This window comes from Guptibacillus spartinae (assembly GCF_028610625.1).
GTDB lineage: Bacteria > Bacillota > Bacilli > Bacillales > Guptibacillaceae > Guptibacillus > Guptibacillus spartinae.
Map to the genome: position 1 here is coordinate 57672 of NZ_JAQQWU010000009.1, position 57671 is coordinate 115342.

49 protein-coding genes and 1 pseudogene (1 of these 50 only partly in view) are annotated in these 57671 nt (G+C 39.9%); 37 read left to right on the forward strand and 13 right to left on the reverse strand.

Annotation, left to right across the window (positions count from 1 at the left end; translation table 11 throughout):
- Window positions 1–4: 4 nt before the first annotated feature.
- The 4 genes from PQ511_RS15465 to PQ511_RS15480 form a co-directional block, all read right to left on the reverse strand.
- Entirely contained in the window at window positions 5–1462 is a 1458-nt protein-coding gene (locus PQ511_RS15465) for a carbon starvation CstA family protein (RefSeq protein ID WP_273852801.1), read from the reverse strand.
- A gap of 137 nt (window positions 1463–1599) precedes the next feature.
- Window positions 1600–2328 carry a LytR/AlgR family response regulator transcription factor gene (locus PQ511_RS15470; protein ID WP_273852802.1) on the reverse strand — a complete coding sequence of 243 codons (729 nt, stop codon included), beginning with the start codon at window positions 2326–2328 and terminating at the stop codon, window positions 1600–1602.
- The gene (locus tag PQ511_RS15475) at window positions 2329–4065 is read right to left on the reverse strand and encodes a sensor histidine kinase (protein WP_273852803.1); all 1737 of its coding nucleotides are present in this window, start codon (window positions 4063–4065) and stop codon (window positions 2329–2331) included.
- Between the two features lie 171 nt (window positions 4066–4236).
- Entirely contained in the window at window positions 4237–5613 is a 1377-nt protein-coding gene (locus PQ511_RS15480) for a sigma-54 interaction domain-containing protein (RefSeq protein ID WP_273852935.1), read from the reverse strand.
- Window positions 5614–5911: 298 nt separating this feature from the next.
- Here PQ511_RS15480 and PQ511_RS15485 point away from each other — a divergent pair, with 298 nt between their 5' ends.
- Window positions 5912–7114, forward strand: coding sequence for an ornithine--oxo-acid transaminase (locus tag PQ511_RS15485; protein WP_273852804.1), 1203 nt, complete (start codon window positions 5912–5914; stop codon window positions 7112–7114).
- A gap of 103 nt (window positions 7115–7217) precedes the next feature.
- Here PQ511_RS15485 and PQ511_RS15490 read toward each other — a convergent pair whose 3' ends face one another.
- Window positions 7218–7595: a PH domain-containing protein gene (locus tag PQ511_RS15490; RefSeq protein WP_194222382.1), complete on the reverse strand. Its 378-nt coding sequence runs from the start codon at window positions 7593–7595 to the stop codon at window positions 7218–7220.
- Between the two features lie 214 nt (window positions 7596–7809).
- Here PQ511_RS15490 and PQ511_RS15495 point away from each other — a divergent pair, with 214 nt between their 5' ends.
- The 21 genes and pseudogenes from PQ511_RS15495 to PQ511_RS15595 all read left to right on the forward strand — a co-directional run bounded on the left by PQ511_RS15495 (window position 7810) and on the right by PQ511_RS15595 (window position 31752).
- Entirely contained in the window at window positions 7810–8616 is an 807-nt protein-coding gene (locus tag PQ511_RS15495; RefSeq protein ID WP_273852805.1) for an alpha/beta fold hydrolase, read from the forward strand.
- Window positions 8617–8762: 146 nt separating this feature from the next.
- Window positions 8763–9779: a LacI family DNA-binding transcriptional regulator gene (locus PQ511_RS15500; protein WP_273852806.1), complete on the forward strand. Its 1017-nt coding sequence runs from the start codon at window positions 8763–8765 to the stop codon at window positions 9777–9779.
- 153 nt (window positions 9780–9932) lie between these two features.
- Entirely contained in the window at window positions 9933–11246 is a 1314-nt protein-coding gene (locus PQ511_RS15505) for an ABC transporter substrate-binding protein (RefSeq protein WP_273852807.1), read from the forward strand.
- Window positions 11247–11306: 60 nt separating this feature from the next.
- Window positions 11307–12206, forward strand: a complete 900-nt coding sequence (locus PQ511_RS15510; RefSeq protein ID WP_273852808.1) for a carbohydrate ABC transporter permease — start codon at window positions 11307–11309, stop codon at window positions 12204–12206.
- A 3-nt stretch (window positions 12207–12209) separates the two neighbouring features.
- Window positions 12210–13121 carry a carbohydrate ABC transporter permease gene (locus tag PQ511_RS15515; RefSeq protein WP_273852809.1) on the forward strand — a complete coding sequence of 304 codons (912 nt, stop codon included), beginning with the start codon at window positions 12210–12212 and terminating at the stop codon, window positions 13119–13121.
- A gap of 14 nt (window positions 13122–13135) precedes the next feature.
- Window positions 13136–14482 (forward strand): GH1 family beta-glucosidase, encoded by a 1347-nt coding sequence (locus PQ511_RS15520; protein WP_273852810.1) that lies wholly within the window; start codon window positions 13136–13138, stop codon window positions 14480–14482.
- 16 nt (window positions 14483–14498) lie between these two features.
- Entirely contained in the window at window positions 14499–15839 is a 1341-nt protein-coding gene (locus PQ511_RS15525; protein WP_273852811.1) for a glycoside hydrolase family 30 protein, read from the forward strand.
- Between the two features lie 30 nt (window positions 15840–15869).
- Entirely contained in the window at window positions 15870–18941 is a 3072-nt protein-coding gene (locus PQ511_RS15530; protein WP_273852812.1) for a carbohydrate binding domain-containing protein, read from the forward strand.
- A 169-nt stretch (window positions 18942–19110) separates the two neighbouring features.
- A pseudogene (locus tag PQ511_RS15535) lies at window positions 19111–19728 on the forward strand (TerD family protein); the annotation flags it as partial.
- A gap of 25 nt (window positions 19729–19753) precedes the next feature.
- On the forward strand, window positions 19754–20788 hold the full coding sequence (locus PQ511_RS15540) for an ATP-grasp domain-containing protein (RefSeq protein WP_273852815.1): 1035 nt from the start codon (window positions 19754–19756) through the stop codon (window positions 20786–20788).
- A 19-nt stretch (window positions 20789–20807) separates the two neighbouring features.
- Window positions 20808–21473 (forward strand): vWA domain-containing protein, encoded by a 666-nt coding sequence (locus tag PQ511_RS15545; RefSeq protein WP_273852816.1) that lies wholly within the window; start codon window positions 20808–20810, stop codon window positions 21471–21473.
- A 246-nt stretch (window positions 21474–21719) separates the two neighbouring features.
- Entirely contained in the window at window positions 21720–22325 is a 606-nt protein-coding gene (locus PQ511_RS15550; RefSeq protein ID WP_273852817.1) for a TerD family protein, read from the forward strand.
- A gap of 30 nt (window positions 22326–22355) precedes the next feature.
- On the forward strand, window positions 22356–22937 hold the full coding sequence (locus tag PQ511_RS15555; RefSeq protein ID WP_273852818.1) for a TerD family protein: 582 nt from the start codon (window positions 22356–22358) through the stop codon (window positions 22935–22937).
- 68 nt (window positions 22938–23005) lie between these two features.
- Complete coding sequence (locus PQ511_RS15560; protein WP_273852819.1) at window positions 23006–23584, forward strand: TerD family protein; 579 nt, start codon at window positions 23006–23008, stop codon at window positions 23582–23584.
- 88 nt (window positions 23585–23672) lie between these two features.
- Complete coding sequence (locus PQ511_RS15565; protein ID WP_420541722.1) at window positions 23673–24398, forward strand: TerC family protein; 726 nt, start codon at window positions 23673–23675, stop codon at window positions 24396–24398.
- An 80-nt stretch (window positions 24399–24478) separates the two neighbouring features.
- Window positions 24479–25639, forward strand: a complete 1161-nt coding sequence (locus tag PQ511_RS15570; RefSeq protein ID WP_273852821.1) for an HpcH/HpaI aldolase/citrate lyase family protein — start codon at window positions 24479–24481, stop codon at window positions 25637–25639.
- Window positions 25566–26909 carry a phosphoribosyltransferase family protein gene (locus PQ511_RS15575; RefSeq protein ID WP_337957777.1) on the forward strand — a complete coding sequence of 448 codons (1344 nt, stop codon included), beginning with the start codon at window positions 25566–25568 and terminating at the stop codon, window positions 26907–26909. The genes PQ511_RS15570 and PQ511_RS15575 overlap by 74 nt, the downstream gene beginning before the upstream one ends.
- 38 nt (window positions 26910–26947) lie before the next feature.
- A complete protein-coding gene (locus PQ511_RS15580) occupies window positions 26948–28033 on the forward strand; it encodes a cysteine protease StiP family protein (RefSeq protein ID WP_420541723.1) in 1086 nt (361 codons plus the stop codon).
- Window positions 28033–28845 carry an HAD family hydrolase gene (locus tag PQ511_RS15585; protein WP_273852823.1) on the forward strand — a complete coding sequence of 271 codons (813 nt, stop codon included), beginning with the start codon at window positions 28033–28035 and terminating at the stop codon, window positions 28843–28845. The genes PQ511_RS15580 and PQ511_RS15585 overlap by 1 nt, the downstream gene beginning before the upstream one ends.
- Before the next feature lie 174 nt (window positions 28846–29019).
- Window positions 29020–30633 (forward strand): YceG family protein, encoded by a 1614-nt coding sequence (locus PQ511_RS15590; RefSeq protein WP_273852824.1) that lies wholly within the window; start codon window positions 29020–29022, stop codon window positions 30631–30633.
- Window positions 30634–30651: 18 nt separating this feature from the next.
- The gene (locus tag PQ511_RS15595; protein ID WP_273852825.1) at window positions 30652–31752 is read left to right on the forward strand and encodes a toxic anion resistance protein; all 1101 of its coding nucleotides are present in this window, start codon (window positions 30652–30654) and stop codon (window positions 31750–31752) included.
- Between the two features lie 42 nt (window positions 31753–31794).
- Here PQ511_RS15595 and PQ511_RS15600 read toward each other — a convergent pair whose 3' ends face one another.
- Both PQ511_RS15600 and PQ511_RS15605 read right to left on the reverse strand, forming a co-directional pair.
- Window positions 31795–31968 (reverse strand): CsbD family protein, encoded by a 174-nt coding sequence (locus tag PQ511_RS15600; RefSeq protein ID WP_098446211.1) that lies wholly within the window; start codon window positions 31966–31968, stop codon window positions 31795–31797.
- 96 nt (window positions 31969–32064) lie between these two features.
- Window positions 32065–33483, reverse strand: coding sequence for an alanine/glycine:cation symporter family protein (locus PQ511_RS15605; RefSeq protein ID WP_273852826.1), 1419 nt, complete (start codon window positions 33481–33483; stop codon window positions 32065–32067).
- Between the two features lie 318 nt (window positions 33484–33801).
- Here PQ511_RS15605 and PQ511_RS15610 point away from each other — a divergent pair, with 318 nt between their 5' ends.
- The 7 genes from PQ511_RS15610 to PQ511_RS15640 all read left to right on the forward strand — a co-directional run bounded on the left by PQ511_RS15610 (window position 33802) and on the right by PQ511_RS15640 (window position 40228).
- Window positions 33802–34734 (forward strand): alpha/beta hydrolase family protein, encoded by a 933-nt coding sequence (locus PQ511_RS15610; RefSeq protein ID WP_273852827.1) that lies wholly within the window; start codon window positions 33802–33804, stop codon window positions 34732–34734.
- Between the two features lie 152 nt (window positions 34735–34886).
- Window positions 34887–36269 carry a tetratricopeptide repeat protein gene (locus PQ511_RS15615; protein ID WP_273852828.1) on the forward strand — a complete coding sequence of 461 codons (1383 nt, stop codon included), beginning with the start codon at window positions 34887–34889 and terminating at the stop codon, window positions 36267–36269.
- 163 nt (window positions 36270–36432) lie between these two features.
- Window positions 36433–37194: a threonine/serine exporter family protein gene (locus tag PQ511_RS15620; RefSeq protein WP_273852829.1), complete on the forward strand. Its 762-nt coding sequence runs from the start codon at window positions 36433–36435 to the stop codon at window positions 37192–37194.
- 15 nt (window positions 37195–37209) lie between these two features.
- Window positions 37210–37659 carry a threonine/serine exporter family protein gene (locus PQ511_RS15625; RefSeq protein ID WP_273852830.1) on the forward strand — a complete coding sequence of 150 codons (450 nt, stop codon included), beginning with the start codon at window positions 37210–37212 and terminating at the stop codon, window positions 37657–37659.
- 110 nt (window positions 37660–37769) lie between these two features.
- Window positions 37770–38189: a DoxX family protein gene (locus PQ511_RS15630; protein WP_273852831.1), complete on the forward strand. Its 420-nt coding sequence runs from the start codon at window positions 37770–37772 to the stop codon at window positions 38187–38189.
- 4 nt (window positions 38190–38193) lie between these two features.
- Window positions 38194–38844: a DsbA family protein gene (locus tag PQ511_RS15635; RefSeq protein WP_273852832.1), complete on the forward strand. Its 651-nt coding sequence runs from the start codon at window positions 38194–38196 to the stop codon at window positions 38842–38844.
- A 304-nt stretch (window positions 38845–39148) separates the two neighbouring features.
- On the forward strand, window positions 39149–40228 hold the full coding sequence (locus PQ511_RS15640; protein ID WP_273852833.1) for an AI-2E family transporter: 1080 nt from the start codon (window positions 39149–39151) through the stop codon (window positions 40226–40228).
- Window positions 40229–40282: 54 nt separating this feature from the next.
- Here PQ511_RS15640 and PQ511_RS15645 read toward each other — a convergent pair whose 3' ends face one another.
- Window positions 40283–41278 carry an LLM class flavin-dependent oxidoreductase gene (locus PQ511_RS15645; protein ID WP_273852834.1) on the reverse strand — a complete coding sequence of 332 codons (996 nt, stop codon included), beginning with the start codon at window positions 41276–41278 and terminating at the stop codon, window positions 40283–40285.
- Between the two features lie 193 nt (window positions 41279–41471).
- On the opposite strand from PQ511_RS15645, the gene PQ511_RS15650 reads away from it, so the two are divergent.
- Window positions 41472–42125: a histidine phosphatase family protein gene (locus PQ511_RS15650; protein WP_273852835.1), complete on the forward strand. Its 654-nt coding sequence runs from the start codon at window positions 41472–41474 to the stop codon at window positions 42123–42125.
- A gap of 35 nt (window positions 42126–42160) precedes the next feature.
- Here the strand turns inward: PQ511_RS15650 and PQ511_RS15655 are convergent, their stop codons facing one another.
- The 4 genes from PQ511_RS15655 to PQ511_RS15670 all read right to left on the reverse strand — a co-directional run bounded on the left by PQ511_RS15655 (window position 42161) and on the right by PQ511_RS15670 (window position 46850).
- Window positions 42161–43474 (reverse strand): alanine/glycine:cation symporter family protein, encoded by a 1314-nt coding sequence (locus tag PQ511_RS15655; RefSeq protein WP_273852937.1) that lies wholly within the window; start codon window positions 43472–43474, stop codon window positions 42161–42163.
- Between the two features lie 98 nt (window positions 43475–43572).
- Window positions 43573–44763 (reverse strand): MFS transporter, encoded by a 1191-nt coding sequence (locus tag PQ511_RS15660; protein ID WP_273852837.1) that lies wholly within the window; start codon window positions 44761–44763, stop codon window positions 43573–43575.
- The gene (locus tag PQ511_RS15665) at window positions 44753–45187 is read right to left on the reverse strand and encodes a MarR family winged helix-turn-helix transcriptional regulator (protein WP_273852838.1); all 435 of its coding nucleotides are present in this window, start codon (window positions 45185–45187) and stop codon (window positions 44753–44755) included. The genes PQ511_RS15660 and PQ511_RS15665 overlap by 11 nt, the downstream gene beginning before the upstream one ends.
- A 130-nt stretch (window positions 45188–45317) precedes the next feature.
- Window positions 45318–46850: an FAD-dependent oxidoreductase gene (locus PQ511_RS15670; RefSeq protein WP_273852839.1), complete on the reverse strand. Its 1533-nt coding sequence runs from the start codon at window positions 46848–46850 to the stop codon at window positions 45318–45320.
- 221 nt (window positions 46851–47071) lie between these two features.
- Here PQ511_RS15670 and PQ511_RS15675 point away from each other — a divergent pair, with 221 nt between their 5' ends.
- The 3 genes from PQ511_RS15675 to PQ511_RS15685 all read left to right on the forward strand — a co-directional run bounded on the left by PQ511_RS15675 (window position 47072) and on the right by PQ511_RS15685 (window position 51990).
- Window positions 47072–48664, forward strand: a complete 1593-nt coding sequence (locus PQ511_RS15675; protein WP_273852841.1) for a diguanylate cyclase — start codon at window positions 47072–47074, stop codon at window positions 48662–48664.
- A gap of 88 nt (window positions 48665–48752) precedes the next feature.
- Entirely contained in the window at window positions 48753–49118 is a 366-nt protein-coding gene (locus PQ511_RS15680) for a response regulator (RefSeq protein ID WP_273852842.1), read from the forward strand.
- Entirely contained in the window at window positions 49111–51990 is a 2880-nt protein-coding gene (locus PQ511_RS15685) for an ATP-binding protein (protein ID WP_273852843.1), read from the forward strand. The genes PQ511_RS15680 and PQ511_RS15685 overlap by 8 nt, the downstream gene beginning before the upstream one ends.
- A gap of 17 nt (window positions 51991–52007) precedes the next feature.
- On the opposite strand, the gene PQ511_RS15690 is transcribed toward PQ511_RS15685, so the two are convergent.
- The gene (locus PQ511_RS15690) at window positions 52008–53564 is read right to left on the reverse strand and encodes an ABC-F family ATP-binding cassette domain-containing protein (protein WP_273852844.1); all 1557 of its coding nucleotides are present in this window, start codon (window positions 53562–53564) and stop codon (window positions 52008–52010) included.
- Window positions 53565–53835: 271 nt separating this feature from the next.
- Between PQ511_RS15690 and PQ511_RS15695 the strand changes: the two genes are divergently transcribed.
- From PQ511_RS15695 to PQ511_RS15710, 4 genes are all read left to right on the forward strand, one after another.
- Entirely contained in the window at window positions 53836–55005 is a 1170-nt protein-coding gene (locus PQ511_RS15695; protein ID WP_420541718.1) for an endonuclease, read from the forward strand.
- Window positions 55006–55111: 106 nt separating this feature from the next.
- Window positions 55112–55555 (forward strand): staygreen family protein, encoded by a 444-nt coding sequence (locus tag PQ511_RS15700; protein ID WP_273852845.1) that lies wholly within the window; start codon window positions 55112–55114, stop codon window positions 55553–55555.
- 170 nt (window positions 55556–55725) lie between these two features.
- Complete coding sequence (locus tag PQ511_RS15705) at window positions 55726–57090, forward strand: sigma-54 interaction domain-containing protein (protein WP_273852846.1); 1365 nt, start codon at window positions 55726–55728, stop codon at window positions 57088–57090.
- Window positions 57091–57208: 118 nt separating this feature from the next.
- Window positions 57209–57671, forward strand: the 5' end (the start) of a protein-coding gene (locus tag PQ511_RS15710; protein ID WP_273852847.1) for a YjiH family protein. The gene runs 935 nt beyond the window's last position; only the first 463 of its 1398 coding nucleotides appear in the window; its start codon is at window positions 57209–57211; its stop codon lies beyond the right edge, outside the window.

Below are 57671 nucleotides of genomic sequence, written 5' to 3' on the forward strand. Positions count from 1 at the left end.
GCTTTTAAGCGACGCTATCTTTATCCCAACCGGAAATGTCGATTTCTAGTGGAATGTTGGCAGCGCGTTGCTTACGAGCAGAGTAGAAGAAAGCGACAATAACAGCGATCGTAATAATGGTTGCACCAATGTAAGCGACGTTCATCGGTAAGCGGAAGCCGATTGGTGCATTAAGAATATAAGTCGTTGTTGCCATTGTGATAAAAATTGCTGGGATCATGGCAATCCAGTAGTTTTTCTTTGCAATAAACAAATACATCGCGCCAACCCATAAGGCAATCATCGCAGTCGACTGGTTCGCCCATGAGAAGTATCTCCATAGAAGAGTAAAATCAATTTTCGTAAGCCCAAATGCGACAACGAATAGCGGTATTGCGATCCAGAGGCGATTTGTTACTTTACGCTGTGAGTAATTAAAGTAGTCTGCAATAATCATACGAGCACTTCTGAAAGCTGTATCGCCAGAAGTGATTGGCAGGACAATAACGCCAAGGATAGCAAGCGTTCCACCGATCGCACCTAGCATGAGGGTAGAGGCTTCACTTACAATCGCAGCCGGTCCACCATTTGCAAGCAGTTCATTTAGCCCAACTGGTCCATTGAATAAGCTCATAGCAGCAGCGGCCCAAATCATTGCAATGACACCTTCTGCAATCATCATACCGTAGAAAATGTTACGACCTTGTTTTTCATTTTGCGTTGTGCGCGAAATAATTGGTGTTTGTGTAGCGTGAAATCCTGAAAGGGCCCCGCAAGAGATCGTTAAGAATAACAATGGAAAGACGGGTGCATTGTCAGGGTGAAAGTTGCTTAGCGTAATCTCAGGAATCGGTGCGCCAGTGAATACAAGTCCAGCACCAACGCCGAGTGCGCTAATAAGAAGAAGGGCGCCAAAGATCGGATAGAAGCGTCCGATGATTTTATCAATCGGTAGCAGTGTTGCTAGGATGTAGTAAACAAAAATCGCTCCAAGAATAAGGCCCATTGTTGCCCAGCCATTCATTAAGTTATTCAATAGTCCAGCTGGTGCTGTAACAAACACAGTTCCTGTTAGAAGGAGAAGAAGCACAGCGAAAGCATTCACAACGTGCTTCATCACTTTTCCAAGAAACTTTCCTGCAAGTTCAGGTAAGTGAGCGCCCCTGTTACGAATAGAGATCATTCCTGTCAGGTAATCGTGAACCGCTCCGGCGAAAATACAGCCAAATACGATCCAGAGAAAAGCGACAGGGCCATAGAGGGCACCAAGGATTGGGCCGAAGATCGGACCAACGCCTGCAATGTTCAATAATTGAATCAAGGAGTTCTTCTTCGTGTTCATTGGAAGATAATCGACCCCATCCTGATGCGTATAGGCCGGGGTTTGCCGAGCTTCCTTAATGCCGAAAACCTTTTCTACAAATTTACCGTAAGTAAAATAACCAATAATGAGAAGTGCAATTCCTGCTAGAAATGTATACATGCAATCATCCCTTTCCGTACAATGTATGCGTTTACATTAAGTATAAGAGATGAGAGGGAGGAATGGACTCATTCTGCACTAACATGTCTAAAAGTTGGATTGAGATGTCAGTATGAAAGATTGACATGCACTCGAAATCACAATTCAAGTTCTGTACGTAGCGCTTTTACATAATTACGGCTGACAGAAAGCTTCTCTTCATACCCTTCTAATTCAAGCTGATAAGCCCCATTAAACCAGGGAGTCAGGCGCGTCACGTATTGAAGATTAACAAGGTACCCTTTATGAATTCTAAAAAAGGAGAAGGAGGATAGTCGGCTTTCAAGTTCTTTTAGCGCCATCTTCACTTCGTACTCACCATTTTTTACAACGATCCGCGAGAATTTTTCATCGCGAAAAATAAAGAGGATATCGTTGGGATCGAGGTAATGAATCTCACCGTCTCGTTCAACTGAGAGCTTACCTTTCTTTGGGGGAAGTTCTTCTTTAGTGGAGACATGCATCAACTTCTCTAGACGCTGCACCGTTTGATGAAGCTGTTCTTCGTCATAAGGTTTCAACAGATAGTCAACTGCTTCATACCGAAAAGCTTCTGCAGCAAATTCAGGGTAAGCCGTCGCAAAAACGATGTGCGGTGGTTTTTTTAGTTCTAATAACGCTTTTGCTGCTTCCATTCCATTCATTTTGGGCATCTCCACATCAAGAAAAACAACATCTGGTTGGAGTTGAATTGCTTTAATCACAGCTGTTTCGCCTGAATCAGCTTCACCTATAACATTGATCAATTTACAAGATGAGAGTAAATGAACGAGTTCCTGGCGGCTGTAGCGTTCATCATCTACGATTAAACATTTCATTTCGTTCATCTATTTGTCCTCCATTAGTGGAATCAAAAAGCAAATGGTTGTACCGTTATAAGGATCGCTATGAATAGAAAGACTTGCTTCGTTTCCAAATAGCATGGTGAGGCGACGATTAACGTTATAGAGGCCAAGTCCTGTCCCAGTTTCAGACGAGACGTGTGTGTTACCAAGCTCTGGTAAACGATCAGTGGGAATTCCCTCCCCGTTATCAGTTACACAAACAGTAACCCCGTTTCCGTGTTGAGAAATTGTAATTTCAACGAGACAATCATACTCTTTATTTTTGATACCGTGTTTAATCGCATTCTCCACAATCGGTTGTAACGTGAGAGGAGGCAATTGAAAGGATAATGCACGCTCATCAATTGTATAGTTAACAGTTAGTCTATCTACAAAACGAGCTTCTTCCACTTCAAGGTAGGCTTTTACATGTTTTAGCTCCTGGTTAAGTGAGGTCATGTTCGCCGTTGTTCCAGACAAATTCTGTCTTAAAAAGTGTGAAAGGGAAACGAGTAATTTACGCGCTTTGTCAGGTTCAATTCGAATTAACGAAATGATCGTATTCAGTGAGTTAAAAAGAAAGTGTGGACTAATTTGTGCTTGTAAGGCCTTAATTTCGGCTTCTTTTGCCAGCTGATAGGCTTTATCTGCTTCAGCTATTTCTAACTGGTTGCTAAGAAGGTTGCTGAGACCGAGAACGAGCTCGGTAATAATATGGGTAATCTCTTTCTCGGATTGAAAATAGAATTTAAGCGTGCCAATCGTTTTACCCCGCTGTTTAAGAGGTGCAATAATGGCTGCTCCGAGCGGACAATTCTTCTCAGCACAGTGAATGGTTTGATCATTTGCTATCACAATTTCACCTTTATGAATCACGTCTTTCGTAATGGTTGTTTGAATTTCGTGTCCTGATTGGTGATGGTCGTTCGCAAGACCAACGTGACTTAAAATGTGTGTACGATCCGTTATGGCTACTGCGCTACCTTCAATTTCTCGATGAAGAATTTGACAAACTTCATGAGCTGAAGCTTCGGAAAGTCCCTGTCTGAGATAACCAAGTGTTTGATCCGCAATACGAAGGGTTTTCTGGGCCTGAAGTGCACCCGCTTTTTCTTCCTCGTTTACAACATTCTTTATAATAAGAAGGAAGAGAGCGCAGCCAATTCCGTTTGCGAGGATCATTGGGATTCCGATCACTTCTACAAGAGCCAGGGCATTTTGGAACGGTTTAGAAAGAATCAAGATAATGAGCATTTGAACGGCTTCAGCACCTGCGCCGATCATAAAGGCCGATCGAAGTTTCACATGACGATTTCGTTTATGTAAAGAGCCAGCAATAAGCCCGGCAATGATAGAAGCAAGTCCACAAGCAAATGCAGTGAATCCTCCAAGCATATAGCGATGAATCCCAGCGATAAGTCCAGCCCCAAAGCCGACTCTTTTTCCGCCAAGAAGTCCAGCAAGTACCACGCCGATTACTCTTGAATTCGCGATGGCTTCGTCTGAAGAAACTTCAAGCGGCCAGGAATTGAATTGAAGGGAATCGGTACTAAATGTTAATCCTGTATATGTTCCGATAATGCCAAAGAAACCAAAGAAGCCGATCGCAACATACTGCTGCTTACGAGCCAGTTGATCGGTGTAGATCATATCGCGGAAGAAGCGAAAGCGGGTTAGCACAAATGCAATCGTAACGATAATGCCAAGTCGCTCTAGCATCGTAAGCAAGAGTTCAAACATGAGAGGAAAGCTCCTTTCTGACCGATCCGGTGCCTGTCACCACCCGGTTTAAATCAAATTTTGTCGAATGGTAAAGCGGTTACTTCTTATTATACGGGTTTTTAAGTAGAGATAAAACGGATGGAACAAGGAATCCCACATAAGGTACGATATCATTTTACCCTCTTACTTTTACGTTTGAATCTCAAATTTCCTTAACCTGTACTGCAAGCTTTGTCTACTCAGACCTAACATTTGTGCTGATTTGGAGATATTGTTTTTGTTTTCATTAAGCACTTGTTGAATATAAATTTTTTCAGCTTTCTCCATTTGTTCTTTCAAAGGGATGATTTGATTTGAGTGCTGAATGGTTAGCTGATTAGACTCTATTGAATGTCTATCTTTTTGGAATGGTGATTTATTTCGATACTGAAATGGCAAATGAGTATAATCGATGATGTCTTCGCTCATCATTAGGTTCATTGCCCCTTCAATAATATGTTCTAATTCCCGTACATTCCCTGGCCAGTCGTAAGCCTGAAATGATTCAAAGACTTGAGCGTCTACGCCTTTCACGTCCATTTGAAAGAGATCGTTGTATTTTGAAATAAACGATTCCACTAACAAAGAGATATCCTTTTTCCTTTCTCTAAGTGGAGGAATAAACAACGTCACAACTCCAAGTCGATAATACAAATCTTTGCGCATTCGCGCATTCGCAATGGCTTCAATAGGATCTTCGTTCATTGTTGCGATGATTCTAACGTCAATGGTCTTATCCTCTGTGTCCCCAATACGGCGAATGGTTTTTTCCTGTAGCACTCTCAATAATTTCGCTTGTAAATTCATACTGAGTGAATTGATTTCATCAAGTAATAACGTCCCGCCTTCTGCTTGTTCAAATAAACCCGGACGTTCCATAGCTCCTGTAAAGGCACCTCGTTTTGTACCAAATAAAAGACTTTCAATTAAATTATCCGGGAGGGCAGCACAGTTTTGCGAAATAAAGGGAGCGGAAGAACGGTGGCTTCCATTGTGGATGCTTTGAGCAAATACTTCTTTTCCGGTCCCGGTCTCCCCAACGATTAAAACAGACGACGATGTCCGTGTGCTCCGTTTTGTATTTTCAATCACTTCTTGAATAGCTGCACTTTTACCAATAATGCTATTAAATGTAAATCGCGTGTTTCCTTTGCGATTCATGTTGTCACGAATTAACCGTTCAAGCTTTGTCACGTCGTTGGAAATCTCGACAGCGCCTTTAATCGTACCATTTTCTATGATTGGGAATGAGTTGTTAATAGTTGTGATTTCTTTCCCTTTATTATTAAAATACGTTTGCTTTACATTTGACGTTTCGATGCCTTTTTGGAGGGCCAGTACGAGCGTACTGCTTTCATTCGCTGAGAACATAAAGACATCTAATAAATATTTATCAAGAACATCCTGGCGATCCATGGCTTCAATATGCATCATTTTAGGATTATAAATAATCGTTTTGCCTTTTTCATCAATTACATGAACCCCTACGTCGATTTTATCGATGATTTTTCTATATACCTGGTTCATGGTTTTAAGGGACTTCCAATCGTTTTCCGTATCATTATCCAAGTTACATACCTCCTTTGCTACTATCGCTATTGTATGTATGAAAGGCGGCTGAGTGCAATGTTGTTTTGCGTTTGCATGCAAAAAAACTCAAACGGATGCAAAAATATTTTGCGTTTTGAAATCGCGCAATCTAGGTTATTCCTGTGCTTTAACGAGTAGTGAAAGTTGGCATGAAACTTGCTTATTACTTAAGGAGAGGTAGAGCGAAGGGATCTTTGCTCCCTTATGTGAGGCGAACTTTTAAAGGAGGAAGAACATGAAAACACAAACAACGAGTGAGAATGTAATCGGGAAAACTACCCAATTCGGAGCGAATAACTATAACCCGCTTCCAATTGTTATTACGGATGCAGTAGGGGTGTGGGTGAAAGACCCTGAAGGTAACCGATATATGGATATGCTGAGTGCTTATTCAGCGGTGAATCAAGGACATTGTCACCCGAAGATTATTCAAGCGTTAAAAAATCAAGCAGACCGCATTACGCTAACTTCTAGAGCGTTTCATAACGACCAATTAGCTCCGTTTTATGAGAAGGTTGCAAAGCTAACTAATAAAGCAAAAGTTCTTCCAATGAATACTGGGGCAGAAGCAGTAGAAACCGCCATTAAAACAGTGCGACGCTGGGCTTATGATGTGAAAGGTGTTTCTGAAAATCAGGCTGAAATTATTGCATGCGTTGGGAATTTCCATGGGCGTACAATGACCGCCGTATCCCTTTCTTCTGAGGCTGAATACCAGAGGGGATTTGGTCCGATGTTACCGGGAATTAAATTAATTCCTTATGGTGACATTGATGCGCTACGAAACGCCATTACACCAAATACGGCTGCTTTCTTATTTGAACCGATTCAAGGAGAAGCAGGAATCGTCATACCTCCAGAAGGTTTTTTAAAGAAAGCATATGATGTTTGTAAAGAAAATAATGTGCTTTACGTGGCAGATGAAATTCAAGCGGGTCTTGGGCGCTCGGGTAAAACATTTGCGTGCGATTGGGAAAATGTTGAGCCGGATATTTACATTCTTGGAAAAGCGCTAGGCGGAGGCGTCTTCCCAATCTCCTGTATTGCGGCTAATGAAGAAATTCTAGGTGTCTTTAATCCTGGCTCACACGGATCCACATTTGGTGGGAATCCACTAGGATGTGCCGTTTCCATTGCTGCGCTTGAAGTACTAGAAGACGAAGAGTTAGCTCAGCGATCACTCGAACTTGGAAATTATTTTCAAGAAAAATTAAAGGAAATTAGTAACCCTCTTATTAAAGAAGTACGCGGTAAAGGATTATTTATCGGAGTAGAGCTAACAGCGCCAGCAAGACCTTATTGCGAAAAGTTAAAAGAAGCGGGTCTTTTATGTAAGGAAACGCATGATACGGTGATCCGATTTGCGCCACCACTTGTGATTAAGAGGGAAGATCTTGATTGGGCAATAACTAAAATTGTAGACGTGTTGTCTATTTGATATAGAAAAAGTTACCCTTACATGAAGGAAACGATAAGGACAGAGAAGCTAGTAACCTATTAGGTTACTAGCTTCTCAATTTGTATTTGCAGGTGAAAAAGGTTTAGCCACAGAGCTCTGTGAGTATCTTTTGGATCGTGTAGATGCTATCATCCTTCTTAAACTGCTTCGAGAAGGTAGGAGCCTGTGAACTGGAGATCCAGATCTTAAGCTCTGCATCAAGATCGAAGTGTCCTGCTGTTTCAATGCTAAAATGCGAAATGCTCTTGTATAGAACAGAATGGTATTCCACTTTCTTACCTGTCATGCCTTGCTTGTCAACAAACAAAAGGCGTTTGTCTGTAAAGACGATTAAATCCCTTACAAGCTTAAATGCGGCATTCACCTCTTCTGTTTCCGAAAGAATCGTAGATAGCTCTTTCTGCACATCTTCTTTCTTCATCGTTGAAGCATTTCCCATAAAGCCACTTAAAATGCCCATTGTAACTCCTCCTTCACATTTGAATGGTGTCCTCCCTCATATTCTAGCATAGGTAGTGCCTGTCACCACCCGAACTGACTCGAATACTGTCGAGCAATATATGGATAAAAGAAGGATTTTTTGCATACGTATCGAATGATGATCATGCTAAACTTGAGTTAACAATGAAATTAGGAAAAACAGCAATGATTCCTTACTATTAGGAGGGAAAACCATGGCATTCATGAATCTTGAAGATGATGTTGAACTTTTTTATGACGATGTGGGAATGGGGAATCCGATTATCTTTATTCACGGTGTTTGGATGAGCAGCCGGTTTTTCAAAAGGCAGCTGCCTTACTTTAGGCAGAAGTATCGTGCGATATCCCTTGATTTAAGAGGTCATGGCCAATCTTCTCACGTTCAAACAGGTCACACAGTGGCAAACTATGCTCGTGATCTAAAAAAATTTATCGATAAACTTCACTTAAAAGATGTAACGCTGGTCGGATGGTCAATGGGTGCCTTTGTGATTTGGGAATACTTACAGCAATTTGGTGAGGACAACGTAAAGGGAACGGTAATTGTGGATGAACTTGCATCTGACTTCAAATGGCCAGACTTTGAAATTGGTGCCTTTGATCTTCCAGCACTTACAGGAATGATGAGGGACATTCAATCGGATCAGAAAGGATTGCTTCAAGGATTCATTCCACTGATGTTCAAAGAGGATGTATCTGAATCTGAGCTCGAGTGGATGTTAGCTGAGACAACAAAAGTACCAGCATCTATTGCAAGTGCCATTCTTTTTGACCAATCAATTATTGACTGTCGTCCTTATTTAACTCAAATTACGAAACCGACCTTATTATGTTTTGGAAAAGAAGAAAAGCTCATTCCGGTAGCAGCAGGGGAGCACCTAAACCGAGCAATTCCGAATTCGAAGCTGGAATTGTTTGAAGATAGCTGCCATTGTCCGTTTATCGAAGAAGCTGACAAGTTTAATCGAGTAGTAGATGAGTTTATTGGAAAATTAAATTAACCTAAGAAGGAGACAAGTAGCTTGTTTACTTGTCTTTTCTAGTCATGAAAAACTTTCTCTGTTTATTATAAAAAGCTATTGCTTATCCAAAAATGCTGGGCTATAATAACATCAACGAAAGCGCTTTCGATCCAGAGGAGACAAAGATGATTACAATCTATGATTTAGCGAAAAAAACTGGATTTTCAAGTACCACCGTTTCTAAAGCACTTAATAATTATCCTGATGTAAGCAAAAAAACACGACAAGCGATTCTTGATACAGCCGCTGAAATGGGCTATTTACCAAATGCTCATGCGCAATCTCTTTCAACAAAGAAATCGTGGACCATAGGTGTTATGTTTTCAGAAGACAATGAGATTGGAATGAAGCATCCATTTTTCAGTGCTGTTATTGAAAGCTTTCGTAAACATGCTGAGAAGGAAGGCTATGATCTCATTCTTGCTTCTAGGAATCTTCGTAACAGAGGTTCGAGTTACCTTGAGCACTTCATGTATCGAGGTGTAGACGGTATTGTGGTTATCTGTTCAGATCCGAATGATCCACAGGTGCAAGAAATGATTGATGCTAGCATTCCAATTGTTGTTATTGATATGAGCAATCAGAATTGTAGTGTTGTCTTTTCTGACAACCTTTCTGGTGGTGAACTTGCGATTAACTACTTGCATTCGCTCGGCCATACGAAAATCGCCCATATTTCAGGTGAACCGACTATCTATGCAGGCCAAGTAAGAATTCAAGGCTATTTAGACGCGATGAAGAGGTTGAACCTTCCGATTTTAGATGGCTATCTTGTAAATGGTGGCATGTTTTCCATAGAGGAAGGCTCGCAAGCCATGGAGAAACTTCTTGATTTAAAAGACCCTCCTACAGCTATCTTTATAGCAGGGGACCACATGGCTATAGGGGCAATGGAAGCTGCTAAGAAAAGAGGATACAAAATACCAGATGATCTCTCAATCATCGGATATGATGATATTGAGATGGCGAGCTATGTAACGCCAAAATTGACAACAATTAAACAGGATACGGATGCTATTGGCATTCGTGCAACACAGCTTCTTATGAAACAAATCATTCAAAAGAAAAAAATCATCACAGAAGAAATTATCCCAGTCGAGTTAATTGAAAGGGAGTCTTGTAAACGACTAAAGAAAAAATAATTTTTTTTAGTCGTATACGAAACCGCTTTCGATGAAGGGGGTTTATATTTTTGGTTAAATCGAAACCGGTTTCGATTATGTTTTTTTAACCTTGTTCGAAACCGGTTTCGCTTCAAATAACAAACTATTTAGGGAAAAGGAAGGGGCTCATTCATGAAAAAGGTTATTGGTCTTATGATGTCACTCGTCTTGTTGTTTGGTGTTTTAGCTGGTTGCTCAAACTCGGAGTCTTCAGGAGAAGCAAAAGGGGATAAGGATGTGGATTTAAAGGTTTGGTCCTTTACGGATGAATTAAAAGAACCTATTACAAAATTCGAAGAAAAAAATGGCGTAAAAATCGAACTAACAATTGTCCCAATTGCTGATTATCCTACTAAGCTTAAGCCTGTTCTTGAAAGCGGTGTCGGGGCGCCCGATGTATTTACAGGAGAAATCGCGTTTTTGAAGCAGTGGGTAAACGCTGGTTATTGGGAAAATCTTTCTGAGGAACCTTATAACGTAAATGAGATCGCAGATAATTATGTACCCTATGTATTCGATTTAGGTAAAGATGAAAACGGTGATGTGAGAGCGCTCTCATGGCAAACGACACCTGGTGGGATTTACTACAAGCGCAGCATTGCGAAAGAAGTGCTTGGAACAGATGATCCTGCTGAAATCGGTGAAATGCTAACGTCGATGGACAAAGTGTTTGAAGTGTCAGAGAAAATGAAAGAAAAAGGGTACCGTATGTTCCCGGATGAAGGAGCGATTCGCTGGTTTTCTCAAGGTGATAACCCTCAAGCGTGGGTAAATGATAAGGATGAATTAAAGCTAACCGATCAAAAAATCGAATTTCTAGATTATGCGAAAAAACTTCGTGAAGAGAGCTATACAGCGCTTGCCCCTGAATGGTCTCCATCATGGTTTGAAGCAATGGATAAGCCAATTAAGGTAAAGGAAAATGGCAAGGAAACTAAAACAGAAGTATTCTCTTATGTTCTTCCTACATGGGGTCTACATAGTGTCTTGAAAACAAATGTCGAAGACTCTGTTGGAGACTGGGCCGTAACGAGCGGGCCAAGTCCTTATTTCTGGGGCGGTACATGGTTGGGTGTTTACAACAAATCAGAAAACAAAGAGCTTGCCTATGACTTTGTGAAAATGATGACGCAGGATAATGAGTTCTTAACAGATTGGGCGAAAGACACAGGAGACGTGCTGTCCTATCTACCAGTAACTAAAGAAATTAAGGATGACTTTAGCGATGAATTCCTTGGTGGACAGAACAACTATCAGTTCTTCCTTGAGCAAGCAAAGAGCATTGAACCAGGCATCGTAACAAAATACGATCAGCAGCTTGATACATTCTATGGTAATGCGGTTCAGGAGTATGTAGATGGTAAGAAATCAAAAGACGAAGCGATTGCTGAATTTTATAAGAAAGCCCAAAATGCTTACCCTGAATTAAAGGTACCAAAGAAGTAAGAAGTGTAGGCGGTGTAAGGATTCTTATACCGCTTATCTTATTTTGAAAGGAGCGACGAGATGAAGAATCTGAACCGCTATGGCTATGCCTTTATAGCACCGTTTTGGATCATTTTTCTAATATTTAACATCTATCCCGTAGCATTAACCTTCTACTATAGTTTTACAAATTACAGCGGTAGTGGAACGGCAGAAGTAGTAGGCTTTGCGAACTACCAACGATTAATTGCTGACTCCTATTTTGTAGAGGCATTCTTTAATACATGGAAAATCTGGGGTGTGAACTTTGCCCTTCAAATTGTTATTGCTCTTATTCTAGCCATGATCTTTTCAGATGCGCGAGTGAAAATGAAAGGACTTTCATTCTTCCGCTCGATCTTCTACCTTCCAAATTTAATTACGGTCAGTTCGGTAGCTCTATTATTTGGAATTCTATTAGATTGGCAGCACGGATCGTTAAATATGGTTTTAATGAATATCGGGCTTATCTCAGAGCCGATTAACTGGTTGAATCAGCCAACAACGGCTCAATTGTCAGTATCTCTTATTCTTACGTGGATGTGGTTTGGCCATTCCTTCATTGTTGTTATGGCGGGTGTATCAGGAATTTCAACTGATTTCTATGAAGCTGCTTTAATTGACGGAGCAAATCGTTGGCAAACCTTCACCAAAATCACGCTTCCGTTATTAAAACCGATTCTTCTTTACATTATGATTACCTCGTTAATTGGTGGTCTCCAGCTCTTTGATTTACCGATGCTCTTAACAGATGGTATTGGATCTCCAGATGGATCGTTAAATACGATGGTTCTCTACTTATACAACCAGGCATTTAAGTACAACAATTATGGTTACGCTGCTGCCGTTGCATACGGTCTGTTTATTATTACAGTGATCTTCTCAGCAATTGTCTTTAAATCCATGTATGGCAACGAGCGTAAACAAGCGAGGCGGGTGTAAATCATGATCGACCGAACAGAAATCGAAAACAATGTCACGCCTGAACAACTGGCGAAAAGAACGCTGCTTCCTCAAGAAAAAAACGTGAAGAAGCGTCGCTCTATTGTGAAAGGGATCATCTATGCGCTACTCATTTTAACTGCGGTTATTTGCTTCATTCCATTTCTTATGATGCTCGTCAATGCCACACGTTCAAATGATGCGATTCTGACTGGGTTTACGTTAATTCCTGGTACGGCACTGATGGAGAATTATCACACAATGATGGAATACGTGAACATCTGGAATGGTTTTAAAAACAGTTTAATCATTTCGGTGCTTGTTACGCTTTTAACTGGCTACTTTTCAGCTCTAACAGCATATGGTTTTGCTTTTTATAGCTTCAAAGGGAAAAATTTCTTATTCGTTTTTATGCTAGTCATGATGATGGTACCAGGTCAGCTAGGTCTAATTGGCTTCTACGAGCTTTGTAAAAACCTTGGCATTCTGGATACGTTTATCCCACTGATTGTCCCAGCGATAGCGAGTCCATTCGTTGTTTTCTTCTTACGTCAGTACATTCAAACGACGCTTCATCCAAGTTTAATTGAAGCGGCTCGAATTGACGGAGCAAGTGAGTTACGAATCTTTCACACGGTGGCGATTCCAATTATGATGCCAGCAGTGGCGACAATGTCGATCTTTACTTTCATCGGCTCATGGAACAACTACATTATGCCGTTAGTGATTCTGTTTTCACCGGAAAAGTACACCCTACCAGTTTTGATGGGATTCCTAAAAGGTTCACAGGTCGCTCAGAATTTAGGTTCAATGTATCTCGGGATTGCGATTTCAGTTGTTCCAATCATGATCGCATTTCTATTTTTATCTAAATACATCGTTAGTAGTATTTCAGCAGGAGCTGTTAAAGAGTAGAGGAGTGGAAATCTATGAAATTCAATAAAGACTTTACGTTTGGAACGGCAACATCTTCTTATCAAATTGAAGGGGCACATAGTGAGGGAGGAAGAACCCCTTCCATTTGGGATATGTTCTGTGAGATCCCAGGTAAAGTGCATCAACAGCACAATGGTGACATAGCTTGTGATCACTACCATCGCTATGAAGAAGACATCCAAATTATAAAAGAACTTGGAGTAGATAGTTATCGCTTCTCCATTGCATGGCCACGAGTATTCCCGGCGAAAGGGCAGTACAATCCGGAGGGAATGGCATTCTACAAAAACTTAGCCATGCGACTCCGAGAAGAAGGAATTAAGCCAGCTGTTACCCTCTATCACTGGGATCTCCCAATGTGGGCACATGAAGAAGGCGGTTGGGTCAACCGAGATTCAGTCGATTGGTTCTTGGATTATGCAACTGTTTGTTTCCGAGAGCTTGATGGATTAGTAGATTCATGGATTACGCACAACGAACCATGGTGTGCTGGTTTCCTTGGGTATCATATGGGCGTTCATGCTCCTGGCCATACGAATTTAGATGAAGCTGTTCGCGCTGTTCACCACATGCTTTTATCACATGGAGAAGCGGTCCATCTATTGAAAAATGAATTCGCTTCGACGACATCCATTGGGATTACGTTAAATCTATCTCCCGTTTATCCGAAAACAGATTCAGTTAATGATCGGCTTGCGGCAAATAATTCAGATGGTTACTCGAATCGCTGGTTTTTAGATCCTGTTTTTAAAGGCAGCTATCCGGTAGACATGATGAACCTGTTTTCTAAGTATGTTCATAACTTTGATTTTATTCAAGAAGGTGATTTGCAGAAAATCTCCATACCATGCGATTTCTTTGGCATTAACTTCTATAGCCGTGGTTTAGTTGAATTTAATGCAGCCAATGATTTTATGACCCAGGGGGCACATTCTGATTACGAAAAAACCGGAATGGGCTGGGATATCGCGCCGAATGAGTTCAAAGATTTAATCAGAAGACTTAGAGATGAATATACGGATCTCCCAATCTATATTACTGAAAATGGTGCGGCTTACGATGACAAGGTGGAAGACGGTCGTGTCCACGATCAAAAGCGAATCGATTATGTTGAAAAGCACCTTCAAGCTGTTTCAGATTTGAATGAAGAAGGCATGAACATTCAGGGATACTATTTGTGGTCGTTGCTTGATAATTTCGAGTGGAGCTTTGGGTATGATAAGCGTTTTGGAATCATCTATGTAAATTATGAAACGCAGGAACGAATCTGGAAAGATAGTGCATTGTGGTATGCGGACATTGTAAAGAATAGAGGATCCGTTCTGCCGCTTAATGCTTAAAAGGAAGGGGCACTCTGTGAAAACAAAAACAGTGACTCATATTCAATCGGCTAGAGATAACGGAGACCTTCTTAAAGTTAAAGAGACACTAGAACTCTCCTCTTTCTCAAATGAAAATGCTACACAGATTAAGCTTAATCCAAATGAAACATATCAAACAATACGAGGATTTGGTGGTGCCTTTACAGAGGCATCTGCTCATACACTTTCTCTTATTAGCGAGGAGAAAAGGAGTGAAATACTCCATCGCTATTTTCATCCAGAAGAAGGACTTGGCTATCGCTTTGGCCGTACTCATATAAATAGTTGTGATTTTTCACTGGACAACTATGCATATGTGGAAGAGAATGATACATCTTTATCAACTTTTTCTATTGAGAGAGAAAAGAAGCTTGTCATTCCACTAATAAAAGATGCGTCTAAGGTAGCAGGAGATAATTTGTCCATCCTTTCTTCGCCATGGAGTCCTCCACATTGGATGAAAAGTAACCAGGATATGAATCATGGAGGTAAGCTACTTCCGGAATTTTATTCTACATGGGCGAACTATTACATGAAGTATGTTGAGGCGATGGAAGCGGAAGGAATCCCGATTTGGGGGTTAACGATTCAGAACGAACCAGAAGCAAAGCAAGTCTGGGATTCTTGTCTTTATACGGCAGAAGAAGAACGAGATTTCATTAAGAACCATCTTGGACCCACCATATGGAAGAACGGAAGAGACGACCTTAAAGTGATTATATGGGATCACAATCGCGACGTGGTGTTTGAACGTGCAAGCGCGGTGTTATCTGATCCAGAAGCGGCTCAGTACGTATGGGGAACTGGACTTCACTGGTATGTCTCAGAGGAATTTGAGAATTTATCAAAAGTTCACAATGCGTTTCCGGATAAGCACCTCATTTTTACAGAAGGTTGTATTGAAGGCGGGGTACAACTAGGTGCCTGGCATACAGGTGAGAGATATGCGCGGAATATGATTGGTGATTTCAATAATTACTTAGAGGCGTGGATCGATTGGAATATCGTGCTGAACGAAGAGGGTGGGCCAAATCATGTGGGGAACTATTGCGATGCACCCGTCATTGTCGATACGAAAACAGGTGATGTTCATTACAATAGCTCTTTCTATTACATTGGTCATTTTAGTAAATACGTTAAGCCTGGTGCTGTTCGTATTTCTTGTAGTGAACCTACGAAATGCGTGCAAACGACAGCGTTTCGCAATCCTGATGGAGAAATTGTTGTTGTAGTGATGAATGAAAGTGATAACCAAAGAAATGTGAACGTTAAGTTAGAGGAACAACTAGTAGCCGTCGAGCTGCCAGCTCATTCTATTTCCACAGTGCTTTTATAATCGCTTTAATTTTGAGGAGGACAATGATCTATGCGAAGTATGCTTCCCGTTCTGCTGGCCGGTGTTCTTGTTCTAAGTCCTGCTGTCTCAACTGCCGCCTCTAGTTTCGAGAAAGGAAAAGAAAACAATAAAAATGAACAGGTTGTAGTGAAACCTGTTCATCCTTCCGTAATGAAAGGGAAAGTTCATGGGACGACGAAAGTGAGAGCTTCTGTTCAAGATCGCTTTCATCTTGCGGTAAAAATTTCAAATGAGCCCATTCAGGCTAAGGTAGGCGAACCTTCACCTGCTGATCGAACTGTGACAAATCCATATATCTCTGGAACAGATTTGTCTGGTGTTGATGAAAAGATCAATAAGTTCGTTATGGTTTATGTACTTGATGACGAGAATAACATCGTCAATTTTAAAGAAATTACTTTGAAAAGAACCGACATACAAAAAGAAGAATGGAACCTCGTTTGGGAAGACGAATTTAACGGTGAGTCAATCGATGAAGACAAGTGGAATTTTGTCCAGGGCGGCGATGGCTATGGAAACAATGAATGGCAACATTACACCAATCGAGAAAAGAACGCTCGTGTAGAAGATGGTTCTTTAGTCATTGAGGCTCATAAGGAGCAATTTGGAGGAAACGATTATACGTCTGCAAAGTTAACGACTCAGAATAAAGGCGATTGGACATATGGACGTTATGAGATTAAAGCTAAACTTCCAAAAGGACAGGGAATATGGCCAGCTATTTGGATGATGCCGACAGATTATGAGCTTTACTCAGGATGGCCAGCAACTGGCGAAATCGATATCATGGAGCTTCTCGGTCATGATCCTGATACTGTATATGGAACTCTCCATTACGGTAAGCCGTGGAAAAATACAGGTGAATCCTATGATCTTCCTGTCGGTGATTTTTCAGATGAGTATCATACGTTTACATTAGACTGGGAGCCAGGCGAATTTCGCTGGTATGTAGATGGTATTCTTTACGCGAAGCAAAATGATTGGTTTACTAAAAACGAAAATGAAGCGGCGCCTTATACGTATCCGGCTCCTTTTGATCGTGACTTTTTCATGCAGCTTAACTTAGCTGTTGGAGGAAACTGGCCTGGTTATCCGGATGATTCAACGATTTTTCCAAACCAGATGCTCGTTGATTATGTGAAAGTATATGAGCTTGATGGTGAATACCGTGAAGCAGGCGAGCGACCGATAACAGAAGAAAGTGTTCAAGATTTACGCGAACCGATAAATGGGAACTATGTTTATAACGGTCAATTTGATACAAATCTCGAGTACTGGGATTTTCAACCCTTTGAACCATCCGATTTATTTGGTGGCGCAGGGGAAGTGTCTGTAGTCGATGGAGAAGCAAATGTGACCATATCTGATCCAGGCGACCAGCCATATGCGGTTCAATTTGTGCAGCCAAATGTACCATTAGAGAATGGTGAACGCTATAAGCTTTCATTTGATGCACGCTCAAACGGTGATCGTGGAATGGTTGTGAATGTTTCTGGTCCTGAACAGGGATTTGCAAGATATCTATCCGACAAAAGCGTAGATCTGTCTTCAAATTATCAAACGTATTCGTACGAATTTGATATGGAAAATGGGACAGATCCGCATTCTCGTATCGAGTTCAACATGGGGCAGAGTTCAGATTTACCAGTTTGGATTGATCATGTCAGTCTTGTTAAACTGCCAAAGGATCCGAATGCGCCGAAACAAGTTCTTCCTACTGGTAACTATATTTACAACGGAACATTTGATCAAGGAACTGACCGAATGGTTTTCTGGGATCTTGAGAAGGAAAGAAAAGCGAAGGCAAGTGCTTCTGTAGGTGAAGCGATTCCATCTCGTGAAATCACAATTGATGTTAAAAAATCGAATGAACTTCAGGATGTACGTCTCACTCAGGATAAACTGAATGTAGAAGAAGGTGTTTACGTTCTGACCTTCGATGCAAAAGCGGATGAAGCAAGATCAATTGGAGTACGACTAACAAATGAAGAACATTCACATGATTACGTTAGTGATAAACAGATTTCCGTTACAGAAGAGATGCGCTCTTATCAAGTGTTCCTGGATATGAAAGAAGCTGATCCTAAGACAGTGTTTGAATTTTTGTTAGGTGGCAATAGCCGTACGAGTGTAACGATTGATAATGTCGAAATGAAACGCGTAGCGGCACCTGTTAAAATTAATGGTGTTACGAAAGTAGAAGCGGAAGATTTTCAAGCAATGTCAGGTGTTCAAGTTGGAGAAGATGGCAAAAGTGTTGGCTGGATTGATGAAGGCGATTGGATGCAGTATGCCGTAGATGTGAAAGAAGAGGGCAATTATACTGTGCGTTATCAAGTCGCTTCAGGTCGAGATGGAGCTAATATCACACTGCTTAGTAAAGCAGGGAACGTGTACGATGGCACACGAGAAATGGGCGAAATTCTAGTTGAAGAGGCCGATCAATCGACCTCGATGGACGTCGCCCAAACAGGTGGATGGGGAACGTGGAAGACGGTTACTGACACCATTTATTTAAAGGAAGGTCTACAAACACTGCAGGTTAATGCTGCTAATTTGAACTTGGATTGGTTCTTCCTTTCCCCGGAGCAATCAGCTTCTGATACAGTTGTAAAGAATGGTGATTTCTCTAATGGATTAACGAATTGGGGATCATGGTGGGGAGATCAGTGGAGCGGTATAGCTGAAGGCGAGATCGCTCATGAGGACGGGCAGATGAAGCTCGTTGTTTCAAAAACGGGTGATCAGTCATATAGTCCTCAAGTATTCCAAGAAAACCTTTTCCTAGAAGAAGGAACAACATATACGGTATCTTTTGACGCCAAAGCTTCGGTAGCAAGAGAGATCAACCTTGTCATCGGTGAACCACTAACCTCAGATCCTTGGTTTATTCCATTTATGGAAACAAAAAAAGTTTCTATTGGTGAAGAAACGGAAACGCATATCTTTACTTTCCAGATGGATCAACCAACAAGCGTAAATGGCAAAATTGTATTTGAAGTTGGGAAAATGGATGGTGAGGCTACGCCGTCAACGATCGTGTTAGATAACGTAGAGATAGTGCCTGTCACCACCCGATAAAGTTCAAGATTTGTCGAATAAAAAGAGTTAGACCAGTTTATTATCTGGTCTAACTCTTTTTCATTCCTCTTCTATCCAGTCACCAATTATTTTTTTGACGAATAAAGGAGTATTTTGAAGTCTGTCGAATGTTTAAAATTGGAATATCATTTTATAGTTTTGGGGTGGCAGAATGATTGAATTGAAGAAAAAGGGAGATTCCATTAATCTTTCAAAAACAAGCATGCCTTTAGGAGAGATTAGGGTCAATCTTAATTGGAGTGTAGGAAGCAATGAGTCATCCGGATTTCTTTCTAATTTGTTTAAAAATAAAAAACAACATCAACATACAGACCTCGATCTCGGCTGCCTTTTTGAACTAAAGAATGGAAAAAAGGGGTGCGTGCAAGCATTGGGGGATTCCTTTGGATCCTTTGATCAAATCCCTTACATGCAATTAGATGCAGATGATCGAACGGGTGCAGTCACTGGTGGAGAGAACTTACGAATTAATGGTGGTCGTATTTCAGAAATTAAGAGAGTGCTAATCTATTCGTTTATCTATGAAGGAGCTACCAACTGGTCCGAAGCGGATGGGGTTGTCACGTTAACATACGATAACGGGGAAGATATTACTGTGAAGTTAGATGAGCATCGCAACGGACAAAATATGTGTGCGATTGCCATGATCGAAAATATCAACGATAAAACATTTAAAGTAAGAAGACTTGTAGAGTACTTCAGTGGACATCAACAAATGGATCGGGCCTATAAATGGAAGATGAAATGGACGGCAGGATCTAAATAGTTTTCACACAAAAAAGGGGCAGAACATGACAAAAATTTGGTTTAATCGATGGTTTACAACGGTTGCACATTACATAGAACTAATTCGACAGAATAATGATGGCAAGATGTTCGAAGTGTATGGCTCACATCCAAATGAAGATGCTTTATATTTAAAGTATTGCGATCATGCCTTCGTAGAACCTGACCAAAGTGGTCAGGATTACGTTGACTATTGCCTACAAACCTGTATCGAAAAGAAGATCGATTTGTTTATCCCGCGTAAAGAAAACGTCCTCATCTCAAAGAACCTTTCGAAATTCCACAACATTGGTGTAAAAGTTCTCGTATGTGATGCAGAACTAATGGCTCTTATGGACAACAAAGCGGCCATGTACCAATCCATTCTTATAAAAGAAAAAGAGCTAGGAAAATCAATTGTGCCTCTTCCGGATTATGTGGTTGTGAATAAAGTGGAAGATTTCAAAAAAGCGTATCATTACCTTCGGGAGAAAGGTCATACCGTTTGTTTTAAGCCTGTTATCGGTGAAGGTGCGAACGGTTTTCGCGTAATAAAAGAGGAGCACGAAACGATTGAAGAGCTTCTTACTGGAGGGGTGTCGAGAAGGATTTCATTTGAACATGCGTGCTCAATATTGAGTCAGCAAGAATCGTTTCAGGATTTAATGGTTCTTGAGTATTTAGATGGATATGAGTATAGCATTGACTGCCTAGCGTTTAATGGCGAACTACATCTGGCCATCCCTCGAAAGAAAGTCGAGGGAAGAGTAAGAGAACTTGAGAACAATGAAGAGTTACTCGAAATTGCTCGGGCGATTCACAAGGAATATAACATCGATTATATCTCGAATATTCAAGTTAAGTTCAGTGGTGGCATACCCAAGCTTCTTGAAATTAACCCAAGGATGGCCGGGGGTCTGAACATTAGTTGTTTATCTGGTGTAAACATCCCGTATGAAGCGATTAAATTACTTCAAAATGGCGGTGATCTCCCTCTTAATTTAAAGCCGGAAATGGGTATACGTGCTAGCCATATCGAAAAAGAAGTTGTTCTTTCTTAAAAATAAAGGAGGTATTCTCATGAGTATTACCTTAATGAAAAAGAATGCTGGGATTGTTTTAAAGAAGAAAAATCTTGACCAGGTTGTCGCAAGAGTTGGCCTTGTGCTAGATATCAGCGGATCAATGCGAAAGCTATATAAAGAAGGTACTGTACAAAAAGTAGTCGAGCGGGTTCTCGCTGTTGCGAGTCAATTTGATGATGATGGCGCGCTAGATGTATGGGTATACGATAACGAGTTTAGCCGTTTAAAGCCGGTAACAGAATTTGATTTCGAAGGATACGTAGATCGTCAAATTCTTTCGAACGATCTCGTTCATAAGTTTGGTAGAAACGATGAACCGCTAGTAATGGAAGATGTGATTAGTAAATACATCAAAGAAGATCCTTCTCAGGAACCTGTGTTTATTGTTTTTATTAATGATGGGGGTTGTAAACGTGGCATTAAGAAAGCCATTGTAGAATCTTCAGACCAACCTCTTTTTTGGCAGTTTATTGGAATAGGAGATTCTAATTTTGATGTGCTAGAGAAATTGGATACCATGACAGGAAGGTTCATCGATAACGCCAACTTCTTCCATATAGAAGATATTGACCGGACAAGTGATGAAGTATTGTACAATAACCTTCTAAATGAATTTCCAGAGTGGTTGAATGAAGCAAGAGAAAAGAGTGTCATACAGTAGCGTTAACAGAATCGACAAAATCTTTTCAATTTATGAGATTTCACGAGGGGTTAAAGGATTCATTTTAGCTGAAAATATGTTAGTTTTAAATAGAAAGAATCTGTTTTTGCAGTTAAAAAGAATTTTTTTGTTGAAACATGAAACTTTCCGAAGTTAGGCACGTATTACAGTATAGGCAACTAACTATAGAATTTAACTCGCACATTATGAGCATTCATTTAAATCTACTAACAGGAGTGAAACGATTTGACAATTTCTTTGCAGAAAGGTCAACGAATTGACTTAACGAAAGGAAATGCCGGCTTATCGAAAATTTTGGTTGGCCTCGGTTGGGATCCAGTTGAACAAAAGAAAGGCGGTCTTCTAGGTGGTCTTTTTGGAGGCGGAAGCGGTGGCGCAAACGTCGACTGTGATGCATCGATCCTGATGCTTGAGGACGATAAGTTAACTTCTAAGAAAGATTTAATATACTTTGGGAATTTAAAAAGTGCTTGTGGAAGTATCAATCATACTGGTGATAACTTAACGGGCGCCGGCGATGGTGATGATGAACAAATCATGGTTGATCTTAGCAAAGTACCACAACGTATTACCAAATTAGTATTTGTGGTTAACATTTATGATGCAGTAAAACGTAACCAGGACTTCGGGATGATTCAAAATGCGTTTATCCGCGTAGTAAATCAATCCAATCAAGAAGAGATGCTTAAATTTAACCTCACAGATAACTATTCTGGTAAGACAAGCCTATTCGTTGCAGAAATCTATCGTCACGGCAGTGATTGGAAATTTGCTGCTATTGGAAATGGAACGAACGATGCTGGCTTAAGCGACATTGCTAAAAAATATTAAACTACTAACATACTAAAGGGGATGACTAGCATGGCTGTATCATTATCTAAAGGACAAAAAGTAGATTTAACAAAAACGAATCCAGGTCTTTCAAAAGTAATTGTAGGACTTGGCTGGGACACAAATAAATATGATGGCGGAAATGACTTTGATCTTGATGCAAGTGTTTTCCTACTAGATAGTAACGGTAAATGCTCATCTGATAAAGATTTTGTTTTCTACAATCAGACAGAAGGCGGCAGCGGTTCTGTTGTTCATACAGGAGATAACCGTACAGGTGAAGGTTCAGGAGATGACGAGCAAGTTAAAGTTAACCTCCAAGATGTACCTGCTGAAGTTGAAAAAATCTCATTCGTTATTACCATTCATGATGCAGAAGCGCGTAATCAGAACTTTGGTCAAGTATCCAATGCTTTTGTTCGCATCCTAAACGAAGATTCGAACGAAGAGCTCATTCGTTACGATCTTGGAGAAGACTTCTCAATTGAAACAGCAATCATTGTAGGGGAACTTTATCGTCATAGCGGTGAGTGGAAATTCTCAGCAGTAGGTTCTGGTTATCAAGGTGGACTTGCTAGAATTGCAACTGATTTCGGTTTGCAAGTCGGATAAATTCTTCTTTTGGCAAGAGGGACGTTCCCTCTTGCCATTCCAATATAAACGCGAATTGGGGGATCACATTGGGAATTCAGCTATCTAAAGGACAGAGAATTGACTTAACAAAAACAAATCCAGGACTCGTTAAAGGTCTTATCGGCCTTGGTTGGGATACGAATAAATATCAAGGTGGATCTGATTTTGATTTAGATGCATCAGCATTTCTAGTAGATGCCAATAATCGCTGTCAGGATGACCTGGACTTTATATTTTATAACAATTTGGAACACCCAAGTAAATCCGTTATTCATACAGGAGATAACCGCACGGGTGAAGGTGAGGGAGACGATGAGCAGCTGATTGTCGACTTCTCAAAAATCCCAGCTCATGTTGATAAGATCGGTATTACGGTGACCATTCATGATGCAGAATCGCGTCATCAGAACTTTGGACAAGTTTCGAATGCCTTTGTTCGTCTTGCGGATGAATCCACTGGAGAAGAATTATTGCGCTTTGACCTTGGTGAAGATTTTTCAATTGAAACGGCCGTTGTCGTTTGTGAACTGTATCGCCACGGAAGTGAATGGAAGTTTAACGCAATCGGAAGTGGGTTTTCAGGTGGCCTCGCTTCACTTTGCAGAAATTATGGCCTTGAGGTTTAAGGCTTAGCTAGTTGACATTAGGAGGAAACATCAAGTGGAAATTTTACAAGAAATTCTAAACACATATGCCTCTTTCTTTGATTGGGAAATGTGGGGAGAAGTTTTAACAGACCCTGTTGCATGGGGGCTTATTGGTACGTTAGTTCTTCTGGAAGGGTTATTATCAGCCGATAACGCACTGGTTCTTGCCGTTATGGTTAAACACCTTCCGCCAGAAAAACGCAGAAAAGCTCTAACGTATGGTTTGATCGGTGCTTACTTCTTCCGATTCTTATTTATCGGTATCGGTATGTATCTTATTAAATTTTGGTGGATAAAACTTTTTGGTGCCGCATACCTTGCCTGGATTGTGATTCAACACTTTAGAAGTAAAGGTGAGGAAGAAGGCGCAGAAGGTATGAAAAAGGATACGTGGCTTGTACGCACATTTGGATTGTTTTGGGCCACTGTTATTTCAGTAGAATTAATGGATATCGCGTTTTCTGCTGATAGTATCCTAGCTGCTTTAGCTATTTCAGAACAAGTGTGGGTACTGCTTCTTGGAGGAATGATCGGTATCCTTCTTATGAGAACAGTAGCAGGCGTGTTCCTTAAATTAATTGAGAAAGTGCCTGAAATGGAAAATACAGCATTCGTATTAATTGCGATCATCTCCGTAAAGATGTTCCTTAGCGTGTTCCATATTGAAGTTCCGCACGTTGCTTTCTTTGGTATCATCGTGCTTGCATTTCTTGGAACATTTGTTGTTCATTACATTAATAACCGGAATCGTCCTTACGCAGAAGAAACAGCATCAGCAAAAGAGAACGAATAGTAGAAAGAGGAGGAGACGCGGGTGCTCTCCTTCTTTTTTATACAATGAAATCAAAATTTTAGTATGAATGATCATAGGGGGTGAAGAAGCTGGAATACTTTCAATACCTATCACCGATACAAAAAGAGCATATTTTCTTTAAGAAGCCAGCTCCAATCCACAAACATGTAGCTCGTGAACAGCTCGCCTATGCGGTAGGGGCTGCCTTGTATATGCCTGCCATTCGAAAAGACATTGCCACTATGGTGATTTTACAAAAGTATAAAGAAGTAGTCACGATCGTTCTTGATCTTGAGGATGCGATCGGTGACAACTGCGTAGAGGAGGCAATTGACCAAACTGTAGACCATCTATCAGCTATTGAAGACGCGATGCTACAAGAACGACTAAATTGGGATAGCTTACCACTCTTATTTATTCGGGTCCGCTCGGCCAATCAATTAAAAGAAGTAGCAAGAAAATTAGGAACGTCTATTCATTTCTTAACAGGATTTGTGTTTCCTAAGTTCACAACAAGTAATGGTAGAGAGTACTTACATACTTTACGAGATGTGGAAAGGGCAGCGGGAACACGGCTATACGGCATGCCAATACTCGAGTCTCCAGAACTTTTTTATAAGGAAACACGCTACACTGAGTTCCACTCTCTTTCATTATTGTTCAAAGAATACGAATCTTCTATCCTAAATGTACGGATCGGGGCGACAGATCTTTGTGGACTTTACGGGATTCGTCGCAGTGCACAATCAACGATTTATGATATTTCTGTTATGAGAGATTTTATAGCAGATGTGGTTAACTTTTATGGGAGAAGCTTTGTCATTTCTGGTCCAGTTTGGGAATATTTCAATAGTCGACAGGAATTAAGAGAGCGAGGAGATCAGAACATCTCCGATTATAATGCCGGACTATTAAATGAAACCTTGCTTGATCTAACGAATGGTTTAATCGGAAAGACGGTTATTCATCCTTCACACGTAAATGTTGTTCAAAGCGTACATGTTGTGTCTAAAGAAGAATACCTCGATGCTGTTAGTATTCTAGAGAATGCAAGTGGAGATATCGGTGTTCTAAAAAGTAACTCTCAAAACAAAATGAATGAGATTAAGCCACATCATAAGTGGGCAGTAAAGGTGATGGCCAAATCAACGATCTATGGGGTGTATCATGACAAGTATAATTTCTTCAAAATGCTTACCGAAACAGTACCATCTTCCGATCCTGTCGGATATGAACGTTAATCTTGAGATAACTCAAAATGCGTTAAATATACCAATTAATGATTTTTTCAACATGGCAGCACGCATTAATAAAAAACGAGGCTTTTTATTTGTTAGTAAAATACTTGGCAAGCATCTCCCGGTCAATCCGTATACACCACTGCTTGCTTCAGGTCTTCTTGCGTCTACATATTATGAACGAGTCACAGGGCACTCGGTTAATGGTCTTTCAGAAATTCGAGATGGGTTTTTAAGTGATCGAAACGAAGACATTCAAAAGGCATACGAGTTGTTGCAAAGGAATTCCCTTGCTCTTCAAGAAGCTCCGATTGTCATTGGATTTGCTGAAACGGCGACTGCACTTGGTCATGGAGTGTTTGATTGCTTCCCACAAGGCTATTATATCCACACTACCCGTGAAAATGTAGGTGATCTTGTACCAGAGTTCAATTTTAAAGAAGAACACTCACATGCAGTAGACCAGCGCTGTTATGCTAATCGCTCAATTCTTGAGAAATCTAATCCTATCCTCTTGGTAGATGATGAAATTACGACGGGCAAAACATGTCTTAACATGATTCGCGAGCTTCACGCTAAATACCCTCGCGAGCAATATGCTGTTCTTTCTTTATTAGATTGGCGATCGGAAGAACATTTGGAACACTACCAGGCTTTGGAGGAAGAGCTTGGCATCACGATTCGTGTCGAATCACTTCTTAAGGGGACGATTGCGTTTGAAGGGAAACCGCTTGAACGACCGATCAATGACTTTCATTCAGCTTCCGATTCAACGGTAGAAACGTTCATTCATCGAATTAACCTTTCATCTGCGTTTCATTCCTTACCCGAGAACGGTTACCTTTCTTATAGTGGGAGGTTTGGCATTAACGAAGCGGATAAAGCGGTGATAGAAGAATCATGCCAGCAGGCTTCGGAGCTATTACACAAAGAACAACTTGGCGGAAAAACGCTATGTCTTGGCACAGGCGAATTTATGTACATTCCAATGAAGATTGCATCTTACTTGGATGGAGATATCTCCTATCATTCTACTACGAGAAGCCCTATCCAGCCGGTTAAGCTTCAGGATTATGCCATTACAGAAGGCTTCACTTTTCAAAATCCTGAAGATCATGCCATTCAACACTATGTCTATAACATCCCAAGAGGCCAATATGATGAGGTATTTGTTTTCTTTGAAAAACATGTGTCAGATGAGAGTGTAATGGAAATCGCTACGTTGTTAAGTGAACGAGAAATTAAAACGGTTCATATTGTTACGTGTTCGTGAAGAAAGGAATGAATGAATTGACTGCACAGATTACTAGAATGGGAAGCTATCCCGAGCAAGATGTCACTTTTCTTTTAAAAGATTTATCAAACATAACAATGGAAAAAAGCACGGATGAGAGAGAGCAAGCGATTCAACAAGGCACTCACTATTCAGAGATGCTACCAATTGAATATAAGCCTACTGAAGAATATATGAAGCTGTTTTACGCTTCACTTGAGAAAACAAAACAGAAAGTCGCCGTCGCCGTAGGCGTGGTGGCCGAGCAAATTGTAGCGGAACGAGGCTTTCAAACCGTACTGGTTTCTTTAGCTCGGGCAGGAACGCCAATCGGAGTTCTGATCAAACGCTACCTTGCTTATAAGTACGACCAAAATTTTGCCCATTACAGCATTTCGATCATTCGCGATAGAGGGATTGATGAGGAAGCCCTTCGATATATTTTAAATGAGCATCCTGGCTACTCAATTTCATTTATTGATGGTTGGACGGGTAAAGGAGCGATTACAAACGAATTAACGAAGTCAGTTTCTGAATTTAATAAAATGACAGGAGCGAATCTATCAAGTGAGTTAGCCGTTTTGGCTGATCCTGGCGACTGCTCTTCTCTATTTGGTACTAGGGAAGATTTTCTTATCCCAAGCGCTTGTTTAAATTCAACTGTTTCAGGACTTGTCAGTCGCACTGTATTAAATGAGCGCTGGATCCATAATGGGGATTTTCATGGAGCGAAATACTACGCTGATCTTGCCTCAGAAGATGTATCTAATTTGTATGTCGATACGATTTGCAGTCAATATCCTATCATAGCAAACGAAGTGAAAAGCGGATTAGAAGCGATTGCTAAGCAGAAAAGAAAGCCTCAATGGAAAGGGCTAGAATCAGTTGAAAATATTCAGCGCGAGTTTGGTATTACAAATAGTCACTTCATTAAACCTGGTGTGGGGGAAACAACGAGAGTTTTGCTGCGACGGGTACCGTGGAAGATCCTCGTTCATCCTAACGCCGAAATGAATCTTGAACATATCTTGATTTTGGCAAGGGATCGAGGGGTTCCAATAGAAGAGTATTCTCAAATGTCTTATTCATGCTGTGGGCTCATTAAGCCGATGGAGAAAGCATGATGAAGGCATTTGCAAGCGACTTAGATCGGACTTTAATTTATTCTCATCGAATGATTGATCCTAGTACTGCAACAGATGTTCATTTGATTGAAACGCTTGAGGGAAAAGACATTTCTTATATATCAAATTATTCACGTGAAGCATTACAACAACTGAATAATGACATCTATTTTATTCCTGTTACAACGAGAACGATTGAACAATACCAGCGAATTACGCTTTTTCAAACTGCCATTCAACCAGAGTATGCTGTGACAAGCAATGGGGGGCATATTTTAAAGAATGGGAAAGAAGTAAAGGGTTGGTCAGACCAATTAAAAGCATCACTTGAATCGTGTTTATCTCTTCCTGTATTTATCCGTCAACTAGAGGAGCTAATGACAGGGAGCTGGGTAGAGCGAATTCGCCAGGCCGATCATCTCTTTGTATATCTTATTATTCGACGTGACCAAGTGTCCCGAGATGAACTTTCTTCATTGTTTAAATGGGCGCGTGAACAAGGTTGGCAGCCAAGCCTTCAGGGAAGAAAGCTGTACTTTGTACCAAATCCAGTAAACAAATGGAAAGCGGTAGAATATTTGAAGAATGAGCTTGGGCTTTCTTACGTGTATACAGCAGGAGACTCCCTATTAGATTATGAACTTATTAAGCATGGAGACTGTGGATTTGTTCCGTCACATGGTGAAGTTCTTGAAAGCTATCCAGATTTACATAAAACAGTAGCACATGGGATGGCTGCTTCAGACGAGATCCTCTTATCAATTACGGAAGATTTGTCGTTAAGCAATCACCTTGCAGAACAAAACAGTTAAGCATGGAAGAAATAGTATGTTATTCTGAAAGATAGAAAATGTTATATTGAGTGAAAGACTCCGATTACGTGGAACGAACGACGCTGACGCTATATCCGAAAGTGTAAGAATGTAAGGAGGTTTGATCCTAAGAGGCCATCCTCCGGAAAGGAATGAGAAAGCGGGGAGAACATCATGAGTCACTATGATCAAATTGTGATCAAAAAAGCATCGCTTGATGATGAGAATTTAAAAGAACGACTATTTCAGTCGTTCCCAGAGCGGGACTCTTATGAAAATGGAAGAGAGTTAAGGATTACGCAAATAGTGGGAAGATTCTTGGGAAGCTACTATGATGAGAATGACTATTTTCTTCAATTGCACGAACTTTACAAGTCTAATGAGATCCATGTGTTAAGTGAAGAATTAAATAAAGTGATAAGCCCTGAGCGACTTCAAGCGATTCAATCGATCCATTCAATTAACCAAAAAGAAAACGGCCTTTCTGCGAATCGATTTGTCGCATTTTTGGAAGGGGCAAAGCTTATTCCTTCTCACCAGAATCCAGCGTTACATCGTCATGTGCGAAAGTCATTAATAGCGATTCTAGAACTTTTTGAAAAACAGCATCAAGGCGGTTTTAGTCATCCGGAATTCCGTCGAGTTCTTGTTGATTTAATGAAATGGACATGGAATCACCTCGATCCATGGTTAGCAGAAACAGAGTTTGAAATAAAAATGCCGGGAGTTGTGTGGTACGGAGAAGCGACAACTAGTCAGCAATATTTCTTACTTTATTTAGTAGAACTAGGTTGTGATGTGCTTTATTTTCATCCAGAAGGCATTGACTCATTTCAAGAGCTGGATCCTGACGGGAAATTAATGGAGAAGCGTAAACTTCCCGCAACCGCTAAGCTTGAACCTTTTCCGATTGAAAAACCGGAAAGACGTTCTACAGTCGCCTATCGAGCAACGAAAGAAATGGATACGGTCCTTCATCATGAGGGCTCCCAATTGTTTAAACCATGGCAATTAAGAAGTTACGCTCCAAAGTCTGTGACATTAAAAACCACCTACGATGAACTGTTCATCATTGCAAAGGAAAAAGCATTCATTCGGCCAAACTTCAAAGTAGAAAACGGAACTGTTCATATTCCTTCGCTATTTGCTAAAATTATGGGAGTTTCCGAGAATAAGAAGGAATATTGGAATAGACTTCAAGATATCAGCGAAATGAAATCGACTGTTATGATACGTCAATTTCCTTTTACTCAGGAAACGAGAGCCAACCAGAAGTTTCACTACCAACATGCATTGAATCAAGAAGGTGTTTTGGATCCTGAAATCATGATGCAAGGGAACTGGTGGCAATATAAGCACTTGCCAAATGAAACACAGAAGGCAATTGGACAGGCGATTTCGAGAATGTGTAGTAACCCTAAGCTACTTCCTGAAGGCAATGAGTCAGAAGAAGAGATAAAACTTTACCTTTTCTCACAAACAACTAAAATTCCTGAAGAGTTTGTTCATTTAATGCAAACGTTTGATTACTCACAGGAAGTACCAAAAGTTGTTTTATATAATACGGAAATGAATGGGACACTTTCTCGATCCGATGCAGTTGTTTTGCATCTGTTAAATGAATTTGGGATTGATATTATTTTATATAACCCCCCGGGACATCAGTGCATTGAGCGCTATATTGACTCTAATCAGTTTGATATTCACTGGTTAGAAGAGATGGCCTATCGACAGGATTTTAAGGAACCTTCCGTTTTTCGTAAGCTATTTAAATCAATTAAATTATAATTAGGGGAGTGATCGTCGATGACGAATGATACAGGTCTAACAACGCTTGATAAAAATGAAGAGATCACAGAAGCAAAGGCAGAAGACGTGCGACTGAAGCTTCGCGAAGAGCAAGAAGTACAGAAGCTTGCAGGTGAGATTGATGTAAAAGACCAAATGGCTTTACTTGAATTTGGGAAAGAACCTGCCGTTGAGATTTCAAAGTTCTCCGATAAAATTTTATCGATGATGCGTACGACGAGCGTTACTGATTCTGGCGAAATGCTGAAGCAGCTTGGAAAAATTATGGACAGGTTTGATAAAAAAGATTTTGAAGAACCAAAAAATGGATTTCTTTCTAAGTTCTTTAAAAAGGGAAACGATATGGTCGAAAAGATTTTCGGTAAATATCAAACGCTTGGTGGAGAAATTGAAAAAGTGCACGTAGAAATTTCGAAATATAAAGATGAAATGTCACGTTCAACAGGTACACTAGATGAAATGTATCAGCATAATCTAAACTATTATGTCGAACTAGAGAAATACGTTGTTGCAGGTCAAATTAAACTTGAGGAACTTCAAGACAAAGTTCCTGCTATTCAGCAGAAAGTTAGCGCGGGTGATCAAATGGCGCAAATGGAACTGGATACGTTGAATAATGCGATTCAAACGCTTGAGGAACGCATATATGATCTTGAGATGGCAAGAATGGTGGCTATTCAAACGGCTCCACAAATTCGTCTTCTGCAACGAGGAAATACAAAGTTGATCGGGAAAATCAATTCAGCCTTCATTATTACCATTCCTGTTTTTAAAAATGGTGTCATTCAAGCTGTAACAGCGAAGCGTCAAAAGCTTGTTGCTGATTCTATGAATGAGTTGGATCGCCGTACAAATGAAATGTTGAAAAACAATGCGCAGAATATCTCAAATCAAAGTGTAGAGATTGCGAAATTGTCAGGTAGACCGAGTGTGAAGATTGAAACGATTGAGGAATCTTGGAACACGATTGTAAAAGGAATGGAAGAAACGCGTGCGATAGAGGACGAGAATAAACGTCTGCGTGATGAAGGTACGAAGCGTATTTTAGAACTTCAAGATAATATGAAGAAGATCGGGAATAATTCTGGTCGCTCCTAAAGAAAAAGGAAAGGAGAGCATTTTCGCTCTCCTTTCCTTTTTTTAATTCTTTAAATTGCCTTTACGATCCTGGTATTCGCCTTTTGACTTATCGCGCTTACCTTCTTCTTGAAGGCGATGATCATTCTTTGCGTTCCCAACCTGATCTTTGACTTCACCTTTTGTTTTGGAAACAGCACCTTTTACTTTGTCACTTAACCCTTTATTGTTACTCATAAGATAAACCGCTCCTTTCGTGTTTCTATAAAAGAAAATACCCCATGTAAGGAGTTACCAAACAGGCTTTTCCTTCATGGGGTGAAAAATAGTCATTTAGTTGGATTTGTCTTTCACTGGCTTATTTGTCCATATATCTGATTTTAATCCTTTAATCGTATCTGCATAGAACTGAGGATCTTTCCCAGCTTTACGCTGATCTCGATAATCTTTAAGAGCAACAAAGGCCACTTTACCTATAATGGAGATAACAATTAAGTTCAGAAGCGCCATGAGTCCCATGGAGAGATCAGCCATGCCCCATACGATACCAAATCCAGCTTTAGCACCAAACATGACCATAGCAAGTACGGCGAGTCGGTAAATTAGAAGGGCGGTTTTACTAGATTTAATAAATTCGATATTTGTCTCACCATAATAATAGTTACCAATAATGGAACTAAAGGCGAAGAGAAGAACAGCAACGGCAACGAAAATTCCTGCCCCACTACCTAAATGCTGGTTCATTGCTTCTTGTGTCAGTTGGACACCATCTAGCTTTGAGTCAACATAACCGTCTGACATTAAAATCATAAAGGCTGTAGCTGTTGCAATTAGTAGCGTATCAACAAACACACCAAGCGCCTGAATAAGACCTTGTTTTACCGGGTGAGACACGTCCGCAGTAGCTGCTGCGTTTGGAGCACTACCCATACCGGCTTCGTTAGAGAAGAGACCGCGTTTGATACCTAGTAACATTGCAGCTCCAACTCCTCCTCCAGTTACTTCTTTAAAACCAAAAGCGTGTTGGAAAATAAGAGCAATCATAGCAGGGATTTCAGTAAAGTTTACAATTAAGACAAAAGCTGCAACAATGACGTAAATTCCAGCCATTATTGGAACAATGATCTGAGAAACGACGGCAATTCGACGAACGCCACCGAAAATAATGATGGCAGTTGCCACCGTCAAGATTGCACCCAAAACCCAACGATTTACATCAAATGAATTTTCAAAGGCAAGTGCAATTGTATTTGATTGAACAGAGTTAAATACAAGTCCAAAGCTGAATGTAATTAAAACAGCGAAAATGATTCCTAACCATCTAGCGTTAAGCGCGCGCTGCATATAGTAAGCAGGTCCACCTCTAAAATCGTCGCCATCACGGACTTTGTAGATTTGGGCAAGCGTACTTTCAACAAACCCACTTGCGGAACCGAGCAGAGCAATGACCCACATCCAGAAAACAGCACCCGGACCACCAATACTAACAGCGGAAGCAACACCAGCAAGATTACCTGTTCCTACACGAGATGCCGTACTAATGAAGAAAGCTTGTAAACTCGAAACTGAGTTTTTTCTTCCTTTCATCGTGTCTTTTTCAGCTAGCACATGGAACATTTCACCAAACAGGCGAAATTGTACAAAGCGCGAGCGAATTGTAAAATACAGCCCGACTCCAATAAGAATAACAATTAAGACATTCGACCAGATCAGTTCGTTCCCGGCATCAACAATTGTTTTTACAATATCCATATGTAAGTCCCTTCTATAAAAAATTTAGGAAAGAGGAATGATAGATAGTATCACACTTCCCTTATTTGTTCAGAATCTAACGCGAGCAAGGAATCTTTTTTAAAAAAATGGAAAAAATACGGTATTTTCTGACAATAACAACATTACGTTAGAATCTGTTGCACAAAAATCCATTATACATGTTTTAAGAGTAAATAGTGGTTAATAGTGTTAGATTTTCTGACATCATAAAATATAGCAGTAGGGTGCAAAGAGTAAGATATAATAAAAGAAAAACTGATTAAGGCTACTGATCTTGTATGAGAAGGAGTTACTATGATGACAGAATGTGATGTGACCATTAAAAGTGAAAATGAAATTAGTGCAACTCTCTCTTTACCTTCTGGAAGTAAGGAGAAGTATCCTGCCATTATTATGATTCATGGCAGCGGTCCTGTGGATCGTGATGAAAATGCAAAAAAACTTAAGATCAATACGTTTAAGGAAATGACCGCACTCGCACTTGAAGAGGGCTTTGCAACAATCCGCTATGATAAGCGGGGAGTTGGCGAGAGTAAAGGAGATTATTATAGAGCGGGATTTTTTGATTTTATTGAGGATGCTGTAGCTGTCGTTAACTTTGTTAAATCTCATAGAAGTATTGATGAAAATCGAATTTTTCTTCTGGGGCATAGTGAAGGTTGCTTAGTTGCACCGGTTATCTATGATCGTGTGCCAGCACAGGGAATGATTCTTTTATCTCCATCTGCAGAGCCGCTTGGTGAAACGACAGAATGGCAGCGGGAACAAATGAAAAGAGATATGCAAACGATGGGCGGTTTTCAAGAGTGGTTGCTTCGCTTAATCAAGGCTGATCAAAAGCTTGATAAAATGAATGAAAAATTGACGAGAAAAATCAAGGGTACCGATGCCCCTGTCATTCGTCATAATGGACAGAAAATAAATGCAAAATGGAATAGAGAGCACGAACATTTTGACGTTCGTGAATATTTAACAAAAGTAGAGTGTCCTGTTCTTGCAATAACGGGTATGAAAGACGTTCAGGTAAAAAGCGAACAAGCAGAAGTTGTTTGTACCCTTGTTCAAGGGAAGTGTGAAAGTCATATTCTCCCTGACGTCACCCATTTATTGCGCAAAACAGTGGTCCCTGATCGATTCTCGAGTATTATGAATGATTATAAAAATCAAGTGAAGCAACCGATCGATCCTGAAATAATGCAGCTGGTATCAGACTGGATAAGAAAGCAATAGAAGGAAACACATAACAATATGGATGCCACGCCTCTCTTGGAAAACTAAACCCCTATAGGCAAGGATGGATTGTTTGCTTTATTCCTGTGGAACAGAGTGGTAGAATGTTAGGTAGAAGGTATCAAATTCAGCTCTGCCCGGGAGGGATTTCAATGATCGAGCAACCTCAAAGTGTTACAGTCATCTCGAATCAACGACAAGTCCAATTACGTGTTGAACGCCTTGCGATTCATCACAGAATGAAAATTCTAGAAGCAGAGAAGGCGAACGGAAGTAAATTTTATCTTTTTTTCTATAAAAACGATTTTATTACAGGCAAAACGGCCGAAGTAAAGAGTGGTTCTCTCATTGAGAAAGCATTTCAGAAAGGTATCGTTCTTCCAGCTTCACATCCACTTATTGACCATTTTTTATCTGATCGAACATTTCTTCTTAAATCCACAAAGCAGGTCTTTCAATCTGTCCAAAACCGTTACACTCCTCAAGAAACATCTTTTATTTTCTCTTATTTTGACTCATTCCTTTCTAAAGAAACGATTATTAAGTTAATGCGAAAGCACTTCTATGATTATCGACGAAACGGACAATTGCGCCTAGCGTTTCAAATCTTAGCGACCATGCTGCATTATGAACCATCAAATAAATGGGCGCTCGAACTGGCACGCAAGTTAGAATATCAAACCATTCGTAGCATATATGAAGGAAATCACCGTGAGCTTGTAGAGGCAGATCCCCTATTTGCTGAAATCCATGCTTTCGATGATTTGAAGTCGAATCAAACTTATCTTGAATCGCTCTATCGTAAAGAAAAACGTTTAATTGAACTATCCGCACTACGACTCCATCTCTATCTCCACTCTCCTGTTGAGGAGGTTGATCCACAAAAACTTCTTCATGTATCGCTCTCAGAATCTGAAAGAGCCCGTTTGCTTTGGATTCTATATTCTGAAGCACCTCACCATTTACTACTCAGAAAAAACGCCTTTGAAGCGCTTATGTATCTAAATAAAACAAGCGAAGCCATTCACTTACTATCACAAAGACAGGGATTGATCACGCAAAGTGAATATGAGCTTTTACTCCAAACGTTTCAGGATGAAAGTATCCCGATTTCTTCTATTGAATTCACATCACTCCAAAGCTTGCTCGAACATAAAGACAATCGCTCTTACTTGGACGGTTTGCTCCATGCGCTGATCCCAAGAATGATCCATGAATTTGGTTTAAGCTACGTTTATACATGGGTGAAGCCTTTTATGGAGAAAAATCAGGAACTATCCATTTTATCCACTGTGCAAACGATGGTAGAGATTCAGGACGATCCAGATAAGCAATTCCAACTAGGAAAGCTTTACCACAAAATGAAGCAATATGATGAGGCGATTACCTGTTTCGATTGGGAGATGGAGCTTCATCCAACAGATCCCACTCCAGTCCAATGGTTAACGAAGGTATATCGTGAAATGGGAAAAGTAGAAGAATCTAATACGTACATGTCTATATACTCACAGATGCAAAGAATTTCTCAGCAATAGCGCGGGCTCAAGTCCGCGCTATTTTTTTCTTCTCTTCTCGCACGACGTAATGATCGAAAGGAAGAGATAGGCATCGGTCTTGTTAATATTTGATAATCACTAGCAGATTCATATAAACTAAGTGTCATCAATACGATTATTTTTAGCTTGTCAGGAGCGAGGTATGGAAAATCAAACGAGTTATGCGTATGACATTATTCAAGTGTGTCTATTAGCAGGAAAGGTTATGCTCCAAAACGGTGGGGAGACGTATCGGGTAGAAGATACGATGACGCGAATAGCGGACGCTTATGGAGCAGCTCAATCGAATAGTTACGTAACACCAACAGGGATTATTTTTTCAATTGAAGGTCCTGAGCCTTCCAAAACGCAGTTGATCCGGATCTCAGATCGAACAACCGATCTCGATAAGGTGACAAAAGTTAATAGCATTTCAAGACGAATTAGTAGTGGAGACCTATCTATACAAGACGCTTACAATGAGCTTGATCGTCTCGACAAGATGACAGAGAGATATACTTTTCCAAAACAATTGATAGCTGCAGCAGTCGCTAGTGGTTGTTTCTTAATTATGTTTGAAGGGCAGTGGAATGATTTTGTGCCTGCCGTCATTGCAGGCGGAGGCGGATTTTTTAGCGTCACGTTATTTAATCGACTTGTTCCGATTAAGTTTTTTTCTGAGTTTCTTGCTTCATTCATTATCGGTCTTTTTGCAGTCTTATTTGTTACATTAGGATTTGGTGAACAACTCGATAAAATTATAATTGGATCGGTTATGCCACTTGTTCCGGGCTTGTTAATTACAAATGCTGTACGAGATTTGATGGCTGGCCATCTTATTTCCGGTTTATCAAAAGGAGCAGAGGCTTTTCTGACGGCGTTTGCGATCGGTGCAGGTATTGCGCTTGTAGTATCATTTTTGTAGAAAGGAAGTAGGGAAATGACATTTATTGCTCAGATTTTAACGAGCTTTGTGGCAAGCGCAGCTTTCGGCTTGTTATTTAATGCCCCAAAATCCTCCCTTATTAAAGGTGGGTTTGTCGGAATGTGCGGTTGGATGATTTATTATGTGATGGAAGCGTCAGGAATTGATGTCGTCATCGCAACAGTGACAGCTTCCTTCTTTATTGCTGTGATTAGTCAGGTTTTTGCGAAAATGTACCGAACGCCTGTTATTATTTTCAGTGTGGCGGGTATTATTCCGCTTGTTCCTGGAGGACTCGCGTATGACGCGATGCGTAATTTTGTTCAAAATGACTACAACAGCGCCATTAATCTTGCAGCAAAAGCCTTTATGATTTCTGGGTCCATTGCTGTTGGATTAGTATTCTCAGAAGTAATTAATCAAATCATCCGTCATTCAACGCTTACGAGACATCAAAAACAGTGAAAAATAGGTCGTAATCCTTTTGCAATCTATCCAGACCCTATGATACCGTTTAAACAGATGGCTCTGTCGAACGGTGTCAAATAATGTTAGTATCTGGGGGAGGATCAATGATGAAAACCTATCCCCATCTCGGATTGTTAACAATTCGATTGGTCGTAGGTATGCTCTTTTTTGCGCATGGTTATTTAAAGTTTTCAGAAGGAATTGCAAATACAGTAGCTTTCTTTGAAACAATTGGGATATCTGGATTTCTTGCTTACGTTGTGGCGGTTATTGAATTAGCAGGAGGATTGCTCATTGTTCTAGGGATAGGAACGCGCCTGATTAGCGTGCTATTTTCTATAATCCTAATTGGTGCTCTTATTACAGTGAAAAGATCAACAGGGATGCTTGGCGGATATGAATTAGATATCGCTTTTCTAGCAATGTCGCTGTCTTTGTTTTTAAGCGGTGGCGGTCCGTATAGCCTTTCTACCTACCTTGTGAAAAAAGGCTGGTTGTTTCAGGCGGAAGGATTAAAAAGGAAGTGATTGAGTGGCTAAGCCTAGGTTAAAACGTGGTGCAAAATGGTTTTTCTTTATATTAGCAATTGTGCTTGTTCTTTTGGTGATTAGCCTTCGATTTAAGCCCTTTACGGATACGAAAGGTTTTCAATTAGAGTCCCAGCCCGTTCTTGGAGAAGAAACGGCACCAGTAGAATTGGTTGCTTTCGGTGATTATAAATGCCCTTCCTGCCAATCATTTAATCGCTCTTTTTTTCCTTTGATTCAAGAAAAATTGATTGCAACAGGTAAAGTGAAATTTTATTTTGTCCATCATCCATTTCTAGAGAAGGATTCAATGAAAGCGGCTGAGTTTGCTGAAGTGGTATACCTTGAACTTGGAAATGACGTCTTCTGGCAGTTTCATCATGTTGTTTATGACGAGCAGCATGATGGGAAAAACAAATTAACGCTGGGTTTTCTAACTAATACCCTTAGCGGCCTGGTTAGTGAAGAAGAAACGGATAAGGTCGTAGAAGCGTATAAAAGTGGGGCTGGTAAAAAATCAGTAGAAGCGGACATGGCTTATGCAAGTAAAAACAATGTGCCTGAAGCATCTACCTTACTTGTGGATGGAGAACGCTTCAAAGGAAATCGATTATCAGAACTTAATAAATTGGTTGAGGAAGCAACGAATGAATAAACTGAAAGACGTCAAAATGGCGTCTTTTTTTAATTAATCAAACGTTTGTTTAAAATAAATTAAGTTAATTAAACGTTTGATTAAGAAATGATGATACACCAAGTAGAATAACGAAACGAATAAAAAGGGAGATTGAAGGAGCGTTTGATTAAACTAGTACTAGGGAGGAGAGTTATACAAAAAGGTAACGGCTCGATCCTTGTTTACTTGGAATTAAAAACTTTTTTCAAAAATCGAAGTTAGGAAAAGTTAAATGAGTGGTATAAGAATGAGAGTGATATGAAATAAACAAAGGAGACGGCCAATGTGGATTAAACACGATTTTTTTAAGTACGTAACAGGCATTATTTTATTATTAATTTGTTTTTTCTTTTTAACAGAGTTAGATTTAGTGAAACCAGTAAAAACCATTATTGGTACGCTTTTTTATCCTGTACTGATTGCTGGATTTTTGTATTATGCCATTAAACCGGTAGTGAAACTAATAAAAAAAATCCCTTTTATACCGGATCTTGCTGCCATACTCATCGTGTTTTTAGCGATTGCAGGTATCCTATACGCAGGCTTTACTTTCCTGGCAGCTCCTATTCAAAGTCAGGTATCTGAGTTTTCACAGGAGTTACCTGAGAAATTGAAAGAATCAGCAAAAGAAGCAGAGAAAATGATGGAGAAGAATGATGTTGAGATGCTTTCTCTTGAAAATCTTCGGCAAAAAGCAACGGGGTATTTAGGCAATCTCACCCAAAATCTTGGTGATCACCTTATGCAGGTAGTGAGTGCACTAACCAGTGCCACAACGGTTCTTGTAATCGTGCCTTTTGTTCTGTTCTATTTCCTTAAGGATGATCATAAATTAAAGCCTTTTTTGTTGAAGTTAATTCCGAATAAGCATCATGGGGAAGGGGAAAAAGTGCTTCATAACATTGATAAAACGCTATCGGCTTATATTACTGGGCAAATCATTGTAGCTGTGGTTGACGGTGTTTTAATATATGTTGCTTACTTAATTATTGGTCTGCCTTATGCACTGATGCTAGCCCTATTTGTTATGGTAACAGCAGTCGTGCCTTTCTTTGGGCCAATCATTGGTGTGATTCCTGCCCTAGTGGTCGCTTTAACCCAAGAACCAATTTTAGCTTTGTATGTCATTATTGCCATGATCGTTGTTCAACAGTTAGAAGGAAACCTGGTAGCTCCTGTCGTACTTGGCAAAAGGTTAAACATTCATCCTTTAACCATTATTTTATTACTCATTGTAGCAGCAGCTTTATATGGCTTCATTGGAATGCTAATTGCGATCCCCCTTTATTCAGTTATTAAAGTGATTGTTAAGAATTTCTATGAATTCTATCGAAGACGCCACAGAGCTGAATTAACTGAATAATGATAAACTCCCCTGATTCGTTTATGAATAGGGGAGTTTTTCTTATCCATTCCTTTATAAATAAAGGTGGGCAAGGCGTTCATATGAATCCTTTCGTTCTTTAGGGTCGTGTAAGTTAGTCAATACCATAAATTCTTCTGTCTGATAACGCTCGGCCAAGTCATCCATTTTCTTTTTAACTGTAGAAGGAGAACCAATAATCATTCGTTTTCGATTCGTCTCGATCCTTTCTTTTTCAGTCGCTGTATATCGATATTTCTCTACTTCTTCAGGAGAGGGGATGCGACTATCGAGCCCCTTCTCAACACGTAAAAGCCATAGATCCTGACTTTGAGCAAGCTCTTCAGCATGTTCGTCTGTTTCTCCACACACAACAAAAAGCGCAATGATGGCGGAGGGGAATGAACTATAATAGGTTGGTTTAAACATTTCGTAGTATGTTTTTAAGGTGTTTTCTCCGCGATCGGGCTTTATAAAGTGTCCAAAAACATAGCCAATTCCTAACTCAGCTGCTTTTTTAGCACTGTTTTCTCCCATACCAAGAAGCCAGAGGGAAGGCGGGTTGTTCGTTTGTGGTGCAGCTTTAATACCAGCATACTCGTGTCCCCTAGGCATGGTATCAGTTAAATAGTGTGAAAGCTCTTTTAACTGACGAGGAAACTCATTTAAGCTTTTATTGATACCGTCTGTTAAAGCCAGTCTCGTTTTTGCAGTGCCACCTGGAGAACGTCCTACACCAAGATCAATACGACCGGGGTGAAGAGCTTCTAACTGACGGAAATTTTCGGCTACTTTAAAAGGGCTGTATTGGGGGAGTAACACCCCTCCAGAACCTACTTTTATGCGATTTGTTGAGGCTGCAATATGCGCCATCATAATCTCTGGAGCTGTACTAGCTAGCCCTTTGGTACTGTGGTGTTCTGCGAACCAGTAGCGCTTATATCCTAGTTCTTCTGCTAAAATAGCAAGGTTTCGTGTCTTTTCAAGAGTTGTATATGAATCGCTTCCTGAGGGAATGGGAGCTTGATCAAGAATACTTAAGTTTATCAATCGTCCTGCATCTCCTTCTATTCTCTTTGTTAGTATATGCCACCTTGTTCTATCCTAACGCTTTACCTGAAGTTGGTATAGTAAGATGCCTTCTCTTAAAATAGAGCGGAAACACCTCTGCTGATACTTGCAACCTAACCTTACGATAGCCATAATAAAGGGTAGAAAAAGTGTAGGAGAGAGTGAAAAAGTATTGACTAATAAAATCTCAGATATAAAAGTAGATCAAAAGCATACGCGTATTTACCTTATACGCCATGGTGAAAGTGAATGGAATGCAGCAGGAGACGTCTATTGTGGGCGAACGGATATTGGACTTTCTAAAGAAGGCATAACACAAGCAAAGAATGCAGGCGACTTTCTTAGTTCAGTGGCATTTGACCGAGCATATGCATCTCCATTGATTCGAGCACGTGATACAGCTGAACTTATTTTAGGAGAACGAAAGTTACCGATTCAATTAGATGAACGGATTTATGAAGGAGATTTTGGCGAGTGGGAAGGAAGATCCAAAGCAGCATTTATAAAAGAAGATCCTGAATCATGGGATAATTGGATGGCGAATCCCTGGGAAGCAAGAGCTGGCAGAACGGGTGAAACTGCTCGTGAAATGTATGAGAGAGCATCGGCTTTCTTTAAGGAAGTTAGTGAAAAACACGCAGGCGAAACCGTACTCGTTGTAGCTCATAACAATACCATTCGATTCTTTCTTGCAGGCATTTTAGGAATGCCATTTTCAAACTATCGTCGTATCTTTCAAGATAATACAGGAATCAATATTCTTGATGTGAATGGCGATGATATCCTTATACGCAGTCTGAATATCAATGCCCATCTAGATAGTTGAAGATAAAAAAAGCGATGCAGCTGCATCGCTTTTTTCTATTGAGAAAGTTCTTTATATGACTTTTTGACAATGCTACTTAAGGCAATGAGGGCAATGACGTTCGGTAATACCATAAATGCATTAAATGTATCGGCAAGTTGCCAAACGAACGGAACGTTTAAGACAGTCCCAAGGACAATGAAGATAAGCACAGCGGCACGATAATACGGCACACTTTTTTCACCGAATAAATAGTTTACGTTTGTTTCACCAAAGTAAGCCCATCCTAAAATGGTTGTAAAACTAAAGAACAACAAACTAAAAGCAATAAAGTAGACACCAAAGCCACCGAGCCCACTAGTAAAACTAGCCTGAGTTAATTCAATGCCTGTTAGATTGGAACTTGCGCCATCTGTTACGAGAATAACAAGCGCTGTAACAGTACAAATAATTACGGTATCGATGAGAACGCCAACCATGGCCACAAATCCTTGCTGCGCAGGATGTTTCACTTCTGCCACAGCGTGGGCATGCGGGGTTGACCCCATCCCGGCTTCATTTGAGAATAATCCCCTTGCAACCCCGTATCGAATCGCTTCTTTAATAGAAGCTCCAAGTACTCCGCCTCCAGCAGATTCTGGAGTGAAGGCTGATTCAACGATAAGTGATAGCGCTGGGAGTACTTGATCAAAATGTAAGGTAAGGATGATAAGCGCCCCAATGATATAGAGTAACGCCATGATTGGAACCACATTTCCTGCAAATCGGGCGATACGATTGATCCCACCGAATAAAATTAAACTAATGAAAATCGCGACACCAAACCCAATCACAAGCGGTGGGATTTGAAAGGCGGTTTGAAACGCTTCGGCTATTGAATTAGATTGCACCATATTCCCGACAAATCCAAGCGCACAAACAATAGCGATGGCAAAGAAAGCGGCTAGTTTTTTACTCCCTAGTCCATCGCGAATATAGTAAGCAGGTCCACCTTTTACAACCCCGTTTTCTTTCACACGGAACTTCTGAGCTAATACAGCTTCGGCAAAGATCGTGGCCATACCAAGAAAGGAAGAGATCCACATCCAAAAAATAGCTCCTGGTCCACCAGCTGCTATGGCAGTGGCGACGCCGGCTAGGTTTCCTGTCCCTACTTGTGCGGCAATGGCAGTTGATAGTGCCTGATAAGATGAAATGCCGTTTTGTTTCTTTTTTGAGAAAAGGGGGCCAAATGTTTGACGAAACCCTTCTTTTAAACCGGTAAACTGGATAAATCCAAGACGGATTGTGAAGAATAGTCCAGTTCCAAGAAGAAGGGAAATCATAATAGGTCCCCATAGAATCTCATTTATTGCTTCTATTGCTTGCACTGTTGTCAACTCGCTCTCATGAAAAAATAAGATTCTCCAATGATAGCTTATTTTTTCACTATACTTCAACCCATTAAATCGCTATGGTAAGCATTTCCTTAGTAATTTGTTTGAGATTGAAGTTGTTTTTCTGCTTTTTTCTGTTTTTGAATCCATTGATAAAAGAACAAAATTCCTATAACAAAGATACCGAGTATCATGTAAAGATTGGCATATCCTAAAGTTGTCACGATAATTCCAAGTATAAATGACCCCGTAGCTATTCCCGTATCGAAAAAGGTGAAAAACGTAGCAGTAGCGTGTGCACTTCGTGATTCAGGAGCTGCTTGTATGGCTAGCGTCTGAAAGCTTGGAACAATTGATCCATAGCCTAATCCAATTAAAGCACCAGCAAGAAGTAACATCCATGCTTCGGTAGTTAAGCTGAGTGTAAAGAGACCGAGTGCAAATAGAACAAATGCAGGCAAGATGACCGTATTCGGTCCTCTTACGTCAAACATTCTGCCGGTGAAAGGTCTAGAGACGAGCATCGCTACAGCAAATACGGCGAAAAAGAAGCCAGCTGCTTCAAGAAGACCGATTGATTTTGCATATAGGGAAATAAATGAAATGACGCTCGCATATGAGAATGCGACGAAGAGTCCAACGAGTGCAATAGGAAATGATTTTTTCTCAAAAAGATCATTGAACGTTAATTTATGACTTGGCGCAGGTACGCTATTTTCAATTACTTTTACTCCAAGTGTGCAAAGAACGCCAATCGTCATAATCCCGCTTAATACAAGAAAAATGGTCATATATGATACATATTGAAGAAGGGTTAGCGCAATAAATGGCCCTGTAACTACTGCTAGATTCATAGACATTGCAAAGTAACCAAGACCTTCTCCGCGTCGATCACGTGGAATGGTGTCTGCTGCAATACCTCCAGCTGCGGTTGTTACAATACTAAACCAAACCCCATGAAAGAAACGCAGAAGTAGTAACGCAACATAGTTATCAACTAATGGGTAAAGAAAGGAAGCTCCAGCAAAAAAAGCCGCACTTGTGACGAGCATCTTTTTTTTCCCAAACCGATCAATTAATCTACCAGAAAAAGGACGAACAATAATGGCAGATAACAGGAAAATTGTAATAATTAGACCCGCTTCAGATTCACTCCCGCCAATTTCTTCAGTGACATAAATGGGAAGGAGAGTTAATAGCGCATAGAAAACGATAAAAATAAATAGATTACTAATTGAGATGTTTAAAAAGCTTTTGGTCCAAATTGGTTGTTTAGTAGACAATTGACCTCTCTCCTTTCTTTACTCCAATTTGTTTTAAAAGATAATAGAAATGAGCCTGTTCTTCAGATGATAATTGTGAAAGCAAGGATTCTTCCAATTTTTGAATTGATTCTTTGATAATTGGTAAGAGATCTTCTGCTTCTGATGTGAGACGAACAATCCGCTCTCGTTTATCAGAACCCTCTGTTCGCGTAATCCAGTTGCTTTTCTCCATCCGCACGAGCGTGCGAGTCGTTGTGGGAGCTTCAACATTTAAATATTTCCAAATGTCCGTCTGTTTCATTGGACCAAATTGGTCTAGGCAGTACAAAATGGTCCACTGAGAACTATAGAGGTGGTACTGTTTAAGTAATTCGTTCACTTCTTTTGTGATAAAGCGAACTTGTTGATGCAAGTTGTGAAAAATATCGCTCGTTGAAATCATACATCCTCCAATAAAAAGGTCATTTTATTTACCTGGGTAAATAATCACATAACGTACAGTTTAGCGATATTCTGACCAGTTGTAAAGAAAAGGTGCTTAAGAAAAAATAAAAAAGCCAATTGTGGCTTTTTTAATCAAGGTCGTCTTTTAAATTCATTAGTGGTTGATCCGCTGGTCCTTCAAGCACCTCGCCATCAATACTGAAGCGAGATCCGTGACAGGGGCAATCCCATGTACGGTCATCCTCATTCCACTTTACTTCACAATACAAATGAGTACATGTTGTATCAACTACATGGATATCTCCTTCAGGACCTTTATAGGCACCAGCTTTTTTCCCGTTTACTCGAACAATCGCGGCTTCATCATTACTAAGTTCTGAAAGTTGTTTTGTAAACGATAATTTTCCTTTAATAAATTCACTAGCCACATTTGTATTTTGAATAAGAAATGTTTTGATGCTTGGGTCTGCATGAAAGCGAGAGGGGGAGAACAGATCAATATAAGGATTGTCTTTATCTAACAGATAGTCTCGGAATAGTAAGGCTGCAGCCGTGCCATTCGTCATTCCCCATTTATGAAACCCGGTTGCAATGAGGATGTTTGGCTCGTTTTTTGTAACGGGACCTATATATGGAAGTTTATCAAGCGTAAAGAGATCTTGCGCTGACCATCTATTTACGATTTCTGATAAGCCAAATGTTTCTTCTCCAAAAAACTTCAAGGCCTGGTAATGATCAGTTACTTGATGACCTTGCCCAGCTTTGTGGCTTTCACCACCAAACAAAATGATATCTTCTCCATTCACGTGATAGCTTCTAAGGGAACGCTTTGGCATATCAGCACTTAGATACATGCCACCTGGATAGGGTTGCTTTGTTTTTGCGGCAATCACATAGGACCTTTCCGCATACATTCTAGAGAAATAAAGAGCATTTCCATCATAAAATGGAAAGTGCGTACAGGCGATGACTGTTTGACATGAGATTTTTGCTCCATTCTTAGTCACTACAATGGGGTTTAATCCTTTTTCTACATCAACAGCGACAGTTTGCTCGAATATTTTTCCCTGCTGCTCTTTTATCTTCTGTATAAGAGGAGAAAGATAGGCTACAGGATTAAAATGAGCTTGATCTTTCATTACAATCGCCGCTTTAATTGAGATATCTATGGGAAGTTGATTCTGAAAGTCCCCATTAATCCCTAATTTACGGTAAGCGTTCATTTCATTCGTTAATTTACGGGCATAGTTATCCGTTGTGGTATAGAGAAAGGCATCCTCCTCTGTGAAAGAGCATTGGATCGATAAATCATGAATGGTTTGACGAATAAATTGAAGCGCTTCGTTGTTCGCATCGTAGTAGTTTCTCGCTTTCTCTTTACCAAAGTGGTTAAATAATTCATCGTAAATAAGGTCATGTTGAGCCGTGATTTTTGCCGTCGTATGTCCCGTCGTCCCATTCAAGAGCCGATCTGCTTCGAGTAGAATAACCTGCTTGCCGGCTTTTGAGAGAAGGTAAGCTGTTGTTATACCAGTGATTCCTCCACCAACAATCACGACATCAGTGGAAATAGATTCAGTAAGTGGTGGATTGACTTCAAGCTGATGATCGTTTCGCCAAATCGGCTCAGGCTTTTCGGGCCACGTATTGTTAACGTTCAATTCGATTCCCCCTATAGGTTTATATCCTCATCCTATTTTTTCCACCAAACCATTTTTCATTCATGATGAAGGGGAAGAAGGAAGGGGTGCGATTGAACCAATTAAATAAAATATGGAAAATTGACACAATATTTCTTGTAGGAGAACTTAATCTAAATTATGATAAAAGTATTTAGTTGTTCGACAAAATTCACTCTTGATCTCAAGGGGGAGGCTTTATGATGGAAAAATATAAGAAGAAATTCCTTTCGAATATGGAAGAGAAATATGAGGAAATAAAGACTAGAAATGACACTGTTACAGAGAAAGAATTGTATCAGTTATTACATACGTTTAAAGGAACTGCAGGCACGGTTGGGTATACAAAAGCTGCTGAAAAAGCTGAAGCCCTTCTCAATCAATTTGAATTTGAAAGCGAGCGCTATTATAGCGGTGAAGAGACAATAAGGATTTTGGATAATGTCATGGATGGCATTCGTGAAGAAGGCCCCGAGGCTAGTAATAAAGAGGTCGACGCACCTAAAATGATTATGATCATTAATTCAAATCCCCTTTATTTAATTGAGATGAAAGAGAATTTAGAAAGAACAGGGTACATTGTCTTTGCTGCTATGGATTTATCGAAGGCCCGTGCAGCTTTGTATGACATGTACCCTGACTGCATCATCATAGAGTTTCAATTAATTGAAAGAGACGAGAGTGGAGTTGCAAGAGAAGTGAGAGAGAAAGCAGAGCTCCAATTCATTCCTCTTATACTAACGAGCACAGAAAGGAAAGATTCTAATCGGATGAAAGCCTATGAATTTGGGGCTGATGACTTTCTCGATTTAGACGTGGAAAAAGAGGAGTACTTGTTACGAGTGAATCGTAAAATTGAGAAAAGGAAAATGATTGTGCACTCTGTATTAACCGATGAATTAACGGGTGCCTATAATCGTAAATTCCTCGACAGTCAACTCAACTATATGCGCTATGATCTCGTACGAAATGGGGAAAATGCTTCTTTAATTATTTTTGATATTGATCACTTTAAATCAGTCAATGACAAGTATGGGCACCTTATGGGAGACCAAGTATTAAAAAGTCTTGCTCAATTTATCATAGAAGAAAAACGAAATACAGATACATTTATACGATATGGTGGTGAAGAGTTTGTATTGATTCTTCCCGATACAAATTCGAATCAAGCGGCTAGATTTCTTGAGAGACTTTTAGAAGGTTTCAAAAAGAAAGTGTTCCGAACAAATAATCATTCTTTTTCTGTCACATTTTCAGCTGGGGTTGTTGAGATAGATGCTTCTTCCTCAAATCAACAACTATTAAATTATGCGGATGAAGCTCTCTATCGAGCCAAAGCTAATGGAAGAGACCAGGTAATTGTTTATCAAAGTGACAATGGATCGTCTAAACGACTTAAGTCCATTCGGATTGCTATTGTCGATGATGATGAAATTATGAGAAATCTTCTAACCTCTAAGCTTAGTGATTTCTCCATTGATGGAAACTATGATATAGAAGTAAAAAGTTATGAAGAAGGCTACTCGTTCTTCGAAGATACATGGCATAAAACGGGTGCTCCATGCCTCGTTCTTCTTGATGGCATTATGCCTGGTATGGACGGAAATGAAGTACTTAGTAAACTGCGAGAAGAGCAAGATTCTAGTGATTATGCTGTCATGATGTTAACGGGAAGAAAAGCAGAAAAAGATATCATTCAATCACTAGAACTTGGTGCAGATGACTATATTACAAAGCCATTTAGGATCGAAGAGCTTGAGGCAAGAATCAATAAACTAATACAAAAGATATTATAAATTCTTCTATACTAAATTATTAGTAGAATTCGGTCGATATAGTTACTAGAAAGATTTCTAACTAGAACCTACAGAAACGAGGGGAAATATGGGTTTAAAACTATTAGTAGCAGAAGATGAAGAGATCCTCAGAATGTTAATCGTTGATACCCTTGAAGACGATGACTATGAGATTGACGAAGCTGAAGATGGTGCTGAAGCATATGAGCTCATCAGCAACAATGACTATGATCTAGTCTTGCTTGATTACATGATGCCTGAGATGACTGGTCTTGAAGTGATCAAAAAGGTACGGTCTGAAGGGAATATGGATGTCAAAATCATGATGTTAACGGCAAAGGCGCAGAAAAAAGATGAAGAGATTGCAAGAAGTACAGGGGCGAATTATTTTATTTCAAAGCCATTTAGTCCAGTTGTTCTTGCTAGCATGGTAGGAGATATTTTAGGTGAATAGAAGATGGAAAAGTAGTTTGTCTCGTCAGTTCGTCTGGTTTATGAGCGGATTCTTATTACTAATTTTAATTGCAGCAGTTGGATTGGGGCTCTATAGTCAGTCGATTGAAGATAAATATGAAAAAAAAGTTGTCGACCTTAGGAAGAAGCAACAGTATGCCGTTGAACTAGAAGATAGTTTAAATGACATGTTCTTCGAGGCGCGGGGGTATCTAGGTTTTCGTTTGGAAGAGCCTTTCCTAAGTAATTACGAAGCCAAAAAGAATTCGATCGTCGATAAAATCAATCAGCTAGAACCGGAATTGGAAAGTACTGAAGAGAGAGAATATCTCACTTATCTTCAAGATAAGTTAATTAATTACTATAAGTTGTTTGAGAATGCGAAAGGCCAGGTAGCTAATGACAATACGGCGGGATTACAAATTCTTTCTCAAAATCAAGGGGGGAGCAATCTCGTCTACAATTTAAGAGATCAAACGAGAAATTTAGTATCTGATGTTGAAAATGAAATATATGCAACAGAACAAAATCTAATTGATCGTTTAGCGAACTTACAAATACTATTTGTATTTTTTGTAGTTTTCCTTCTCTTAATTGCAACGATCCTTGCTGGGATTATGGCTCGCCGAATTGGCAAGCCACTACAAGAGCTTGCATTAGCTTCTAGTCAAATGTCGTCAGGTGAAAATGTAGCGGTTCCACATGTAAAAAGGTCAGATGAGCTTGGCGAGCTTGCCAGGTCGTTTAATTTAATGATCACAAATATCCAACAAAACGAAAAAGCCCTTATCACATCAAATGAAACGTTGTTAGAACAAAGCAAAGAACTGCAAAGCAGTAAAGATACTCTTGAAGAAAATGTAAAGGTAATGAACGTTCAGAAGCAAGTGTTAGAACATCGTAATGAATTAAACCGCTCACTTGCCTCAACGCTAAATAAAAATGAGTTACTACAAAGTATCATTACGAACATGATTCATATTTTAAGTTCCGATAAAGGGATCATTGTGATGCTGAATCAAGGAAAAGATTATGCGTCTTTAGGCATTAGTCAGGAGAAGGTCCATGAGTGGATTGATCATCTTACGGATGGACCTGGAGTCAAAGCAATTCAACAAATGCAGTATCATATTGTACAAAGATCAGCATCGGTCGGAGAAGCCGGATATCATGGTGATAAAGTTCTCTCTAATGATTTGTATATCCCTGTTGTTTCAAATAATAAAGTCGTTGCTTTGCTCTGTATTACTAGAACTGGTGTGGAATACATGCCCGAAGAAGTATCAGAGATCAATGGTTTGTCCCGTCAAATTTCACTTGCTTTAGATAAAATTTTGCTTTATGAAACAACCGAAAATGAACGACAGGTAAACAGAGAAATATTAAACACCATTCGAGAGGGGATTCAACTTGTAGACAGAGAAGGAACAACCCGGGCCGTTAATGATCAGATGTGTACGATGTTGGATGCTTGTTTCCCTGATGGCGTAAACGAAAAAACATTTGTGGAGTGGAGTTCGAAATTTCTTGTTCAAGTAGCTTTAGATGACCGCAATGCGGTAAAGTCATACGTGCATGATGTTATCGCGGGTGTTAAACCCAAACAAAGTGAATTGATTTATCAAACAAATACAGAACCAGCGCTTTTTATACAAATGTATTATGAACATTTATATAATGGTGACAAGTTTATTGGCTCCATTTTTGTTCATCGTGATATTACTCGTGAACATGAGGTGGATGAAATGAAAAATGAGTTTGTTAGCACAGTTAGTCATGAACTGAGAACACCACTTTCAAGTGTTCTAGGCTTTACAGAACTCATGCTTTCAAAAGAACTGAAACCTGAAAAGCAAAAGAAGTATCTAAGTACGATTTATAAAGAAGCGAAGCGGTTAACCTCTTTAATTAATGATTTTCTAGATATTCAACGTATGGAAGCAGGAAAGCAGAATTACGATAAAGAGCGTATTAATTTGAAAGAAGTAATAGAAGAAGTGATCGATAGTTATCGCGTGCATTCTCAATTCCATTCTTTTATTGTGGAAGATACAACAAATGAACATGAAATTATTGGAGATGCTGATAAGATTAAGCAGGTAATGAATAATTTCATTAGTAATGCGGTTAAATACTCTCCTAAAGGTGGAAAAATAGTGACACGATTCAGGGGAGAAGAAGGTCAGCTCTATGTGGATATTAAAGATGAGGGCCTTGGAATTCCACATGATGCCCTTTCTAAACTATTTACCAAGTTTTATCGCGTTGATAATTCGGATCGGCGTCAAATTGGCGGAACTGGACTTGGGCTCGCTATTTCGAAAGAGATTTTGTTAGCACATGATGGTGATGTTGAAGTTACTTCAGAGCTTGGGAAAGGAAGTACATTTACTCTTGTTTTTCCTCTGATAAGAGAAAAATTGCCACTAGAGCCGAAATCTGGGGAACTAGAAGAGGGTGTATTGATTGTAGAAGATGATGATAGCCTTGCGCTATTATTAATGGAGGAAATCACCGAGAGTGGTTTTACTGCTCACCACTGTCGCAGTGGTGAAGCGGCAATCAAACTTCTTGAGAAAATGACGCCAAAAGGAATCGTACTAGATATTATGTTAGATGGCCGGATGAGCGGATGGGATGTTTTAAAAGCAGTGAAAGAATCAGAGCGGACGAAAGGTATCCCAATCTTCGTTTCTACAGTAAGTGAAGAGAAGCAACGGGGTTTCGAGTTAGGTGCTAATGATTATCTCATTAAGCCCTATCCACCTCAAAACCTTACTAAATCGCTGATTAAATCCATCGTAAATAAGAAGAATAATGGGAAGATCCTAGTTCCAGATTATTCGCTCACAGAAAAAGGCTTATCCGATTAAATGGATAAGCCTTTTTTCTATACGAGTTTCGTTGTCCAATCTTCACAATTCCACACATCGGTTGCAATATCTTGATAAAATTCTGGTTCGTGAGAGATGAGGATAATACTTCCTTTGTATTCATTTAAAGCCCTTTTTAATTCGGCTTTTGCCTCAACATCAAGGTGGTTTGTTGGTTCATCAAATACTAATAAGTTTGATTCTGTATTCATTAATTTACAAAGTCTAAGCTTTGCTTTTTCACCGCCGCTTAGCACATCGACCTTACTTTCGATATGCTTTGTTGTTAAACCGCACTTCGATAAAGCTGCGCGAATTTGTGCCTGGCTGTAGTGTGGGAATTCTCGCCACATTTCTTCAATACAGGTGTTTGATGTTCTGGTTTTGATTTCTTGCTCAAAGTAACCAGTGTATAAATAGTCGCCAAGCTCTACGGAACCTTCAATTGGTTTGATCTCACCAAGAATACTGCGAAGAAGCGTGGTTTTACCGATACCATTTGCACCCATGAGGGCAATTTTTTGACCTCTCTCCATTGAAAGGTTTAATGGTCGGGATAGTGGTTCATCATAACCAATCACAAGATCCTTTGTTTCAAAAATGAGCTTTCCAGAAGCACGAGCTTGTTTGAATTGAAACTCTGGCTTCGGTTTTTCTTTTGCCATTTCAATAACATCCATTTTATCCAGCTTTTTCTGCCGCGACATGGCCATATTACGGGTAGCAACGCGGGCTTTGTTACGAGCAACAAAATCCTTTAATTGAGAGATTTCTTGTTGCTGTTTCTTAAAGGCTGCTTCGACTTGTTGCTTCTTCACTTCGTATACGGATAAGAAGTTATCATAGTCACCAACATACCTTGTTAATTCTTGATTTTCCATATGATAAATTAAATTAATCACGCTATTTAAGAAAGGAATATCATGCGAAATCAAAATAAACGCATTTTCATATTCTTGTAAATAACGGCGAAGCCAAACGATATGTTGCTCATCGAGATAGTTTGTTGGCTCATCAAGAAGAAGAATATCTGGTTTTTCCAGAAGTAGTTTGGCAAGAAGAACCTTCGTACGCTGTCCACCACTTAAATCTTGGACATCTTTTTCAAGTCCGATTTCATCGAGCCCAAGTCCGCGTGCAATTTCCTCAACTTTTGCATCAATCACATAGAAATCATTATTTGCAAGCATATCCTGCATCGTTCCAGTTTCTTCTAATAACTTTTCAAGCTCTTCAGGAGAAGCTTCGCCCATCTTGGCAAATAATTCGTTCATTTCAGATTCATAATCAAACAAATACTGAAACGCGCCTTTAAGTGCATCACGGATCGTCATACCGCGTTCAAGAACAGTATGCTGATCAAGATAGCCAACTCGTACATTTTTAGACCATTCCACTGTTCCTTCATCTGGTTCTAACTTTCCAGTAATAATGTTCATAAATGTTGACTTACCTTCGCCATTAGCACCAATAAGTCCAATGTGTTCGCCTTTTAATAGACGAAAAGATACATCATCAAAGATGGCACGGTCACCGAATCCGTGCGTAAGGTTTTTCACGGTTAATATACTCATAGGAAAACATCCTTTATTCATGGTTTAACAATCCTCATTGATTATATCGGACAATGAGCTCTGATGAAAGTCAGGAAGATGAGAAAACGTTGGGAATTTCCGTAAGAACAGAATTTATAGTAAAAAAGGCATGGTTTTAATCCTCCTAAGGCAAATGACCTATTAAAAATAAAGGAACATTTACATCGTGTTTCCACTAGCTTAATCGTGTACGTTTAAACTAGAAGATGCTTCATGCACAAGAAGGATTTATTATGGGGAGGGAAGCAAAATGAACACGGCACGTCGCACTTATGGAACGGTAGTTTTTATGTTGGTGGTTTCGTTAATTATGATGTATTTCACGATTACACCCTCATTTGCAGACGGTTCAGGAACATCGTCATCACCATATTCCGTTACACAGGGAATTGCAAATCAGGGGAGTAGTGGAGCAGTGGAAGGGTTTATTGTAGGAAAGCCAGAATCAACATCTTCCATTGCTACCTTTCATTTTTCAGATGATTATGCTATTGCAATTGCAGATCAAGCAAATGAAACAAATGTCAATGAAATGCTTTTTGTTCAAGTGCCATCTTCGTTACGAAGTGCTTTTGGGTTGAAAAGCAACCCGGATTTAATAGGTGAATCCGTAGTTGTAAATGGAAGTTTAACAGATTATTTTGCTCATGCAGGTGTTAAGAGCGTATCGGCTATCGAACTCGGTGATGGAGCGGGAAGTGGAAATCCTGGTGGTTCAGGAGAAGCCTCTCCTTACGATGATACATACTACCGCTCTGCTGTAGGTAAAACCGGTAGTGCTTTGAAAACAGAATTGCACATGATTATTGATGATCATACAGAGCTTTCTTATAGTGAAGTATGGGATGCCCTGAGGGTTACCGACGAAGATCCGTTAAATCCTAATAATGTCATTCTTCTTTATAGTGGAAGGTCCCAAAGCAAGTATGAGAACGGCGGAGGAGTAGACGACTGGAACCGGGAACACGTTTGGGCAAAATCCCACGGAGATTTTGGAACGTCTATGGGACCAGGAACAGATGTTCATCACCTGCGTCCAACTGATGTAACGGTTAATAGCTCCCGTGGTAATCTTGATTTTGATAATGGTGGTTCTCCTCAATCAGAAGCACCTGGTAATTATTATGATAGTGATTCTTGGGAGCCCCGTGACAGTGTGAAAGGTGATGTAGCGCGAATGATTTTCTACATGGCTGTTCGTTACGAAGGGGACAGCGGGGAAGTTGATTTAGAAGTGAACGATCTTGTGAATAATGGTTCAGCACCATATATCGGGAAAATTTCGGTATTGAAAGAATGGAATGAAATGGATCCAGTCGATTCTTTTGAAGAAAATCGAAACAATGTGATTTATGATCAGTACCAGCACAATCGCAATCCGTTTATTGACCATCCTGAGTGGGTGGAAGCAATCTGGTAAGTATGGAAGAAGCATCTGAGTAAAAGCAGATGCTTTTTTTTGTGGAATAGAAGAACTGGCACCAAATTTTAGATTCTCCATAGGCTTTTCATTAGGGGGAATAGCAATGCGGCAACCGTATGTAACGTATCGTGATGGAATAAAGGAAAAGAAAAGGATTGTAGGAAGAAAGTATACATTAACGCATTCTGATGTAACGGGAGAATTATTTTTAACAGTTGGAACAGAATATGCCATCGATCGTATTACTTCTTTACGAGATGAAGTGCTTGGAACATTCCGAAATGATTGCGGACTCTATTATTATGTCTATGTCTTGATTGATGATCCAACAGAAGAAGGAAGAACAAGCATAAGAGATCGAATCTTTCGAGAAGAGTTGCCTGGAGCATTAAGGGCTATAAGATTAGGAGATCGATCGTTGTTTCAAGAATATCCAGAGTTAGATGACGTACCAATCTGGATTTACTTTGATTCTAATGAAGAGCAATGGGAAGCATACGAATATTATGGGTCATTTAGACAGTATACAAACAGCCAACAGAAGTAGGCCGGCTATTTATCTATTATCTTGGTTACCATCTGTTAGTAGTGCTAACAGTTATGGTACGATGTAAATGTGAGATTATTCAAAAATGAATAATAATAAACAAGTATCTGAGCGGATTTTTAAGTTGGTGTACGAGTAGTATTCAAAAATGAATAATAGCGGGTGATCATTTGACAGAGTGGAACGAATATAAAGCGATCTTTCATTCTTTACAAGACGATATTTTAGTAACAGATCGAAATGGGATTATCGTAAAAGTGAGTGAAGGAACGGGTATGGTTTATGGCGTGAAGGCCAATGATTTGATGGGGAGATCGGTATATGATCTTGAAAAAGAAGGATTGTTTACACCACTTGCAACACCACTAGTCGTGAAGGAAAAGAAGCGTGTTACTTTCGTGCAAACCGGTCCTGATGGGAAAAAGCTTCTCGTAACAGGTCTGCCTGTTTTTAACGAAATCGGAGAACTTCTAAGGATTGTTAGTTATTCACACGATATAACCGAGTTAATGGAAATTAAGGCTGGCATGGAAGAAATGTCTTCTGAGATGGAGCGTGTGAGAAATGAGCTGGAGCAGCTCAAACAACAACAGGATGATGGGGGACTGATTGCCCGAAGTGATGCTATGAGAAAAATTCTGGCTACTGGGAAGCAGGTTGCTGGAGTAGATGTGAACGTTCTTCTCTTAGGGGAATCGGGGGTAGGAAAGACAGAGCTCGCTCGTTACATTCATTCTAAAAGTGAACGCAGAGAGGCGCCATTTATAGAAGTAAACTGTGGGGCAATTCCTGAGTCTTTATTTGAGGCGGAACTTTTCGGGTATGAAGATGGAGCATTTACTGGAGCTAGAAAAGGAGGGCGCATTGGATTAGCAGAGATGGCAGCTAGCGGAACGCTTTTTCTAGATGAAATTGGAGAACTTTCGCTCCAAAATCAGGTGAAAGTACTGAAACTCATTCAAGAAAAGCGCTTTTATCGCTTAGGAGGAAGAAAAGAGGTTAGCTCAGATTTTCGAATCATTAGTGCGACGAATAAAGATTTGGAACAAGCTGTACGAGAAAAAATGTTTCGAGAGGATTTATATTTTCGATTAAATGTTGTTCCATTAGTGATTCCCCCTTTACGAGAGAGGAAGGAAGACATCCTCCCTCTTATCCAATCGTTTGTCGATCACTTCTGCAAAGCATATAAACGAAAGCGGATATTAAATAAAGGAGTGATTCACGAATTAACACAACATACGTGGAGGGGAAATGTTCGTGAGCTAATGAATTTAATTGAACGTCTTATCGTGACTTCGGATACATTCGTTATACATGAAACCGATTTGCCGCATACATATAAAAAAACAACAGAAGTTTATTCAGAAATGAATAATTTTCATGAAACATTACAAGAAACAGTTGAAAAAGTAGAGAAAGAACGACTTGAGCAGGCGAGACGTTATTTTCGCACAACAACGAAGATCGCTGAGGCGCTAGGCATGAGTCAACCAACGGTAGTTAGAAAACTTAAAAAATACAGAATTAAATAAATTCTGGCATAATACTTGCATGTTAAAAGAAGCGAAGAGTGAAAATACCTCTTGCTTCTTTTCTAATTTATATGCAAGAATATGAATTAATATTAAAATTGTCGAAGGAGAGTGAAAAATGGAAGTTAAACAGGAAAAGTCGTACCCGCTGGAAAGTACTAGTCAGTCGGTAGAGGGATCTCAGTCGAAAAAAGCTTACGCGTGGTTTATGATTCCGTCTTTAATTGGTATTTTATTATTTCTTGTCCCGGTCCCTTTTAACGGAAAAATGACGATTGGGGTAGGAATATTAGCTGAATCCATTCAGACAGCACTCGCTCCATTCTTACCTGGTTTTATGACAGCTATTCTTATTTTATCTGCTATTATTCCTATTGTTGCAAAAGCGTTCGAACCTAAAGCTATCATGCTTCGCCCATTTCTTAAACAATTGTTTTATGTAAACTGGTTCTGGATCAGTACTAGATTGATTGGAGCGCTCTTCGCCGTCATGACACTATTTAAATTCGGCCCAGAATTTATTATTTCAGATGTATCAGGTGGGACGATGCTGTACTCACTTGTTCCAGTTCTTGCCGCCT

Excerpts from the sequence above, each read along its gene's own strand:
- PQ511_RS15595 (WP_273852825.1), top strand. The coding sequence starts at position 30,652 with ATGACGAATGATACAGGTCTAACAACGCTTGATAAAAATGAAGAGATC.
- PQ511_RS15565 (WP_420541722.1), top strand. The coding sequence starts at position 23,673 with ATGTGGGGAGAAGTTTTAACAGACCCTGTTGCATGGGGGCTTATTGGT.
- PQ511_RS15575 (WP_337957777.1), top strand. The coding sequence starts at position 25,566 with ATGACAAGTATAATTTCTTCAAAATGCTTACCGAAACAGTACCATCTT.
- PQ511_RS15505 (WP_273852807.1), top strand. The coding sequence starts at position 9,933 with ATGAAAAAGGTTATTGGTCTTATGATGTCACTCGTCTTGTTGTTTGGT.
- PQ511_RS15490 (WP_194222382.1), bottom strand. The coding sequence starts at position 7,595 with ATGGGCATTTTAAGTGGCTTTATGGGAAATGCTTCAACGATGAAGAAA.
- PQ511_RS15700 (WP_273852845.1), top strand. The coding sequence starts at position 55,112 with ATGCGGCAACCGTATGTAACGTATCGTGATGGAATAAAGGAAAAGAAA.
- PQ511_RS15475 (WP_273852803.1), bottom strand. The coding sequence starts at position 4,065 with ATGTTTGAACTCTTGCTTACGATGCTAGAGCGACTTGGCATTATCGTT.
- PQ511_RS15520 (WP_273852810.1), top strand. The coding sequence starts at position 13,136 with ATGAAATTCAATAAAGACTTTACGTTTGGAACGGCAACATCTTCTTAT.
- PQ511_RS15470 (WP_273852802.1), bottom strand. The coding sequence starts at position 2,328 with ATGAACGAAATGAAATGTTTAATCGTAGATGATGAACGCTACAGCCGC.
- PQ511_RS15495 (WP_273852805.1), top strand. The coding sequence starts at position 7,810 with ATGGCATTCATGAATCTTGAAGATGATGTTGAACTTTTTTATGACGAT.
- PQ511_RS15620 (WP_273852829.1), top strand. The coding sequence starts at position 36,433 with ATGGAAAATCAAACGAGTTATGCGTATGACATTATTCAAGTGTGTCTA.
- PQ511_RS15665 (WP_273852838.1), bottom strand. The coding sequence starts at position 45,187 with ATGATTTCAACGAGCGATATTTTTCACAACTTGCATCAACAAGTTCGC.
- PQ511_RS15675 (WP_273852841.1), top strand. The coding sequence starts at position 47,072 with ATGGAAAAATATAAGAAGAAATTCCTTTCGAATATGGAAGAGAAATAT.
- PQ511_RS15585 (WP_273852823.1), top strand. The coding sequence starts at position 28,033 with ATGAAGGCATTTGCAAGCGACTTAGATCGGACTTTAATTTATTCTCAT.
- PQ511_RS15610 (WP_273852827.1), top strand. The coding sequence starts at position 33,802 with ATGACAGAATGTGATGTGACCATTAAAAGTGAAAATGAAATTAGTGCA.
- PQ511_RS15640 (WP_273852833.1), top strand. The coding sequence starts at position 39,149 with ATGTGGATTAAACACGATTTTTTTAAGTACGTAACAGGCATTATTTTA.
- PQ511_RS15510 (WP_273852808.1), top strand. The coding sequence starts at position 11,307 with ATGAAGAATCTGAACCGCTATGGCTATGCCTTTATAGCACCGTTTTGG.
- PQ511_RS15580 (WP_420541723.1), top strand. The coding sequence starts at position 26,948 with ATGGGAAGCTATCCCGAGCAAGATGTCACTTTTCTTTTAAAAGATTTA.
- PQ511_RS15540 (WP_273852815.1), top strand. The coding sequence starts at position 19,754 with ATGACAAAAATTTGGTTTAATCGATGGTTTACAACGGTTGCACATTAC.
- PQ511_RS15590 (WP_273852824.1), top strand. The coding sequence starts at position 29,020 with ATGAGTCACTATGATCAAATTGTGATCAAAAAAGCATCGCTTGATGAT.
- PQ511_RS15615 (WP_273852828.1), top strand. The coding sequence starts at position 34,887 with ATGATCGAGCAACCTCAAAGTGTTACAGTCATCTCGAATCAACGACAA.
- PQ511_RS15545 (WP_273852816.1), top strand. The coding sequence starts at position 20,808 with ATGAGTATTACCTTAATGAAAAAGAATGCTGGGATTGTTTTAAAGAAG.
- PQ511_RS15680 (WP_273852842.1), top strand. The coding sequence starts at position 48,753 with ATGGGTTTAAAACTATTAGTAGCAGAAGATGAAGAGATCCTCAGAATG.
- PQ511_RS15485 (WP_273852804.1), top strand. The coding sequence starts at position 5,912 with ATGAAAACACAAACAACGAGTGAGAATGTAATCGGGAAAACTACCCAA.
- PQ511_RS15690 (WP_273852844.1), bottom strand. The coding sequence starts at position 53,564 with ATGAGTATATTAACCGTGAAAAACCTTACGCACGGATTCGGTGACCGT.
- PQ511_RS15695 (WP_420541718.1), top strand. The coding sequence starts at position 53,836 with ATGAACACGGCACGTCGCACTTATGGAACGGTAGTTTTTATGTTGGTG.
- PQ511_RS15530 (WP_273852812.1), top strand. The coding sequence starts at position 15,870 with ATGCGAAGTATGCTTCCCGTTCTGCTGGCCGGTGTTCTTGTTCTAAGT.
- PQ511_RS15555 (WP_273852818.1), top strand. The coding sequence starts at position 22,356 with ATGGCTGTATCATTATCTAAAGGACAAAAAGTAGATTTAACAAAAACG.
- PQ511_RS15630 (WP_273852831.1), top strand. The coding sequence starts at position 37,770 with ATGAAAACCTATCCCCATCTCGGATTGTTAACAATTCGATTGGTCGTA.
- PQ511_RS15465 (WP_273852801.1), bottom strand. The coding sequence starts at position 1,462 with ATGTATACATTTCTAGCAGGAATTGCACTTCTCATTATTGGTTATTTT.
- PQ511_RS15480 (WP_273852935.1), bottom strand. The coding sequence starts at position 5,613 with ATGAACCAGGTATATAGAAAAATCATCGATAAAATCGACGTAGGGGTT.
- PQ511_RS15600 (WP_098446211.1), bottom strand. The coding sequence starts at position 31,968 with ATGAGTAACAATAAAGGGTTAAGTGACAAAGTAAAAGGTGCTGTTTCC.
- PQ511_RS15625 (WP_273852830.1), top strand. The coding sequence starts at position 37,210 with ATGACATTTATTGCTCAGATTTTAACGAGCTTTGTGGCAAGCGCAGCT.
- PQ511_RS15515 (WP_273852809.1), top strand. The coding sequence starts at position 12,210 with ATGATCGACCGAACAGAAATCGAAAACAATGTCACGCCTGAACAACTG.
- PQ511_RS15500 (WP_273852806.1), top strand. The coding sequence starts at position 8,763 with ATGATTACAATCTATGATTTAGCGAAAAAAACTGGATTTTCAAGTACC.
- PQ511_RS15605 (WP_273852826.1), bottom strand. The coding sequence starts at position 33,483 with ATGGATATTGTAAAAACAATTGTTGATGCCGGGAACGAACTGATCTGG.